The sequence below is a fragment of the Nocardioides zeicaulis genome, assembly GCF_042432345.1.
GTDB classification, from domain to species: Bacteria; Actinomycetota; Actinomycetes; order Propionibacteriales; family Nocardioidaceae; genus Nocardioides; species Nocardioides zeicaulis.
The window spans coordinates 789,977-838,292 of the sequence record NZ_JBHLXH010000001.1; the positions used below are offsets into that span (position 1 = coordinate 789,977).

The 48,316-nt window shown below is 72.8% G+C and carries 43 protein-coding genes and 2 tRNA genes (1 of these 45 only partly in view); 5 read left to right on the plus strand and 40 right to left on the minus strand.

Annotation, left to right across the window (positions count from 1 at the left end; genetic code table 11):
* The 6 genes from ACFFJG_RS03885 to ACFFJG_RS03910 all read right to left on the minus strand — a co-directional run.
* A protein-coding gene (locus tag ACFFJG_RS03885) for an Rne/Rng family ribonuclease (protein WP_378517290.1) crosses the window boundary here: on the minus strand, positions 1 to 1,054 show its 5' end (the start). The gene continues 2,453 nt to the left of window position 1, outside the view; 1,054 of the gene's 3,507 nt are visible here — the first part of the coding sequence; the start codon lies at positions 1,052 to 1,054; the stop codon falls past the left edge of the window.
* A 323-nt stretch (positions 1,055 to 1,377) separates the two neighbouring features.
* Positions 1,378 to 2,100, minus strand: a complete 723-nt coding sequence (locus ACFFJG_RS03890; protein ID WP_378517291.1) for a TIGR03936 family radical SAM-associated protein — start codon at positions 2,098 to 2,100, stop codon at positions 1,378 to 1,380.
* 9 nt (positions 2,101 to 2,109) lie between these two features.
* Positions 2,110 to 2,535, minus strand: coding sequence for a DUF2304 domain-containing protein (locus tag ACFFJG_RS03895; RefSeq protein WP_378517292.1), 426 nt, complete (start codon positions 2,533 to 2,535; stop codon positions 2,110 to 2,112).
* Positions 2,532 to 3,278, minus strand: coding sequence for a glycosyltransferase family 2 protein (locus tag ACFFJG_RS03900; protein ID WP_378517293.1), 747 nt, complete (start codon positions 3,276 to 3,278; stop codon positions 2,532 to 2,534). Before ACFFJG_RS03900 ends, ACFFJG_RS03895 begins: the two co-directional genes overlap by 4 nt.
* A 10-nt stretch (positions 3,279 to 3,288) precedes the next feature.
* Entirely contained in the window at positions 3,289 to 4,560 is a 1,272-nt protein-coding gene (locus ACFFJG_RS03905; protein WP_378517294.1) for a polysaccharide biosynthesis protein, read from the minus strand.
* Positions 4,550 to 5,590 carry a glycosyltransferase family 2 protein gene (locus ACFFJG_RS03910; RefSeq protein WP_378517295.1) on the minus strand — a complete coding sequence of 347 codons (1,041 nt, stop codon included), beginning with the start codon at positions 5,588 to 5,590 and terminating at the stop codon, positions 4,550 to 4,552. The genes ACFFJG_RS03905 and ACFFJG_RS03910 overlap by 11 nt, the downstream gene beginning before the upstream one ends.
* A 79-nt stretch (positions 5,591 to 5,669) precedes the next feature.
* On the opposite strand from ACFFJG_RS03910, the gene ACFFJG_RS03915 reads away from it, so the two are divergent.
* A complete protein-coding gene (locus ACFFJG_RS03915; protein ID WP_378517296.1) occupies positions 5,670 to 6,788 on the plus strand; it encodes a UDP-N-acetylglucosamine 2-epimerase in 1,119 nt (372 codons plus the stop codon).
* 43 nt (positions 6,789 to 6,831) lie between these two features.
* Here the strand turns inward: ACFFJG_RS03915 and ACFFJG_RS03920 are convergent, their stop codons facing one another.
* The 8 genes from ACFFJG_RS03920 to ACFFJG_RS03955 form a co-directional block, all read right to left on the minus strand.
* Positions 6,832 to 7,836: a Gfo/Idh/MocA family protein gene (locus ACFFJG_RS03920; RefSeq protein ID WP_378517297.1), complete on the minus strand. Its 1,005-nt coding sequence runs from the start codon at positions 7,834 to 7,836 to the stop codon at positions 6,832 to 6,834.
* The gene (locus tag ACFFJG_RS03925) at positions 7,836 to 8,939 is read right to left on the minus strand and encodes a DegT/DnrJ/EryC1/StrS family aminotransferase (RefSeq protein WP_378517298.1); all 1,104 of its coding nucleotides are present in this window, start codon (positions 8,937 to 8,939) and stop codon (positions 7,836 to 7,838) included. The genes ACFFJG_RS03920 and ACFFJG_RS03925 overlap by 1 nt, the downstream gene beginning before the upstream one ends.
* On the minus strand, positions 8,936 to 9,532 hold the full coding sequence (locus ACFFJG_RS03930; protein WP_378517299.1) for an acyltransferase: 597 nt from the start codon (positions 9,530 to 9,532) through the stop codon (positions 8,936 to 8,938). The genes ACFFJG_RS03925 and ACFFJG_RS03930 overlap by 4 nt, the downstream gene beginning before the upstream one ends.
* A complete protein-coding gene (locus ACFFJG_RS03935; RefSeq protein WP_378517300.1) occupies positions 9,529 to 11,091 on the minus strand; it encodes a DUF2142 domain-containing protein in 1,563 nt (520 codons plus the stop codon). Before ACFFJG_RS03935 ends, ACFFJG_RS03930 begins: the two co-directional genes overlap by 4 nt.
* 73 nt (positions 11,092 to 11,164) lie before the next feature.
* Entirely contained in the window at positions 11,165 to 12,025 is an 861-nt protein-coding gene (locus ACFFJG_RS03940; protein WP_378517301.1) for an FkbM family methyltransferase, read from the minus strand.
* Positions 12,026 to 12,095: 70 nt separating this feature from the next.
* Positions 12,096 to 14,069 (minus strand): TIGR03960 family B12-binding radical SAM protein, encoded by a 1,974-nt coding sequence (locus ACFFJG_RS03945; RefSeq protein WP_378517302.1) that lies wholly within the window; start codon positions 14,067 to 14,069, stop codon positions 12,096 to 12,098.
* 90 nt (positions 14,070 to 14,159) lie between these two features.
* Complete coding sequence (locus ACFFJG_RS03950) at positions 14,160 to 15,839, minus strand: glycosyltransferase family 2 protein (protein WP_378517303.1); 1,680 nt, start codon at positions 15,837 to 15,839, stop codon at positions 14,160 to 14,162.
* Positions 15,839 to 16,237 carry a hypothetical protein gene (locus ACFFJG_RS03955; protein ID WP_378517304.1) on the minus strand — a complete coding sequence of 133 codons (399 nt, stop codon included), beginning with the start codon at positions 16,235 to 16,237 and terminating at the stop codon, positions 15,839 to 15,841. Before ACFFJG_RS03955 ends, ACFFJG_RS03950 begins: the two co-directional genes overlap by 1 nt.
* 177 nt (positions 16,238 to 16,414) lie before the next feature.
* Here ACFFJG_RS03955 and ACFFJG_RS03960 point away from each other — a divergent pair, with 177 nt between their 5' ends.
* Positions 16,415 to 17,413: an endonuclease/exonuclease/phosphatase family protein gene (locus ACFFJG_RS03960; RefSeq protein ID WP_378517305.1), complete on the plus strand. Its 999-nt coding sequence runs from the start codon at positions 16,415 to 16,417 to the stop codon at positions 17,411 to 17,413.
* Here ACFFJG_RS03960 and rodA read toward each other — a convergent pair.
* The 8 genes from rodA to ACFFJG_RS04000 all read right to left on the minus strand — a co-directional run bounded on the left by rodA (position 17,410) and on the right by ACFFJG_RS04000 (position 25,588).
* The gene (gene rodA / locus ACFFJG_RS03965; protein WP_378517306.1) at positions 17,410 to 18,585 is read right to left on the minus strand and encodes a rod shape-determining protein RodA; all 1,176 of its coding nucleotides are present in this window, start codon (positions 18,583 to 18,585) and stop codon (positions 17,410 to 17,412) included. The two genes, ACFFJG_RS03960 and rodA, sit on opposite strands and share 4 nt — an antisense overlap.
* 7 nt (positions 18,586 to 18,592) lie before the next feature.
* Complete coding sequence (gene mrdA, locus ACFFJG_RS03970; RefSeq protein WP_378517307.1) at positions 18,593 to 20,722, minus strand: penicillin-binding protein 2; 2,130 nt, start codon at positions 20,720 to 20,722, stop codon at positions 18,593 to 18,595.
* Positions 20,719 to 21,231: a rod shape-determining protein MreD gene (gene mreD / locus ACFFJG_RS03975; RefSeq protein WP_378517308.1), complete on the minus strand. Its 513-nt coding sequence runs from the start codon at positions 21,229 to 21,231 to the stop codon at positions 20,719 to 20,721. The genes mrdA and mreD overlap by 4 nt, the downstream gene beginning before the upstream one ends.
* Positions 21,228 to 22,166, minus strand: coding sequence for a rod shape-determining protein MreC (gene mreC / locus ACFFJG_RS03980; protein ID WP_378517309.1), 939 nt, complete (start codon positions 22,164 to 22,166; stop codon positions 21,228 to 21,230). The genes mreD and mreC overlap by 4 nt, the downstream gene beginning before the upstream one ends.
* A complete protein-coding gene (locus ACFFJG_RS03985) occupies positions 22,166 to 23,194 on the minus strand; it encodes a rod shape-determining protein (protein ID WP_378517310.1) in 1,029 nt (342 codons plus the stop codon). Before ACFFJG_RS03985 ends, mreC begins: the two co-directional genes overlap by 1 nt.
* Before the next feature lie 173 nt (positions 23,195 to 23,367).
* Positions 23,368 to 23,799, minus strand: a complete 432-nt coding sequence (ndk, locus tag ACFFJG_RS03990) for a nucleoside-diphosphate kinase (RefSeq protein WP_378517311.1) — start codon at positions 23,797 to 23,799, stop codon at positions 23,368 to 23,370.
* A gap of 29 nt (positions 23,800 to 23,828) precedes the next feature.
* Positions 23,829 to 24,230, minus strand: coding sequence for a DUF4233 domain-containing protein (locus tag ACFFJG_RS03995; RefSeq protein WP_378517312.1), 402 nt, complete (start codon positions 24,228 to 24,230; stop codon positions 23,829 to 23,831).
* Positions 24,227 to 25,588, minus strand: a complete 1,362-nt coding sequence (locus tag ACFFJG_RS04000; RefSeq protein ID WP_378517313.1) for a bifunctional folylpolyglutamate synthase/dihydrofolate synthase — start codon at positions 25,586 to 25,588, stop codon at positions 24,227 to 24,229. The genes ACFFJG_RS03995 and ACFFJG_RS04000 overlap by 4 nt, the downstream gene beginning before the upstream one ends.
* Before the next feature lie 75 nt (positions 25,589 to 25,663).
* On the opposite strand from ACFFJG_RS04000, the gene ACFFJG_RS04005 reads away from it, so the two are divergent.
* Complete coding sequence (locus tag ACFFJG_RS04005; RefSeq protein ID WP_378517314.1) at positions 25,664 to 26,596, plus strand: quinone oxidoreductase family protein; 933 nt, start codon at positions 25,664 to 25,666, stop codon at positions 26,594 to 26,596.
* Positions 26,597 to 26,605: 9 nt separating this feature from the next.
* Here ACFFJG_RS04005 and ACFFJG_RS04010 read toward each other — a convergent pair whose 3' ends face one another.
* Together ACFFJG_RS04010 and ACFFJG_RS04015 are read right to left on the minus strand one after the other, a co-directional pair.
* Entirely contained in the window at positions 26,606 to 27,631 is a 1,026-nt protein-coding gene (locus ACFFJG_RS04010; RefSeq protein ID WP_378517315.1) for a hypothetical protein, read from the minus strand.
* Between the two features lie 9 nt (positions 27,632 to 27,640).
* Entirely contained in the window at positions 27,641 to 28,585 is a 945-nt protein-coding gene (locus ACFFJG_RS04015; RefSeq protein ID WP_378517316.1) for a GNAT family N-acetyltransferase, read from the minus strand.
* A 76-nt stretch (positions 28,586 to 28,661) separates the two neighbouring features.
* On the opposite strand from ACFFJG_RS04015, the gene valS reads away from it, so the two are divergent.
* The gene (gene valS, locus ACFFJG_RS04020; RefSeq protein ID WP_378517317.1) at positions 28,662 to 31,280 is read left to right on the plus strand and encodes a valine--tRNA ligase; all 2,619 of its coding nucleotides are present in this window, start codon (positions 28,662 to 28,664) and stop codon (positions 31,278 to 31,280) included.
* Between the two features lie 126 nt (positions 31,281 to 31,406).
* Here the strand turns inward: valS and ACFFJG_RS04025 are convergent, their stop codons facing one another.
* The 16 genes from ACFFJG_RS04025 to ACFFJG_RS04100 all read right to left on the minus strand — a co-directional run bounded on the left by ACFFJG_RS04025 (position 31,407) and on the right by ACFFJG_RS04100 (position 45,662).
* Positions 31,407 to 32,120, minus strand: coding sequence for a hypothetical protein (locus ACFFJG_RS04025; protein ID WP_378517318.1), 714 nt, complete (start codon positions 32,118 to 32,120; stop codon positions 31,407 to 31,409).
* 144 nt (positions 32,121 to 32,264) lie between these two features.
* A complete protein-coding gene (clpX, locus tag ACFFJG_RS04030; RefSeq protein WP_378517319.1) occupies positions 32,265 to 33,545 on the minus strand; it encodes an ATP-dependent Clp protease ATP-binding subunit ClpX in 1,281 nt (426 codons plus the stop codon).
* Between the two features lie 131 nt (positions 33,546 to 33,676).
* Positions 33,677 to 34,285 (minus strand): ATP-dependent Clp protease proteolytic subunit, encoded by a 609-nt coding sequence (locus tag ACFFJG_RS04035; protein ID WP_378517320.1) that lies wholly within the window; start codon positions 34,283 to 34,285, stop codon positions 33,677 to 33,679.
* A gap of 3 nt (positions 34,286 to 34,288) precedes the next feature.
* Complete coding sequence (locus tag ACFFJG_RS04040; RefSeq protein ID WP_374456421.1) at positions 34,289 to 34,894, minus strand: ATP-dependent Clp protease proteolytic subunit; 606 nt, start codon at positions 34,892 to 34,894, stop codon at positions 34,289 to 34,291.
* 206 nt (positions 34,895 to 35,100) lie between these two features.
* Positions 35,101 to 36,519: a trigger factor gene (tig, locus tag ACFFJG_RS04045; RefSeq protein WP_378517321.1), complete on the minus strand. Its 1,419-nt coding sequence runs from the start codon at positions 36,517 to 36,519 to the stop codon at positions 35,101 to 35,103.
* 138 nt (positions 36,520 to 36,657) lie between these two features.
* Positions 36,658 to 38,124: a PepSY-associated TM helix domain-containing protein gene (locus ACFFJG_RS04050; RefSeq protein WP_378519448.1), complete on the minus strand. Its 1,467-nt coding sequence runs from the start codon at positions 38,122 to 38,124 to the stop codon at positions 36,658 to 36,660.
* Positions 38,125 to 38,237: 113 nt separating this feature from the next.
* Positions 38,238 to 38,894, minus strand: coding sequence for a hypothetical protein (locus tag ACFFJG_RS04055; protein ID WP_378517322.1), 657 nt, complete (start codon positions 38,892 to 38,894; stop codon positions 38,238 to 38,240).
* Position 38,895: 1 nt separating this feature from the next.
* Positions 38,896 to 38,968, minus strand: a tRNA-Pro gene (locus ACFFJG_RS04060).
* 61 nt (positions 38,969 to 39,029) lie between these two features.
* Positions 39,030 to 39,100 (minus strand) — tRNA-Gly (locus tag ACFFJG_RS04065).
* A 74-nt stretch (positions 39,101 to 39,174) separates the two neighbouring features.
* A complete protein-coding gene (locus ACFFJG_RS04070) occupies positions 39,175 to 40,254 on the minus strand; it encodes a PP2C family protein-serine/threonine phosphatase (protein ID WP_378517323.1) in 1,080 nt (359 codons plus the stop codon).
* Positions 40,251 to 41,159, minus strand: a complete 909-nt coding sequence (locus tag ACFFJG_RS04075) for an Fpg/Nei family DNA glycosylase (protein ID WP_378517324.1) — start codon at positions 41,157 to 41,159, stop codon at positions 40,251 to 40,253. Before ACFFJG_RS04075 ends, ACFFJG_RS04070 begins: the two co-directional genes overlap by 4 nt.
* Positions 41,152 to 41,661 carry a ribose-5-phosphate isomerase gene (locus ACFFJG_RS04080; RefSeq protein WP_378517325.1) on the minus strand — a complete coding sequence of 170 codons (510 nt, stop codon included), beginning with the start codon at positions 41,659 to 41,661 and terminating at the stop codon, positions 41,152 to 41,154. Before ACFFJG_RS04080 ends, ACFFJG_RS04075 begins: the two co-directional genes overlap by 8 nt.
* A 75-nt stretch (positions 41,662 to 41,736) precedes the next feature.
* Positions 41,737 to 42,606 (minus strand): alpha/beta hydrolase, encoded by an 870-nt coding sequence (locus tag ACFFJG_RS04085; RefSeq protein ID WP_378519449.1) that lies wholly within the window; start codon positions 42,604 to 42,606, stop codon positions 41,737 to 41,739.
* 19 nt (positions 42,607 to 42,625) lie between these two features.
* Complete coding sequence (locus ACFFJG_RS04090) at positions 42,626 to 43,195, minus strand: LURP-one-related family protein (RefSeq protein ID WP_378517326.1); 570 nt, start codon at positions 43,193 to 43,195, stop codon at positions 42,626 to 42,628.
* Complete coding sequence (gene metG / locus ACFFJG_RS04095; protein WP_378517327.1) at positions 43,192 to 44,985, minus strand: methionine--tRNA ligase; 1,794 nt, start codon at positions 44,983 to 44,985, stop codon at positions 43,192 to 43,194. Before metG ends, ACFFJG_RS04090 begins: the two co-directional genes overlap by 4 nt.
* Before the next feature lie 77 nt (positions 44,986 to 45,062).
* Positions 45,063 to 45,662 carry a mycothiol-dependent nitroreductase Rv2466c family protein gene (locus tag ACFFJG_RS04100; RefSeq protein WP_378517328.1) on the minus strand — a complete coding sequence of 200 codons (600 nt, stop codon included), beginning with the start codon at positions 45,660 to 45,662 and terminating at the stop codon, positions 45,063 to 45,065.
* Positions 45,663 to 45,741: 79 nt separating this feature from the next.
* Here ACFFJG_RS04100 and pepN point away from each other — a divergent pair, with 79 nt between their 5' ends.
* The gene (pepN, locus tag ACFFJG_RS04105; protein WP_378517329.1) at positions 45,742 to 48,282 is read left to right on the plus strand and encodes an aminopeptidase N; all 2,541 of its coding nucleotides are present in this window, start codon (positions 45,742 to 45,744) and stop codon (positions 48,280 to 48,282) included.
* The last annotated feature ends 34 nt before the right edge of the window (positions 48,283 to 48,316 follow it).

Consider the following 48,316-nt stretch of genomic DNA (forward strand, 5'->3'; position numbering starts at 1 on the left):
CCGCGGCGTCCTCGTCGGTCTCCTCGGCGTCGGGGTCGAGGGCGTCCGCCTCGGTGGTCTCGTCGTCGACCGGCGCCTCGGCCGCGGCGGCGCGCGATCCCTTGCCGGACCTCCGGCGGGACCTCGCGGGCTTCTCGGCGGGCGCCTCGCCGGCGCTCTCGTCGGTGACGGCCTCGGTGACAGCCTCGGTGACGGCGTCGGTGTCGGTGGCAGCGCTGGTGGCGGCGACCTGGTCGGCGCTCACGTCGGCGGACGCGGCGGCCTTGCGGGACCGGCTCGAGCGCGAGCGGGTGCGGGTGGCCGGGGCGGCGGTCTCGTCCGCCGCTGCATCGGCGGTGGCGTCAGGGGTGGCGCCAGGGGTGGCCACGGCGTCGCCGGCGGCCTCCGCCTCGTCGGCCGCGACCGGGACGGGGGCCGTCTTCTTGCGGGTGCGGCGGGTCGTGGTGACGACGGGCGCCTGGAACAGGACGGCGTGACCGGTGCCCGCGTCGGCCGCGTCGTCGGCGTGGTCGGCGGGGCTCCCGAGGGCGTCGGGAGCCCCGGGCGCCTCTGCGGCGGCGGCCTTCTTCGCCGGTGCCTTCTTGGCGGCCGCCTTCTTGGCGGGTGCGCGCTTGGCGGTCTTCCTCGCCGGGGCCGGGGCCTCGGCCGCGGCGCCGGGCTCGGGGGCCTCGGCACCGGTGACGTCGGCGGTCAGGTCAGGATCGAGGCCGGCGTCGAGGTCGGGGGTCACCTCGACGGCGGGCGCCGCGGCGGCCTTCTTGGCGGGCGCCTTCTTCGCAGCGGCCTTCTTGGCCGGCGCGCGCTTGGCGGCCTTCTTCGCCGGGGCTGCCTCGGCGGCGGGCTCGGCAGCGGGGTCGGCGGCCGGTCCTGCGACGGGCTCGGCGGCCGTCGGGGTGGTCGCGGTGCTCGCGTCCGCGGCGGGAGCTGCGGTCTTGCGGGTGCGCGACGAGCGGGTGCGTCGCGTCACGACGGGCGGGGCCGCGGCCCCCTGCGCCGGCGCGGTCTCGCCGTCGCCGTTCGAGGTGGTGGTGTCGGGCTGGTCGGGATCGAGCATGCGGTGCTCCTCGGGCACCCTCGGGTGCCGATGTCGGCGCCCACCGCTCTCGCACGGCGATCCCGGGGACGCAAAGCTTCTGTGGCGGCGACCCCCTCCGCGGGTGCGTCTCCGGAGGCCTTCCGCCACCCGCCGCGGTCGCCGGGCCCGGGGAAGTCGCTGTCACCGACTCCTCAGGCCGCGTCGCGGTCCGGTGACGTCCACCCGTCCGGGGTGCCGACCGCGTGGTGCGACCGGCGAGAACGTCGTCGGCTCGACGCGGTCCCGACGGTCGTCGGGGGCGTCGAACGTGGCGAGTATCGCACACGCCGCCGCGGCGACCCCTATGCGCGGGCCGCCAGCGGGTCGCCGACCTCGCCGCCGTCGAGGAGCGGGCCCTGCACCAGCCGCGTCATGAGCGGCGCGGCACCGGCCGAGAGCCCGGCCACCACCTCGAGGCCGCGGAGCACGTCGTCGGGGCGGACGGCGGGCGTGCCGTGCCGCAGCACCACGTCGAGCGACGTACGCCCGGGGGCGGGCGCGTCGGGCAGCACGGCCAGCGCGACCACGGCCCCCCGCGCGTCGAACGCGCGCATGCCCTTCTTGGTCATCCGCTCCACGAGCGCCTCCTCGGCGGCGAGGAACCGCGCGACCGCGTCGGCGGCGACGGCGTGCTCGGCGTCCACGTCGATGCGCCAGCGGCTGGCCTCGAGCAGGTCCGCGAGCGACCCGCCCGGCGACGCGACGACCTCGAGCACGTCGAGCCCGGGCGGCAGGGCCTCGTCGAGCAGGGCGTGGATCGCGACGGGGTCCACGACCTCGGCGAGAGCGAGCTCGAGGTACTCCGCCTCGCTCGCCGACCCCGTGGGCGCGGCGCCGGCGTAGGAGATGCGGGGGTGCGGGTTGAAGCCCGAGGAGTACGCCATCGGGATGCGGGCGCGGAACACCGCGCGCTCGAAGGCCCGGCTGAAGTCGCGGTGGCTGGTGAACCGCAGCCGTCCCCGCTTGGCGTAGCGGACGCGGAGGCGCTGGACGGGCGGGGCCTGCTGCTCGGGTTGGTCACGCACGGGGTGACGCTAGCCGACCTCGGGCGGAGTCCGGGGATCGTCGGACGCCCGCTCGGCCGGGGTCGTGGGGCCCTCCCCCGTGGCCGTGCCGCGCCCGGGGCGCTGCTCGACCTGGAGCCGGATCAGCGCGATCTCCTCGGCGAGGGTGCGGGTGCGCTCCTCGAGCCGCCCGATCTCGTAGCTGAGCTGGATCGAGATGAACAGCAGCAGCATGATCGCGCCGAAGAACAGCAGGTTGGCCGGCACCTCGACGCCGAGGACGTCGGCCGAGGCGGTCAGCATCTGCGGGAAGACCGCGAGCAGCACCGTCGCGACGACCACGACGACCCAGATGACGGCGTACTTCTCGCGGAGCCGCTGGCGGCGCAGCATCTCGAAGATGACCACCAGCGTCAGGACGCCGCCGATCAGGCCGAGCGTGAAGGTCGAGCTCATGCCTTCTCCTGCCCCAGGGTCTCGGTGGCGGCGGGCCACCGGCGGACGAGCGCGAGCCCGAGCGCCACCACGGCGCGGGCGAGGTAGACCGTCGCCTTGAGCGGGCTCTGGCTGGCCTGGCCGATCGTGCGGGGCCGCATCTCCACGGGGAGCTGGCGCACGGTGCAGCCGACGCGCAGCGCGATCACGAGCGACTCGACGGTGTCGCCGAGGTACTCGGCCGGGTAGTGGTCGGCGAAGACCACGACGGCACGGCGGTTGGCGGCGCGGAAGCCACTGGTCACGTCGGTCAGGCGGGTGCCGGCCAGGCGGGACAGGACGCCGGCGAGCAGCCACATCGCCCAGCGGCGGGGACCGGTCGCACGGTAGGACCCCTCCCCCGCAAAGCGGGCGCCCACGACGACGTCGGCCTCGTCGAGCCCGCGGACGAGCTCGGTGAGGTACGCCGGGTCGTGCTGGCCGTCGGCGTCGATCTGGACGACCACGTCGTAGCCGGCGCGCAAGGCGTAGCGGTAGCCCGCCCGCATCGCACCGCCGACGCCGAGGTTGTAGGGCAGCCGCGCCACGAGGGCGCCGGCCGCCTCGGCGACGTCGGCGGTGCCGTCGCCCGAGCCGTCGTCGACGACCAGGAGGTCGACGTCGGGCCGCGCGGCACGGATCTCGGCGATCGTCGAGGCGATCACGCCGGCCTCGTTCCACGCGGGGATGACCACGAGGACACGTGCGTCGGGTCGTGCAGGCATGGGGGGCACCTTAGTGGCCCGTCGTCCGGGCACCGGCTTCGGCGCTCGCCACCGTTCGCAGGACCGCGACCGCGGTGGCGGCGAAGGCGACGACCGAGGCGACCGTGAACCCGGCCAGGCCGCGGGCCTCGGGGCCCCACGGAGTGGCGAGCATCACCAGCGCGGCACCGGCGATCGCCAGGCCCCAGCAGCCGGTGAGCCGCCAGTAGCGCTGCAGTGCCACGAGGGCCGCGGCCTGCAGCAGGGCCCCGGCCATGACGCACGTGGCTCCGGTGACCAGCGCCACCATCAGCCCGGTGGGGCGGAAGTCGGACCCGAGCACGAGACCGACGGCCCACGGGCCGACGAGGTAGCCGAGCGCGCCGCCCACCACGGCCAGGAGCGTGCTCCCGCCGGCGATGCGGGCCAGGGCGCGGGTCAGCCGCTGGGTCTCCGCGGCGCGGCTCCACCGGACCACGGTCGGCACCACCAGCGCCTGGACGGGCGCGAGCAGCGCGAGCGGGGCGCGGGCCAGCGTGATCACGGCGAACAGCACGGCGAGGTCGCGCGGGTTGCCCAGCACGGCCGTGGCCACGGTCGGGAAGCCGGTGAGGACCAGCGCCGAGAGGCCGTTGGCGGTCGCGAGGGCGGCGACCGTGGCACCCACGCCGCGCCACGGGTCCCAGGCGCCCGACCAGTCGATCTCGCGAGCCACCCGCGTCCCCACGAAGACCCACACGGCCGAGCCGAGCACGGTGACGACCACCGCCCACGTGACGGACGCGTCGACGCCGATCCCCACGAGCACCCCGAGCGCCACCAGGCGCAGGACGCTCTCGCCGGCGATGAGCCAGGCGTACGGGCGGATCGCCTGGCTGCCCAGGAGGATCCCGCGGGAGAGGACCAGCAGGACCACGTTGGCCATCGACACCACGGTGAGCGCCACGATCGTCGCGGACCCCTGGACGATCTCGCGGCCCCGGGGCCACAGGAGCAGGAGCGCCAGCACCACCACGCAGGCCAGCGCTGCCAGGCCGATGGCCTGGACGACCCCCACCGGGGTGCGCGTCCGGTCGAGGCGGGCGGCCGTCGCGCGGCGGGTGACCTCCTGCTCCAGCGCGCCGAGGACGCTCGCGAACGCGAAGACCAGTCCCCAGATCGCCTGGAAGTGGCCGTACTCCCCCTTGGTGAGCCAGTGCGCCATCAGCACCAGGAGCAGCAGGCCGAGTCCGCTGGAGGTGAAGAACGCGACCGAGAGCAGTCGGAGGTTCGCGCGAGCGCCGGAGGCCCGGCTAGTGGTCACGACGTCCGTCAGCCATCCGGAGGCCGCGCACCACCCCGGCGCCGAAGAGGGCGCCGAAGGCCGGCGTCAGCAGGCTCACCGCCGCAGCCTCCCGGGCCGTCCCGCCCGCCCACCGCGTCGTGGCGCCGGTGGCGACGCACCCCAGCACCGCGCCGGCGGCGGTCGTCCTCGGGGCGACCGTGAGCGCCACGAGGCCGAGCGCGGCCGCCGACCCGAGAGCGGCGAGGAGCGTCCGGGACCGCGCCGGGTCGTCGAGGTAGCCGTCGACGAAGGTGGTGCCGCGGTAGTAGCACTGGCGCGACCAGGCGCCCCGTCCGGTCTTGACGTGGTGGCGGCACATCACCTCGGGCGAGAGGTGGATGTCCTCGACCCCGGCGACCGCACGCAGCAGCCGGGTGTCGTCGGAGGCCAGCGACCTGTCCTCGAAGTGCGACTCGAAGCCGGCAGCGGCGTCGCGCAGGAGACGGGTCGGGGCGACGAACGCCGTCGTGCCCTTCGGGAACCGGTCGAAGTCGTCCTGGCCGAAGGCGACGGCCGTGCGGTTGCGGAAGTAGTCGCGCCACCACACCTTGGTGATGCCCGTCCAGAAGAGCGCGGACAGCTGGGTCGTGGCGGGGGTGACGTCGAAGTTCCACACCCGCTCGCCGCGCTCCACCGCCGCCCGGATGCGCGTCAGCGAGTCGGGCTCGACCTCGACGCGGGCGTCGAGGAGCAGCACCAGCTCGGTGGTCACCGCGTCCAGGCCGACCGCCCGCGCGGCGAACCGCCCGGCGTTGGCCTGGTGGATCACCCGCACGTGGGGGCGGCGGCCCACCTCGTCGAGGACCGCGAGGCTCTCGGGGTCGCTGCCGCCGTCGTCGACGACCACCACCTCGAGCTCCCAGGCGGCCCGACGGGCCGCGACGTCGAGCGCGTCGAGCGCCCGGCGCACCCACGATCCCTCGTTGTAGGCTGGCATCACCACGCCGAGCCGTGCGTACGCCTCCTGCTCGGGGGTGTCCGCGGTGGGCAGTGTCCGGGTGTCCTGCACGGTGGTGGACCACCCTTTCGTCGCTCGCTGATCCGCGAGCAGACGATACTGCAACGCCGAGACGACCTACGGAGAGCCAGTGACGATCGCCTTCATCGCGGGGACGACGGCCGAGATCATCAAGCTGGCCCCGGTCATCCGGGCGCTGGAGGACCGCGGCGAGGACGTCGAGCTGTGGAACACCGCGTTCCACGTCGGCGGCCTGCCGGCCACCCTGGCCGACCTCGGCCTGGCGCAGCCGACCGTCGAGCTGGTCCCCGCGGCGCGGCAGAGCGACGTCGTGCGCGTCACGCAGGTGCCCGGGTGGGGCGCCCGCATCGCCTGGACGGTGCTGCGCCGGCGCCGCGAGCTGCGCCGCCGGCTGGCACGCGGCACCGGCCGGCCCCTGGTGGTCGTGCACGGCGACACCTCCAGCACCGTGCTCGGGGCCCTGCTGGGCCGCTTCCTGCGCGCCGAGGTGGCGCACGTGGAGGCCGGCATGCGCACCGGCGACATCTGGCACCCGATGCCCGAGGAGATCAACCGGCGCCTGGTCGCGAAGATCGCCACCCTCCACTTCGCTCCGACCGCCAACGAGGTGGCGCACCTGCGCCGCGAGAAGGCGAAGGGCTCGATCGTCGACACGGGAGCCAACACCGTGATCGACGCCCTGCGCATGGCCATCGACGGCGACGCCCCGGCGGTCGAGCTCCCCGACGAGTTCGGCCTGGTCACGCTGCACCGCTTCGAGATGCTGCGCAACGGCCCGGTCTTCTCGCGCACCCTGGAGGTGCTGGCCGAGGCCAGCCGGACCATGCCGCTGGTGATGCCGGCCGGCAACACCGAGCGCAACCGGATCGACGAGCTCGGTCTGCGTCACCTCTTCGGCGACACCTTCCGGCTCGTCGACAAGCAGCCGTACGCGCGGTTCATGCCGCTGCTGGCCCGCGCCAGCTTCGTGGTCACCGACTCCGGCGGCCTGCAGCAGGAGTGCGGCATCCTCGGAAAGCCCGCCGCGATCCACCGCGAGGCGGTGGAGTCGCAGCAGGGCATCGGCGAGAACCTCGTCCTCACCGGCCTCGACATGGACGTGCTGCAGGACTTCCTCGCGCACTGGCGCGACCGCACCCGGCCCTCGCTGCTGGAGCAGTTCCACCCCACCGAGGTGATCGTCGCCGAGCTCGGGCGCACCGGTCACCTCCGCGACGCGACCGCCTGAGGACGGGCTGGCGGACAGGCTCGAGGGCGGGCCTGAGGTCGGGCTAGAGGACGACCTCGACGCCCTCGCTCGCCGAGCGCAGGCACGCCTCGACGACGCGGAGCGTCTGCACGCCCTCGGCCATCGCGACGATGCCGGTGGCGTCGGCGCCGAGGACGGCGTCGCGGAAGTTCGTCTGCTCGACCGCCAGCGGCTCGCGCTTGGGGATCGCGAAGCGCGTCACGTCGCCCTCGTTGACGCCCCGGAAGGTCGTCACGGCGTCCCAGTCGTTCTCGAAGGTGCCGTTGGCGTAGAAGGTGAGGTCGCCGGTCAGCGTGTCGGCCACCAGGGCCCCACCCTCGCCGGTCGCGACGCACTGGCGCTCCTTGCGCGGGGACAGCCAGTTGACCAGGTGGTTGACGATCACGCCGTTGGCCAGCAGCCCGGTCGCGACGACCATGTCCTCCTTGTCGCGGCCCGAGCGGTGCTGGGTGTGGGCGGTGAGGCGGGCGTAGTGGGAGCCGGCGATCCACGGCGTCAGGTCGAAGTCGTGGGTCGCGAGGTCCTGGACGACGCCGACGTCGGTGATGCGGGGCGGGAACGGGCCCTGGCGCGAGGTGGTGATCTGGTAGATGTCACCGAGCAGCCCCTGCTGGATGCGCTCGCGCATGGCGATGATCGCGGGGTTGCAGCGCTCGACGTAGCCCACGCACCCGACCACGCCGGCCGCGGTGAACGCCTCCGCGACCCGCTCCCCCGCCTCGACGGAGTGCGCGATCGGCTTCTCGACCATGGTGGCCACGCCGGCCGCGGCCAGCGCGAGCGCGACGGCCTCGTGGTGCACCGTCGGCACGGCCACGACGGCGGCGTCGATGCCGGCGCCGATGAGGGCGTCCACGTCGGGCAGCACCGGCAGGTCGCCGGAGACGTCGAAGCGGTCACCGACCGGGTCGGCCACGGCGACCAGGTCCATGCCGGGCGTCGCGCGGACCACGCGGGCGTGGTGCCGGCCCATCGACCCGAGCCCGATCACCCCGACGCGCAGCGTGCGGTCCTGGTCGTGCGTCATCACGAGCCTGCCTTCACTACGGTGTTGACGGCCTCGACGATGCGCTCGAGGTCGGAGGCGGACAGGGAGGGGTGCACCGGGAGCGAGAGCACCTCGGCGGCCGCCCGCTCCGTCTCGGGGAGGTCGAGCCCGGGGGCGAACCGGCTCAGCGACTCCAGCCGGTGGTTCGGGATCGGGTAGTAGACGCCGGAGCCGACCTGGAACTCCTCGCGTAGGCGGCGCACCACCTCGTCGCGGTCCTCGGGGACCCGGACGGTGTACTGGTGGTAGACGTGGGTGGCCTGCTCGGCCACGGCCGGGACGGCCACCGACTCCAGGTGCGCGTCGAGGAATGCCGCGTTGTCCTGGCGGGTCCGGGTCCAGGCGCCGACCTTGGTGAGCTGCACCCGTCCGATCGCGGCGTGGATGTCGGTCATCCGGTTGTTGAGGCCGACGAGCTCGTTGGCGTACTGGCGCTCCATGCCCTGGTTGCGCAGCAGCTTGACGCGGCGCACGACCTCGTCGTCGGCGCAGGAGACCATCCCGCCCTCGCCGGAGGTCATGTTCTTGGTCGGGTAGAGGGAGAACATCGCGAACGTGCCGAACGAGCCGACGGGCGCACCGTCCCAGGTGGCGCCGTGGGCCTGGGCCGCGTCCTCGAACAGCATCACGCCGTGGCGCTCGGCGACGGCGCGCAGCGCCGTCATGTCGGCGGGGTGGCCGAAGAGGTGGACCGGCATGATCGCCCTGGTGCGCTCGGTGATCGCGGCCTCGACCGCCTCCAGGGCCAGGCAGAAGTAGGTCGGCTCGATGTCGACGAACACCGGCGTCGCGCCGGTGAGCGCGACGGAGTTGGCGGTCGCGGCGAAGGTGAACGACGGCACGATCACCTCGTCGCCCGGACCGATGCCCGCCGCGAGGAGCCCGAGGTGCAGGCCCGAGGTGCCGGAGTTGACCGCGACGCAGGTGCGCCCGGCGACCAGCTGGTCGCCGAACTCCTGCTCGAACGCGGCGACCTGAGGGCCCTGCGCGACCATGCCGGTCTGCAGGACCGCGTCGACGGCGGCCCGCTCGTCGGGGCCGATGATCGGCTTGGCAGGGGGGATGAACTCGCGCTCGGTCATGCTTCTCTCTCCTCGAGTCGTCCGTCGACGACGTTGTGGACCGCGCCGGTCGAGGGATCGACCAGCGAGCCGTCGGGCTGTTCCTCCAGCCGCGTGCCCGAGCGTCCCACCCAGCCGATCTGGCGGGCCGGGACACCGGCGACCAGCGCGTGGGCGGGGACGTCGCGGGTGACGACCGACCCGGCCGCGACCAGCGCCCAGGCGCCGACGCGCACCGGGGCCACGCACACCGACCGGGCGCCGATGGCGGCGCCGTCGTCGATGGTGACCCCGACGGCCTCCCAGTCCGAGGCGGACTTGAGCGAGCCGTCGGGGTTGACCGCGCGCGGGTAGGTGTCGTTGGTGAGCACGACCGCGGGGCCGATGAAGACGCCGTCGCCCAGCACGGCGGGCTCGTAGACGAGGGCGTGGTTCTGGACCTTGCAGTGGTCGCCCATCTGCACGCCCGAGCCGATGTAGGCGCCGCGGCCGATCACGCAGCCGGCGCCGATGCGGGCGCCCTCGCGGACCTGGCTCAGGTGCCAGATGCTGGTGCCGTCGCCGATGGTGGCGTCGGGCGACACCTCGGCCGAGTCGACTGCTCGGTAGCTCATGCGGGCACCTCCGGGGACGGGCTCGGTACGGGGTCGGGGTCGGGCGTGGGGTCGTGCCTGGGGCCGCTCGTGGGGCGCCCGGTCGTGGCGTCGGCGCTGGGATGGACCGTGGGGCGCCACGACGAGGCGACCATCGTCGCGGCGAGCACGGCGAAGGAGAGACCGCCCACGACGGCCACCGTGCCGGGCGATGGCGCCGACTGCCACCACCACTCGAGGTGGTCGATGTGCACGGGGCCGTCGATGCCGGTGACGTAGCGGCGGGCGTTGGCGTAGATGGCCGCGGTGTTGGCCACCGCGAGGGCGAGGCCGATCGCGACGGCCTGCACCCGCGACAGCGTCAGCGCCCGGTCGGCGACCCGGTCGACGAGCAGGACCGCGAGCAGGATCGGCATCAGGGGCAGGATGTAGCGCGGCTGCACGCTCTCCCCCACCACCAGGCGGGCGCGGTAGAGGGTCATCAGCGGGAGCACGAGCATCGGCAGGAAGATCAGCAGCGCCGCGAGCGCCTTGGGCACGCTCATCCGGCCCAGCCCGGTGAGGCCGAGGAACCCGACGACGAGCACCGCCGGGAACGCGGTCACCGCGTTGACGGGGGTGTCCAGCCAACCGAGGCCGAAGCCGTAGCCGAACATCCCGCTGAAGAGCGTCGGGAACTCGCTGAGCAGGTTGGGCAGGACCTGGTCGACCGTCCGGTCGGTCTCCGCGGAGGCACCGGCGATGCTGGCGACCTGCGCCGCCACGAGGAGCCGCCACAGGCACACCACCCCGACCAGCACCGGGAGCACCACGAGCCGCTTGTCGGCCCACAGGGTGCGCCAGTGCAGGATGCACAGCGCGACCGTCACGACACCGGCGTACGCCGGCGCGTCGCCGCGGGCGGACAGCGCCATGGTGAGGCCGAGGGCCGCGAGCACCAGTGCCGGCACCCGGCGACGTCGCTCGGGCACGAGCAGGGCGGTGTGCAGCGCGAACCCGAAGGCGGTGAGGCCGGACAGCGCCCAGCTGGTGGGGTTGACCGAGGCCAGCATGAACCAGCCCAGGGGCACCAGGACCGTGGTCACCGTGATGGCCATCAGCCGGCGCACGGCCGCCGTCGTCACGAGCGCGATCGCGCCCAGGAGCAGGGCGCCGAGCGCCACGTTGGCGATCCGCATCGACAGCACCGACTCGGGGACGCTGTCGCGCACCAGCAGGTGCATCACGTCGTAGAACCCGCCGGGGTAGGTGCCGTTGTCGAGCGCCTCGGTCGTCGCCGTCCTCCCGCGGAGCGGGAGCTGGCAGGCGCCCGACTGGGCCGGGTCGAAGGCGTAGCAGCTGGGGTTCGCGACGAGCGCGGGCACCTCGACGACGCGACCACCCGTGGTCTCCGACGTCCCGACGACGCGGCAGGTGTCGGCGGAGGAGGACTCGGTCGCGCCGACGCACCAGATCGTGGCCTGGTGGTAGTTGTCGTCCGGTGACGAGCCGGGGGGCGAGGACAGCGCCCACATCGTCCCGCACACGGTGGCCGCCACGACCGCGACGAGGATCGCCACCATCCCTAGGGTCCGCTTCACCGGGAGACCTTCTCCCGTGAGCGCCGTACGGGACAAAACGGGGGTACGGCTGAGCTGGCGGCGTGCACGCGCGTCAGCGGGGACGGCCCGTGAAGAGCACGGTGTAGGCGCGCGTGTCCTCGAGCGCCGCGACGTCGAGGCTGGTGACCTCGCGGGGCGTGGTCGCCTCGAACCACTGGGCGGTGCCGTAGAGGGCGAAGAGGTCGTCCATCGTGCTCTGCCACAGCCGCACCTGCTCCGCAGAGGTCCAGGCGGTCGGGTTGACCTCCATCATCAGCAGCGGGCGGCGGCGCTCGAACATCCCCCAGGCGCCGGCGAGGAACTGCGGCTCGTGGCCCTCGATGTCGACCTTCACCACGTCGGGGTCGGCGCCCCCGTGCGCGCGGAGGAACTCCTCGCCGGTGGTGGTGGGGACGTCGATGGACTCCACGCCGGGCTCGAGGTCGATCCCGCCGATCTGGTCGCAGCCGTGGGCGTCGGGGTGCACCGCCATGCGCGCCGTCCCGACGGAGTCGGAGAGCGCGACGAAGTGGGTGCGCACGTTGGTGACGTGGTTGGCCGCGACGTTGTCGACCAGTCGCTGGTGGGTGGCCGGCACCGGCTCGAACGCCTCGACCCGACCCCGGTGGGCGGCCGCGCCCAGCAGCACGGCGTAGATGCCGATGTTGGCGCCGACGTCCCAGACGGTGGCGTCCTCCGGCACCAGCGGCAGGAGCGTGTCGAGCTCCTCGGCCTCGAAGCCGCCGCTGTGCACGGCGGGGTAGAGGGTGAGGTCCTGGCCGATCCGGAAGTGGTGCCCGCGGAAGGCGACGGGCTCGTCCCAGCTGCCCCGGAAGCGCACGCGGGCCAGCCCGCGGTAGGCGGCCACGACCGCGCGCGAACGCTGCAGGCCGTGCTGCAACGCCCAGGCACGCGCTGTGCTCTCCAGACCCATCCCCAGCCCTCCGTCTCGATGGTCCGGGCATCGTAGCGACACCGGGCGGACCATCCCGAGGGGTGGGGTCTCAGACCACCGAGAGCGGCAGCAGCTGCCGGCCGGTGGGCCCGACCTGGATCTCGGTGCCCATCTCGGGGCACACGCCGCAGTCGTAGCACGGGGTCCAGCGGCAGTCCTCGACCTCGATGTCGGCGCCGTCGGCGGCCGCGAGCGCGTCCTCCCAGTCGCCCCACAGCCAGTCCTTGTCGAGGCCGGAGTCGAGGTGCTCCCAGGGCAGCACCTCGTCGTAGTCGCGCTCGCGGGTGGTGTACCAGTCGACGTCGACGCCGGTGCCGGCCAGGCCCCGCTCGGCGGCGGCCATCCATCGGTCGTAGGAGAAGTGCTCGCTCCAGCCGTCGAAGCGGCCGCCGTCGCGCCAGACCTCCTCGATGACCCGGCCCACGCGGCGGTCGCCGCGCGAGAGCAGGCCCTCGACGATGCCGGGCTTGCCGTCGTGGTAGCGGAAGCCGATGGCGCGGGCGTACTTCTTGTCCTGGCGCACCACGTCGCGCAGCAGGCGCAGCCGCTCGTCGGTCGCCTCGTGGTCGAGCTGCGCGGCCCACTGGAACGGCGTGTGCGGCTTGGGCACGAACCCGCCGATCGAGACGGTGCAGCGGATGTCGTTGCGGCCGGAGACCTCGCGGCCCTTGGCGATCACGCGCTTGGCGAGGTCGGCGATGGCCAGCACGTCCTCGTCGGTCTCCCGCGGCAGCCCGCACATGAAGTAGAGCTTCACCTGGCGCCAGCCGTGGGAGTAGGCGGTCGCGACGGTGCGGATCAGGTCGTCCTCGCTCACCATCTTGTTGATGACCTTGCGCATCCGCTCCGAGCCGCCCTCGGGGGCGAACGTCAGGCCGGAGCGGCGGCCGTTGCGGGAGAACTCGTTGGCCAGCGTGATGTTGAAGGCGTCGACGCGGGTGCTGGGCAGCGACAGGGAGACGTTGGAGCCCTCGTAGCGGTCGGCCAGGCCCTTGGCGACCTCGCCGATCTCGGTGTGGTCGGCGCTGGAGAGCGAGAGCAGGCCGACCTCCTCAAAGCCCGACTTGCGGATGCCGTTCTCGACCATGTCGCCGATGGTCTCGATCGACCGCTCGCGCACGGGGCGGGTGATCATCCCGGCCTGGCAGAAGCGGCAGCCGCGCGTGCAGCCGCGGAAGATCTCGACGGAGAAGCGCTCGTGCACGGTCTCGGCGAGCGGGACCAGCGGGTTCTGCGGGTACGGCCACTGGTCGAGGTCCATCAGGGTGTGCTTGCGCACCCGGAACGGGATGCCGGGCCGGTTGGGCACGACCGCCTCGATGGAGCCGTCAGCGGCGTAGGCGACGTCGTAGAAGCGCGGGACGTAGATGTTGCCGGTGACCGCGAGCCGGCGCAGCAGCTCCTCGCGACCGCCCGGACGGTCCTCGGCCTTCCACTCGCGGACCACCTCGGAGATCGCCAGCACGACCTCCTCGCCGTCGCCCAGCACGGCGGCGTCGACGAAGTCGGCCACCGGCTCGGGGTTGAAGGCCGCGTGGCCGCCGGCGATGACGACCGGGTCGTCCTCACCGCGGTCGGCCGCGTGCAGCGGGATGCCGGCGAGGTCGAGGGCGTTGAGCATGTTGGTGTAGCCGAGCTCGGTGGAGAAGCTGAGGCCGAAGAGGTCGAACGCGCCGACCGGTCGGTGGCTGTCGACGGTGAACTGCGGGATCGGGCCGAGCTCGTCGCCCTCGCGCATCACCTTCTCCATGTCGGGCCACACCGAGTAGGTGCGCTCGGCCAGGATCCAGTCGCGCTCGTTGAGCACCTCGTAGAGGATCTGCACGCCCTGGTTGGGCAGCCCGACCTCGTAGGCGTCGGGGTACATCAGCGCCCAGCGGACCGTCGGGCCGCCGGTGCCGGAGGTCTCGGCGCAGTCCCAGTCCTTGACGACCGAGTTCAGCTCGCCGCCGACGTACTGGATCGGCTTCTGCACCGACGGCAGCCTGGACTCCAGACGGACGAACACCGACTCAGCACGCACCGCTCAACCTCACTGCTCGACTCACGCCCACACGTCCCGGACCGGGGAGGGCAAGGGTCAAGCGTACGCGTTGCGGGTCGGGGCCCGAAGTCAGCGAGCCGTGCGGCCGGCCCGCCCGCCCTTGCCGCGCGAGGGCGCGCGGCGGGCGGCGGTCGGCTCGGCCAGGCGCGCGTCGAGCAGGCGGTGCGGGTCGATCATCGGGGTGGCGACCGCCGCCGGCGTGTACCGGTCGACCTCGGGGATGCCCCAGCGACGCACCACGAAGTGGCGCTCCCAGGCCTGCACCGTGCCGTCACGGGTCTGCGACTCGAAGTGGAACAGCTCGCAGTTGGCGACCCACACCGTGCGGTAGCCCGCGTGCGCGACCTTGTAGCAGAGGTCGACGTCGTTGAAGTTCGACGGCAGCGCCTCGGTGAACCCGCCGATCTCGAGGAAGGCGTCGCGCCTCATCGCCGAGCAGGCGGCGGTGACGCCGGTCATCTCACGGTTGACCACGAGCTCGCCGAAGGGCCCCGCCTCCTCGCGGCTCCAGTAGCGGAACGGGTGGTGGTAGTGCTTGTTCCAGTAGCCGTGACCGGCGTGCTGGATGGAGGAGTCGCTGAAGTAGAGCTTCGCTCCGGTCAGCCCGACGTCGGGCTCGTCGAGCGGCCCGACCAGGTTCTCCAGCCACCGGTCGGAGAGCACCTCGACGTCGTCGTTGAGGAAGACCAGCCGGTCGCCCGTGGCGTGCAGGCAGCCGAGGTTGACCTTCTCGGAGAAGTTGAACGGCCGGGTGTACTCGACCAGCACCAGGCGGTCGCCGGCGATCTCGCGCAGCTCCTCGAGCACCTCGGGGGGCGTGGGGGTGTCGTGGACCACGACCACCTCCACGCGCGGGTGCTCGGTGCGCGCCAGCGCGGTGCGCACCGTGTCGACGACCATCGCGCGGCGCTCGCCGAAGACGAGCGCGGACTGGCCCCGGGTCGGGATCACCAGCGAGACCACCATCTCGGGGTCGAGACGGCGCTCGATGACGTAGCGGCCCGGCTCGCGGCCGCTGTGGACCGTGCCGGCGATGCCGCAGCGGTCGAGGTGGTCCTGCACGGCCCGCCGGCCGGCGTCGTCGGCGTAGGGCTTGGCGTTGATGTCGGCCGCGGCCGACCCCGCGACCGCTCGCCAGTGGTAGAGCACCCGGGGGACGTGGACCACCCGCCGGGCCCTCTCCCCCACGCGCAGCGCGAGGTCGTGGTCCTGCGAGCCGTCGTAGCCCTCGCGGAAGGCGCCGACCTCGCGCACGAGCGAGGTGCGCATCACCGAGAGGTGGGAGGTGTACATCTGCCCGCGGAGCCGCTCGGGCGACCAGTCGGGCTTGGCGAAGCGGCCGAAGAGCTCGCCGTCGTCGCCCACCTTGTCCTCGTCGGAGTAGAGGTAGTCGGCGTCGGGGTGCCGCTCGATGGCGCGCGCCATCTCGAGCAGCGCGTCGCTGGTGAGCAGGTCGTCGTGGTCGAGGAAGACCAGGAACTCGCCGCCGGCCTCGGCCACCGCGTCGTTGGACGCGGCCACGATGTGGCCGTTGACCTCGCGCTCGACGAGGCGGATCCGCGGGTCCTCGGCCGCGGCGGCGGCGATCGTGCGGCGCACCCGGGGGTCGGGCGAGACGTCGTCGACGAGGATCCACTCCCAGTCGGTGTGCTCCTGCGCGCGCACCGAGGCGATGGTGTCGGCGAGGACGTCGAGCGGCGGGGCGTAGACCGGCGTGACGACCGAGAACAGCGGCGCTCCCGGCGCCATCAGCGTCGACCGCCCCGCAGGCGGCGGGCGACGCGTCGCGTGAAGGACGGCGCGGCCACGGGACGCTGCTCGAGCTGGCCGGACAGGGTGCGGACCCGGGCGCGGGTCGTGGCGAGCCTGCCCTGGAGGTCGGAGACCTTGTCCTGCAGCGCCCGCTTGCGGGTCTGGAGCGCGCGGACCTTCTTGCGGCTCTCGTTGAGCTCGACCTGGAGGCGCATCACGTCGCGGTTCAGGCGACCGATCTCCGCCTCGGTGCCGACGACGTGGTCGCGGTTGACCAGCAGGCGGTGGCGGGCCTCCACGACCTCGAGCCGCATCGCCTCGTTCTCCTGCTGGAGGCGCTCGACCAGCGTGGCCCCGGTCTCGTCGTCACCCAGCCCCGGCTCGGTCGTTCCCACCATGTCCTGCTTCCCGTCGGCTCCCTCGACCGGCCCCTCGCAGGCCGTCCCGTCGGCGCCCGAGGCTACACGAGACGCACCCGGCGACGGGCGTCGCCGCGACCGGGGCGGGGCGCCTGCGCGCGGCCCGACCACCCGGGCTGGAGAATGGCCCCGACGCGACAGGGGGTGCGGGTGATGGGTCGACGCGAGGAGTGGCTGCGGGTCGCTGCTGCCGTCCTGGTGGTGGCGGTCCTGGTGGCGCTGTTCGTGCGCGACCGGCGCGAGCCGTCCGACGCCGACAGGGACGACGAGGCGCTCGTCACCGAGGCCTCGACCGTCCCCTCGACCGACGGCTCCCCCGGCACCTCGCCGGACACCTCGCCGGGGCCGGGCGACGACGGCTCGCCCGGGCCGGACGACGTCGTGCCGTCGCCGCCCGAGGGGCTCGAGGAGCTGGTGTGCGAACAGCTCCGGCTGCCCGTGACGCTGCGGGTGCTGTCGTTCAACACCCACCGCTCCACCGGCAGCACCAACTCCGTCGCCGAGGAGATCCTCGAGGTCGACCCCGACGTGGTGCTGCTGCAGGAGGTCGACCGCAGGATGTTCCGCACCGGCAACGTCGACCAGGCCGAGGTCCTCGCGGACGCCGTCGGGATGGACGGGTCGTTCAGCACCAACCTGGTCCGCGGGTCCGGTCAGTACGGCACGCTGATCCTCAGCCGCTACCCGATCGTCCAGCAGGGCCGCGTGTCCCTCGTGCGGAGCCCGCGCTCGGAGGCCCGCGGGCTCCAGTGGGTCACCCTCGAGGTCGACGGCCGCGCCGTGCGGGTCTACAACACCCACCTCGACGCGACCCGGCCCGACGTACGCCTCGCGCAGGCACGGCAGGTGGCCGGGGTGCTCGCCGGCGACGACCTGCCGACCGTCCTCGGCGGCGACCTCAACGCCTGGCCCGGGTCGGCGGCGGTCGCGACGATCGGCTCCCAGCTCACCGACACGTGGACCGCTGTCGGTCAGGGCCCGGCGGCGACCAGCCACGGCGGACGCAAGATCGACTACCTGTTCGCGCGCGACCTCGAGCCGCTGACCAGCCGGGTGCTCACCTCGGGCGCGTCCGACCACAACCGGCTCTGGGCCGACCTCCGGCTGACGCCGCCCGACACGTGCGGGGAGAAGCGGTCGACCTCGGGCTAGCGGCGCAGCGCCGCGCCCGACGAGCGCAGGTGGATGTTCTGCAGCAGCCCGAGCGCGAGCATGCCGGCGAACATCGAGCTGCCGCCGTAGGACACGAACGGCAGCGGCACGCCGGTGACGGGCATGATGCCCAGGCACATCCCGATGTTCTGGAAGGCCTGGAAGCCCCACCAGCACGCGATGCCGGCGGCCGCGACCCGGCCGAAGAGGTCGCCCGCGGCGGCCGAGATCGCCAGGGCACGCCACACCACCACCGCGAGGAGGAGGATCAGCACGCCCGCGCCGACCAGCCCGAGCTCCTCGCCGGCGACGGTGAAGATGAAGTCGGTGTGCTGCTCGGGGACGAACCCCGAACGGGTCTGCGAGCCCCCGAAGAGGCCCTGGCCCAGAAGGCCGCCGTTGCCGACGGCGATGCGCGCCTGCTCGGTGTTGTAGCCGGCCCCGCGCGGGTCGAGCCCCGGGTTGGTGAAGGCCATGAAGCGGTCGACCTGGTAGGGCTTGAGGACGCCCAGCGCGACCGCCCCGCCCGCCCCGGCCACGGCGGCGAGGGACAGCCCGCCGAGCCAGCCGCGTCCGGCTCCCGCGATCGCGAGCACGCCGAACACGGTCGCCGACAGCACGAGCATGGTGCCGAGGTCGGGCTGGAGCAGGATCAGCACCGCCGGAACCCCGGCGATCGCCAGCATCGCCACGACCTCCAGGCTGCCCACGCCGCGGCCCCAGCGCCGCTCGGTGCGCTCGGCCACCACGAGGGCCATGCCGATGACCACTGCCAGCTTCGCGAACTCGGAGGGCTGGATGGACATGCCACCGAGCTGCAGCCAGGAGCGGGAGCCGTTGATCGTGCTGCCCGCGACGAGCACCATCACCAGGCCGCCGACGCTGGCGAGGTAGGCGACAGGGGCGAGGATCCTCACCCAGCGGTGGTCGGTGGCGAGCACCGCCACCATCAGCACCAGGCCGATCGCGACGTTGACCAGCTGCTTGCGCAGGTAGGCGTCGGCGTCGCCGCCCGTGAGGTCGGCGCGTGTCGAGGTGGCCGACCAGACGAGGAGCGTGCCGAGCACCACCAGGCCGGCCGAGGCGAGCACGAGCAGCCAGTCGAGACCGGGCGCGCGCAGGCTCGTGGCGGGCTGGCCCGGGCGGGTCGGACGTACGGACAGGACGGTCATCGCGGCCTCACTCCCCTGCCTTGACGACGGGCGGCATGATCGAGCCGTCGTCGAGGAACTGCGGCAGCGAGGGCGGCGGGACGACACCGGGGGTCGCGGCCCGCGCGGGGCGTACGTCCGTGCCGTCGACGCCGTAGAGCGCCTCCCAGATCTTGCGGACCCCGTCGCCGGTCGAGCCGGAGCCGGTGCCGGCCTGGCTGATCATCATCACCACGACGTAGTCCTTGGTGTAGGAGGCCACCCAGCCGGTCGACTGCTTGCCGTAGACCTCCGCCGAGCCAGTCTTGGAGCGCACCGTGACGTCGTCGAGCGGGAAGCCGCCCATCTTCCAGGCCATCGTGCCCTCGCGGGTCACGCCCTGGAGTGCACCGTCGATGAAGTCGAGGTACTCCTGCGGGACGTCGACGTGGGCGACCTTCTTCGGGGTGATCCGGCGCAGCACGTCGCCCTGCGGGCTGACCAGCGCCTTCGCCACCGTCGGCGCGAAGAGGGTGCCGCCGTTGGCCAGGGCGGCGTAGGCGCGGGCGAGCTGGAGCGGCGTGACGATGGTGTCGCCCTGGCCGATGGAGAAGTTGACCGCGTCGCCGGCCCGGTAGAGGTTGCCCTCGAGGCAGAACTCGTGGGCGAACCGGTAGACGAAGTCGCTGGTGCCGGCGGTCTGCGGCTTGCTGCTCAGGCCGCAGTAGTAGTCCTTCTGCGACTCGTAGTAGGCCTGCTTCCAGTGCCGGTCGGCGATCCGGCCGGGTGCCTCGCCCGGCAGGTCGATGCCGGTGCGCGAGCCGAAGCCGAACTCCTTGGCCTCCTCGACCAGCGGGTCGCGGGCGTCGACGTCGGCGGGGTCGCTGCCGAACCTCTGCCAGAAGTCGTAGCCGATGCGGAAGAAGAAGGTGTTGCAGGAGACCTCGAGGGCGCGGACGAAGCCGATCGTGCCCTCGGCCGCCGACTCGTGGTTGTGGAAGACGCGGTTGCCGACCTGGAACCCCGACGAGCAGTCGAGCTGGGTGTCCATCGGGTAGCCGTTGGTCAGCGCGCCTGCGGTCATGAACGGCTTCCACGTGGAGCCTGGGGCGAACTGGCCCTGCGTGGCGCGCGAGAGCAGTGGCGTGCCCGCCTGCTCGGAGTAGAGCCGGGCCAGCTGGTCCTCGCTGATCCCGCCGGTCCACACGTCGGGGTCGTAGGTCGGCTGGCTGGCCATCGCGATGACGCGACCGGTCTTCGCATCGAGCACGACCGCGGCGCCGGAGTCGGCGGCGAAGTTGCGTCCGGTGACCGGGTCGAGGGTGGCCCGCTGGACCTTGATCCGCTCCGCGAGCTGCTTCTCGACCACCGACTGCACCTTGGCGTCGATCGAGGTGACGAGGGTGTCGCCGGGCGTGCTCTCGACGACCGAGTCGTCGCCCAGCACCCGGCCCATCGAGTCGACCGCGACCCGGCGGTAGCCCGGCAGCCCGCGCAGCCACGCGTCGTACTGCTTCTCCACCCCGGCGCGGCCGACGACGGACGCACCGTTGAGCGAGCGGTCGTCACGCTCGGCGGCGGCGTCGTACTCGTCCTCGGTGATCGGGCTGAGGTAGCCCAGGACGTGGGCCAGGTTGATGCCGAAGGGGCGCGGGTAGGAGCGCACGCTCTGCTGCTCGGCGAGCACGCCGGGGTAGTCCTCCGGCTGCTCCAGGACGCGCAGCGCGACCTTCTTGGGGACGTCGGTGGCCACCGGCACCGGCTGGTAGGGCGAGCCGTTCCAGCACACGTCTCGCACGCTGTCGGCGTCGCCGCAGGTGACCAGGCGGGCCTCGACGTCGGCGGGGGTCTCCCCCACCACGTCGGAGACCCGGCGGACGAGCTCGGTGCGCTGGTGCTCGCCGAGCTTGCCGAGCAGCGTGCGGTCGACCGAGATCACCCAGGAGGTGCGGTTGGCGACCAGCGGGCGGCCCTGGCTGTCGACGATCAGGCCGCGCTGCGGCTGCACGACGATGTCGCGCACCGACTGGTCGGCGGCCTGGGCCTGGTAGGACGCCCCGCCCACGACCTGGAGGTAGTAGAGCCGGACGAAGAGCGTGGCGAAGAGCGAGAAGGCCAGCACCTGCACCACGACCAGCCGCATCCGGCCGGCGGAGGAGCGCCCCCGCGCGGCGCTCACGTGGTCGCCCACTGGGGGCTGAGGCGGGAGAACAGCCGCATCAGGGGCGGCAGCACGAACGGGGTCAGCAGGACGTCCCACACGACCGCGACCAGCACCACCTCGAGCAGGCTGGAGACCGAGGTCGCCGGGTCGGAGAGGACCACGCCCGACAGCGCGAAGAGCGAGGTGGCGACGAACGAGGACGCCGCCACGGTGCCGACGACCGCCAGCGCGGTGGGCTTCTGGTCCTGCCGCACGCGCGCGGCGAGGAAGGCCACCACCGTCAGCGCGAGCGCCCACCGGCCGGCGACGTGGTCGGCGGGCGGCGCGAGGTCGAGCGCGAGGCCGGCGGCGAAGCCGAGCAGCATCGCGAACGGCGCCTCGACGGTGAGCGCGGCCGCCACCACGACGAGCAGGCAGAGGTTGGGCACGATGCCGTGCCAGGCCAGGTGCGGGAAGAAGGAGACCTGCACGACGAGCGCGACGACGACGGCGAGCGCCGCGACCGCGGCGCGCAGCGCCCTCACCTCAGGCTCCCGTCGGCCTCCACCACCGCGCGGTCGCTGCGGGTGCCGCTGGGCACCATCACACCGACCACGTCGAGGGCGGAGAAGTCCACGAACGGCTTCACGACCGCACGCTGGGTGGCCTCGCGCACCGAGCTGTAGACCTCGGTGATCGTGCCGATCGGCACGCCGGGCTCGTAGGGACCGTTGTCGCTGCCCCACGTGACGACGGTGTCGTCACGGGCCGGCACAGTGGTGTCGTCGACCAGGCGCAGGTCGAGCCCCGAGTCCTCCTGCAGCGACCCGCTGCCGGTCACGAAGCCGACCTCCATGCTCGAGCCGACCCGCCCGCCGACCGTCGACTCGGGGTCGACGACCAGCAGCACCGTGGCGGTGGTGCGGGTGACCCGCAGCACGCGCCCGACCAGGCCGTCGTTGTTGACGACCGTCATGTCGGGCCCGATCCCGGCGTCGGAGCCGGCGTCGATGGTGACGGTGAAGCTCTGCGACTGCCGGGAGCCGAGCGCGACGACCCGGGCCGGGACCAGGGCCGAGCCGAGGTCCTCGGCGGCGGTCGTGAGGCCGTCGTACTGCTCGAGGCGGTTGCGGTCGAACCCGGCGAGCTCGACCTTGCTGCGCAGGTCGGCGTTGCTGGCCTCGAGGTCGCGCACCTGGTCGGCGAGGTCGCCCTTGCTGCGGAACCACGTCGGCACCGCGGTGAAGGGACGTACGGCGGCGGCCGCGGCCGACTCGGCGGGACCGAAGGCCTCGCCCACTGCGCGGCGCGCGGGCTCGAGCGGCGACGACCCGCCGCCGGAGGCGTCTAGCGTGACGAGCGTGATGCTGGCCAGCACGAGCGCGACCAGCAGCGAGCGCGGCGGCCGGTTGCGCGACTCGAGCTCGGCCGTGCCGCGCCAGCGCCGCTCGCGCCCGTCGTGTCCCCCCAGGCCGGCCATCAGAACCGCCGCGGGTCCGAGACGAGGACCTGCTGGAGGGCCTCGAACTCCTCGACGCACTTGCCCGCGCCGTAGGCCACCGACGACAGCGGCTCCTCGGCCACGTGCACCGGCATGCCGGTCTCGTGGCGCAGCCGCTCGTCGAGCCCGCGCAGCATGCCTCCGCCACCGGTGAGGACGATGCCGCGGTCCATGATGTCGCCGGCCAGCTCGGGCGGGGTCTGGTCGAGGGTGGTGCGGACCGCGTCGATGATGTTGTGCAGCGGCTCCTCCAGCGCCTGGCGCAGCTCGGCGCTGGAGACCACGACGGTGCGGGGCAGGCCGGAGACCATGTCGCGGCCGCGGATCTCCGCGTCGGGCTCGGTGGGCAGGGGGAAGGCCGAGCCGAGGGTCATCTTCATCTCCTCGGCGGTGCGCTCCCCCAGCATCAGGGAGTACTCCTTCTTCATCCACGCGATGATCGCCTGGTCGAGGTCGTCGCCGGCCGTGCGGATCGACAGGCTGGTGACGATGCCGCCGAGGCTGATCACCGCGACCTCGGTGGTGCCGCCGCCGACGTCGACGACCATGTTGCCCGTCGCCTCGTGCACCGGCAGCCCGGCACCGATCGCCGCCGCCATCGGCTCCTCGACGATGTAGACCTTGCGGGCCCCGGCCTGGTAGCCGGCCTCCTTGACCGCACGCTGCTCGACCGCGGTGATGCCGCTCGGCACGCAGATCACCATGCGGGGCTTGGCGAAGTAGCGGCGGCGGTGCACCTGGTGGATGAAGTAGCGCAGCATCTGCTCGGTCGCCTCGAAGTCGGCGATCACGCCGTCCTTGAGCGGGCGGATGGCGACGATGTTGTCGGGCGTGCGCCCGATCATCCGCTTGGCCTCGTGGCCCACCGCGAGCACCTCGCCGGTGGTGGTGTTCATCGCCACGACCGAGGGCTCGTCGAGCACCACGCCCCGGCCGCGGACGTACACCAGCGTGTTGGCAGTGCCGAGGTCGACGGCCATGTCTCGGCCGATGAAGCTTTTTGCCATGCCGCGGGAGCCCTCGCAGGTCGGGTGGAACGTGGGAAGTGGGGTCAGCACTCCCGCCGACCCACGCTCAGGTTAAGGAGCGCGGCGCGGTGTTCGCGGCAGGACACGCGCGGGGCGTGTGGGGCTGGGGTGAAAGATGCCTCGCTCGCGGCCCGACCGCGAGCGGGCTCGCGTCAGGCCGTGAGCCCGGGGAACCAGATGCCGATCTCGCGGGCGGCGGACTCGGGGGCGTCGGAGCCGTGGACCAGGTTCTGCTGGACGGCGAGGCCCCAGTCGCGGCCGAGGTCGCCACGGATCGTGCCGGGGGCGGCCACGGTGGGGTCGGTGGCGCCGGCGAGGGAGCGGAAGCCCTCGATGCAGCGCTCGCCCTCGATGACCACGGCCAGCACCGGGCCGGAGAGCATGAACTCCACGAGCGGGGCGTAGAACGGCTTGCCCTCGTGCTCGGCGTAGTGCTCGGCGAGGACCTCCGGGGTGGCGTCGCGCAGCTCGACGGCCGCGAGCGTGTAGCCCTTGGCCTCGATCCGACGCAGGATCTCGCCGGAGAGGCCGCGGCGCACGCCGTCGGGCTTGACGAGGACGAGGGAACGCTGGACGTCGGTCATGACCGCAGCCTAGCCAGCGCGGCGCCCGCTCAGTCCTGCTGGGCCTGCTCGGCCCGCCAGGCCGCCCAGGCGGCCGCCCGTTCGCGCTCGATCTTGCGACCCAGCAGGTCGGCGGTGGTCCACAGCACGGCGAAGATCGCGCCGAGGCCGAACATCACCGGCACCACGAACCCGAGGGCGATCGCGCCGACCTGGACGACGTAGCCGGCGCCGTAGGCCCACTCGGCGCGCAGCATGCCCGCCAGCAGCACGCACACGACGGCGAGGCCCAGGCCGATGGCCAGGGCGAGGCCGGTGTCGACGTCGGCGATGGTGATCATCACCGGGGTGGTCAGGCCGAGGGTGATCGCCTCGAGGCTGAGCACCGCTGCGGCCATGCCGCGGCGCGGCGAGCGCTCCGCGGGCGCGGCGCCGGCCTGCTCGTCGCTCATCGGCGTCCCTTGAGCAGGCTCCGCGCCTGGCCGACCGTGACGACCGACCCGGTGACGAGCACCGCGCCGGCACCGATGGACACGTCGATGGCCTCGTGCGCCTCGGCGAGGGTGGCGGCGCGGTCGATCGCCTCGGCCAGGTCGGGCACGACCGAGACGCGGTCCTCGCCGAAGACCTCGACGGCGGCACGCCCCAGGGCCACCGCGGTCATCGAGCGCGGCGTGGAGTTCTGGGTGCAGACCAGGTGGGAGAAGTGCGGCTCGAGCACGGTGAGCAGGCCCTCGACGTCCTTGTCGGCCATCACGCCCATCACGCCGACGAGCGGGCTGAAGGAGAACGAGTCGTCGAGCGCGGCCGCGACGGCCTCCGCGCCGTGCGGGTTGTGGGCCGCGTCGAGGAGGATCGTGGGGCTGCGCCGGATGATCTCGAGGCGGCCGGGCGAGGTGACCTCCGCGAAGGCGGCGCGGACCAGCTCGTCGTCGAGCTCCCCGGTGCCGAAGGCCTCGACGGTGGCAAGCGCGACGGCGGCGTTCTGCGCCTGGTGGGCGCCGTAGAGCGGCAGGAACACGTCCTCGTACGTCGCTCGCAGCCCGCGCAGGGTGACCACCTGGCCGCCGACGGCGGGCGTGCGGGACACGACACCGAACTCCATGCCCTCGCGCGCCAGGGTGGCGCCGACCTCCGCGGCCCGTTCCACCAGCACGGCGGCGACCTCGGGGGTCTGCTCGGCGAGCACGGCGACCGAGCCGGCCTTGATGATCCCGGCCTTCTCGAGGGCGATGGTGGCCGGGTCGTCACCGAGGTACTTCGCGTGGTCGACCGCGATCGGCAGCACGACGGCCACGTCGGCGTCGATGACGTTGGTGGCGTCCCAGCTGCCGCCCATCCCGACCTCGACCACCGCGACGTCGACTGGCGCATCGGCGAACGCGGCGTAGGCCATCCCGACCATCGTCTCGAAGAAGCTGAGCGGGTGGTCCTGCTCGGCGTCGACGAGGTGGGTGTAGGGGGCGACGTCGTTGAACGCGCGCACGAACGCCTCGTCGTCGAGCGGCTCCCCGTCGATCGTGATCCGCTCGCTCATCCGCTCGAGGTGCGGCGAGGTGAACCGGCCGGTGCGCAGGTCGAGGGCTCGCAGCAGCGTCTCGACCATCCGGCTCGTGCTGGTCTTGCCGTTGGTGCCGGTGAGGTGGATCGAGCGGAACGACCGCTGCGGCTCGCCGAGCAGCTCGGTGAAGGCCTGGATCCGGTCGAGGCTCGGTTCGAGCCGGCTCTCGGGCCAGCGGGACAGCAGGGCGTCCTCGACCTCGTCGAAGGTCTCGGCGAGGCGGGGCGAGTCGGCGGGGGCATCAGTCATGGCGCCCCGAGTCTATGGACCCCGTGCCCGCACTCCCAGACCGCAGGCTGGCTCGGGGCTGGCAGTCTGGTCGACATGGCCCTCCAGTGGATCGCGACCCGTCCCGGCGACCTCGACGTCCTGGTGCTCGAGGAGCGTGACGTGGCGCCGCCCGGGGAGGGCGAGGTGACGATTGAGGTGCGCGCGGCGGGGATGAACCCCGCCGACGCCAAGCACGTCGCGCGCGGCAAGTCCGAGGACTTCCCGCGCCCCGTCGGCTACGAGGTGGCCGGCGTCGTCTCCGCGGTCGGGCCGGCGACCACGATCGCCTCCGGCCCGGTCTCGGTGGGCGATGAGGTGCTCGCCTTCCGGGTCGTCGGCGGCTGGGCGAGCGAGCTCACCGTCCCCGCGCGCGACGTCTTCGCCAAGCCGGAGGCGCTGTCGTTCGACGAGGCCGCGAACCTGCTGCTCGCCGGCAGCACGGCTGCCGAGATGCTCCACGTGACCGGCGTGAGCGAGGGCGACACCGTGCTGGTGCACGGGGCGTCGGGGGCGGTCGGCGTCAGCCTGCTCCAGCAGGCCGCGCTGGTCGGCGCGTCCGTGATCGGCACGGCCGGCCCCCACAGCTTCGACACGGTCGCACGCTTCAGAGGCACCCCCGTGGCCTACGGCCCCGGGCTCGAGGACCGCGTCCGCGAGCTCGCCCCCGACGGCGTCGTCGCCGCCCTCGACTGCGTCGGCACCGACGAGGCGGTCGACGTGTCGCTGGCGCTGGTGGCCGACCGCGACCGCGTCGTCACGATCGCCGCCGCCGAGCGGGCGCGGACCGAGGGCTTCCGGGCCATCGCCGGCGCGATGCCGAAGAGCGCGGCGTTCCGCGACGCCGTACGACCCGAGCTGGTGCGGCTGGCCGCCGAGGGCCGGCTCGTGGTGCCGGTCGCCCGCACCTTCGCGCTGCCCGACGCCGTCGAGGCGACGCGGTTCCTGATGGAGGGCCACCCCGGCGGCAAGCTCGCCCTGCGTCCCTGACGCGCGGCCTCAGCCGCAGGTCACCACCCGGCGCCAGGGCTCGACGACCTGGAGCGACCGGCCGTCGAGCGGTCGGGCGCGGAGCTGGTCGAGCGCGTCCTCCCAGCGGGGGTCGGAGGTGCCGGTGACGAACATCGACGACCCCTGGTCGGCGTAGACCAGGCCGTACCTCTTCATCGCCACCACGATCGTGCGGGCGACGCCGGAGTAGCGACGGGCCGGGAACGAGCGGGGCAGGCGGAAGCGCATGCCGTACGCCGGGAGGGTGCGGTCGGTGTTGCCGCGGGGGCCGCAGTGGCGTGCCGGCCAGCTGTAGGCGCTGCGGGCGGTCGGCAGCGTGAAGCGCAGGGCATGGGTGATGCGACCGGAGGCGGCCTCGTCGTAGGACAGCAGGCCGGGCAGGATCGGGAGCCCCGCCGCGTCCGCCGACGTCCAGCCGGCGGGGCGCAGCCTGTTGGAGGACAGGTCCCAGCGGGCGGCCGACGCGGCCCGCCAGCCCACGACCGCACCCGAGGCGTCGCGCACCCGCTCGGCGGCGTACAGCTCCACCAGGTCGCACGTGCCCCGGCGGACGGTGACGACGTGGCGATCGCCCTCGCCCGGGTCCGGCTCCGCGGCGCTGCCGCCCTCGATCGCTGCCTCGGGCGGCACCGGCACCGGCCCGCGGTCGCTCTCGTCGCGGTAGTCCTCCCCGTCGGTGCCGAACTGCAGCGGCAGCAGCGACTGGTCGGCGTCGACCACGGTGACCGGGATGCCGTAGGAGGCATCGGTCGTGCCGAGGTCGAGGTGGAGGTCGTGGCCGGCCGCCTGCCGCCGCACCACCTCCTTCGACCACCGCCAGACCGGACGCCGGTCGACGCGACGGTTCCACGGGTTGTCGGCCGGGAAGACCTGGCAGCCGCCCACGGTGTGCACCGACGCCTGCCGCTCCCCCACCGGCGCGGCGTCGGCGGTCGCTGGGCCCGGCAGGCCCGGCGACGCGGCGGCAAGGGACGCGAGGGACAGGGTCAGGACGAGGACGAGGACGCGCCGCATCCCCCGAGGCTAGGCGCCGGCCGGGACGCTGACGAGGTGCTCGGCCATGTCGACCACGGGTCGGTAGCCGAGGGCGGCGTAGATCTTGTTCGACGTCGGGTTGTCGGTGTCGGTGAACAGGCACATCCGGTGGCCGGCGTCGAGGCCCCGGCGGGTCAGCTCGCCCACGACGTGGGACGCGATGCCCCGGCCGCGGTGCGCCTTCGGCGTGTACACCGGACCGATCCGGGACACCCCGAAGGCGGGCAGGCTCGCGCCGCTCAGGTGCGCCACCGTCCCGTCGGGCAGCTCCCACAGCCACTCCACGCCCTCGCTGATGCGGGACAGCACGCCGTCGGTCGTGGCGTGCTCGCCGCTGGCGGGGTCGGGGGCGCGGCCGGCCTGCTCGTCGGCCTCGACGTGGAACGCGGTGTACCAGCCGAGCACCAGCTCGGCGTCGTCGCGCGTCGCCTGCCGCAACCGTCCCTCGGGCGCCGTCGGTACCTCGACGGAGACGGCCTCCCACAGCCGGCTGCCCTTGGCGACCGTCATCTCCCCTCCCCACAGCCGCGCGGTCTCGCGCGCCAGCACCTCCGCACCGGGCAGCGCGCCGTTGGCGCCGCCGAGCAGCTCGCCGCGCTCGTGCAGGGCCGTGGCGAGCAGCCGCGCGGCCTCCTCCGGCATCGGCAGGGCGAACGTCGGGTGCGGACGGAACGGCGCGGTCCGCATCGCGGCGCTCACCGCCCGTCCGGTGCGGTCGCGCACGACGACCCACCAGCGGCGGAACGGGGCGCCCACCTCGGCCCACGCGTCGTGCCCCTCGGCGAGCTCGCGGGAGGCGCGCACGCTCACGCTGGCGATCACGCTGCCCAGCACGGGCTCACGGGCCAGGAGGTCCTCCGCGGCGAGCAGGAAGGACTCGGGGTCGTGGAGGAACTCGAGCGTGTACCCGTCGGAGGGCGCGTCGTCCGGCATGGCCCCACGCTAGGTGCAGGCCGTGGCTCGCCCTACTCGTTTTCGCAGGTCGGAGTGCTCTCCCTAGACTTCCGGCATGACTGAGACTCCCAGCACCCAGGCCCCGGACACGACGAGCACCGACCCGCGTGCCGTCGTCGTACCGGAGCGTCCGGCGCTGGAGGGCCTGGAGGAGAAGTGGTCGCAGGCGTGGGCCGCCGACGACACCTACGCCTTCGACCGCACCCAGCCCCGCGAGAACGTCTACTCGATCGACACGCCGCCGCCCACCGTGAGCGGCTCGCTGCACGTCGGGCACGTCTACTCCTACAGCCACACCGACCTCATCGCGCGCTACCAGCGCATGCAGGGCAAGGCGGTCTTCTACCCGATCGGCTGGGACGACAACGGCCTGCCGACCGAGCGCCGCGTCCAGAACTACTTCGGCGTCCGCTGCGACCCCGCCCTGCCCTACGACCCCGACTTCACGCCGCCGGAGAAGCCGGACCCGAAGAAGCAGGTCCCGATCAGCCGCCCGAACTTCATCGAGCTGTGCGAGCAGCTCGTCGTGGAGGACGAGAAGGCCTTCGAGGCGCTGTGGCGCCAGCTCGGCCTGTCGGTCCAGTGGAACCCGACCTACACCACGATCGGCCACCACTCCCGGACCGTGAGCCAGCGCGCGTTCCTGCGCAACTACGCGCGCGGCGAGGCGTACCTCTCCGAGGCCCCGACCCTGTGGGACGTCACCTTCCAGACCGCCGTCGCGCAGGCCGAGCTCGAGGCGCGGGACTACCCCGGCGCGTACCACCGCGTCGCGTTCCACCGCCCCGACGGCTCCCCCCTCCACATCGAGACGACCCGTCCGGAGCTGATCCCGAGCGTCGTCGCGCTCATCGCGCACCCCGACGACGAGCGCTACCAGGGCGTCTTCGGCACGACCGTCACCTCGCCGGTCTTCGGCGTCGAGATCCCGGTGCTCGCCCACCCCGCGGCCGAGCCCGACAAGGGCGCCGGCATCGCGATGTGCTGCACGTTCGGCGACCTCACCGACGTCATGTGGTGGCGCGAGCTCGACCTCCCGGTCCGCACGGTCGTGGGCCGCGACGGCCGGCTGACCCGCGAGACCCCGGAGTGGCTGGCCGCCGAGCCCGCCGCCACGGCGTACGCCGAGCTGGCCGGCAGGACGACCTTCAGCGCCCGCGAGGCGATGGTCGCGCTGCTGCGCGAGTCCGGCGACCTCGACGGCGAGCCGAAGGCCACGCAGCGCATGGCGAACTTCTACGAGAAGGGCGACAAGCCGCTCGAGATCATCGCCACCCGCCAGTGGTACATCAAGAACGGCGGGCGTGACGCCGCGCTCCGCAAGGAGATGCTGGTCCGCGGCGAGGAGATCACCTGGATCCCCGCCCACATGAAGCACCGCTACGACAACTGGGTCGGCGGCCTCAACGGCGACTGGCTGATCTCCCGGCAGCGCTTCTTCGGCATCCCGTTCCCGGTCTGGTACCCCCTCGACGCCGACGGCGAGCCCGACCACGCCCACCCGCTCATGCCCACCGAGGCGCAGCTCCCGGTCGACCCGTCGACCCAGGCACCGGAGGGCTACACCGAGGACCAGCGCGGCAAGCCGGGCGGCTTCATCGGCGACCCCGACGTGATGGACACGTGGGCGACCTCGTCGCTGACGCCGCAGATCGCGGGCCAGTGGGGCGTCGACGACGACCTGTTCTCCCGGGTCTTCCCCTTCGACCTCGCCACCCAGGCCCACGACATCATCCGCACCTGGCTCTTCTCCCGCGTCGTGCGCGCGGACTTCGAGCACCAGGTCGTCCCGTGGTCGCACGCGATGATCTCCGGCTTCATCGTCGACCCCGACCGCAAGAAGATGTCGAAGTCGAAGGGCAACGTCGTCGTCCCGACCGACATCCTCGACAAGTACGGCGCCGACGCCGTGCGCTGGCGGGCCGCCATCGGCCGTCCCGGCATGGACTCGCCCTTCGACGAGTCGCAGATGAAGGTGGGGCGCCGGCTGGCGATGAAGGTGCTCAACGCCTCCAAGTTCGTCCTCGGCAACGTCGGGGCCACCGCACTGAGCCCGGCAGCGGTCAGCGCCCCGGTCGACTGCGCGCTGCTCGGCCGGCTCGAGACCGTGGTCCGCCGCGCCACCGAGGCGTTCGACGCCTACGACTACACCACCGCGCTCGAGGTCACCGAGAAGTTCTTCTGGGAGTTCTGCGACGACTACCTCGAGCTGGTCAAGGAGCGCGCCTACGACGCCGACGGCGGCGCCGGCACGGAGTCGGCACGGGCCACGCTGGCCATCGCGCTCCACGTGCAGCTGCGGCTGCTCGCGCCGTTCCTGCCCTACGCCACCGAGGAGGTCTGGTCCTGGTGGCAGGAGGGCTCGATCCACCGCGCCTCCTGGCCGACCGCCGCCGACCTGGGCTCCGCCGCGGCCTCGCAGCCGCTCGTCCTCGACGCCGTCGCCGCCGCGCTGACCGGCATCCGGGGCGCGAAGTCGCAGGCCAAGGCGAAGATGCGCGCGCCGCTCTCGCGCGTGGTCGTCACCGGCCCGCAGGCCCTGGTCGAGGCAGCCCGCGAGGCGCAGGACGACCTGCGCGCCGTCGGCACCATCACCGGCGACCTCGAGTTCGTCGCCGACGAGGCTGCCACCGAGCTGCGCGTGAGCGCCGAGCTGGCCCCCTCCGAGGACTGAGGACGGTCCGCGCCTCGCGGCGGCAGCAGCCGTCGCGAGGCGTGGGTGGGCGCGCGGAGCGGTGAGCCACGCACGTCCTGGCGCCCGGAAGGCTGCCTGGGCCACCGCCGGGGCGGGGCCGGCACGTCAGTGGGTGCTGCGGCCCCGGTCGGCCTTCGCCGCGTCGCGCTCGGCCTTCTGGGCCTCCCGCTCGACGGATCGCTCGGCCTTCTGCGCCTCCCTCTCGGCAGCGCGCTCGGCCTTCTGCGCCTCCCGGTCGGCGGCACGCTCGGCCTTCTCCGCGTCGCGCTCGGCCTTCTCCGCGTCGCGCTCGGCCCTCCTGTCGGCCTTCCGCGCCTCGCGCTCGGCAGCACGCTCGGCCTTCTCCGCGTCGCGCTGTGCCTTCCGGTCGGCCTTCTCGGCCTCCCGGGCGGCCTTGCGGTCCGCCTTCTGCGACCCGCGGTCCGTCCCGGGCTGGTCCACGGTGGTGCTGTCGTCGTCCGCGGCGTCGACCATCTCGGGGAGTCCCGTCACGGAGCCGCCGACCGCGTCGAGGGCGCGCGGCTGCTCTGCGAGCCGGTCACGGACACCCGCTGCGGCGGCCGGGAGCGAGCCGGGACCACTCGCCGCGAGGGTGGCGAGCGACAGTGCGCTGAGCTCAGGGGGCACGGTGGCGGGCGGGAGCGCCTCCGGGGTCGCGCGCGGGGCGGGGGGCTCGGCGGCACGCGGCGCGGCGATCGGACGCGCGGGACGGAAGAGGTCGACCCCGAAGCCCCGGGTGGCCGAGATCGTCATCAGGACGGCGCACAGCACCGCCACGCAGGCGAACGCCACGAGCGGCCGCCACTGATCGCGCCTCACGCGCTCCCCTTCCCACATGCTGACGAGACGTCATTCTCACCGGGCCATGACGCCGGTTCGGCCCTGATGGCCCGACATGGCCCGAAATGACCAGACGGCATGGCCCGTTCGGGCCATGCCGTCGTGGAGACGGGTCGGCGTGGGTCAGGCGGACTTCTTCTTCTTCGCCTCGGACTCGCGCAGGACCAGAGTCGGCGCGACGTCGTCCTCGACGACCTCCCGGGTGACGACCACCTTGGCGACGTCGCCGCGCGAGGGCACGTCGTACATCACGTAGAGGAGGACCTCCTCGATGATGGCGCGCAGCCCACGGGCCCCGGTGCCGCGCTCGAGGGCGGCGTCGGCGATGGAGTCGATCGCGTCGGGGGTGAACTCGAGCTCGACGCCGTCGAGGTCGAAGAGCTTCTGGTACTGCTTGACGAGCGCGTTGCGGGGCTCGGTGAGGATCTGGACGAGCGCCTCGCGGTCGAGCTTGGACACGCTGGCGATGAGCGGCAGGCGGCCGATGAACTCGGGGATCAGGCCGAACTTGGTGAGGTCCTCGGGGCGCACCTGGGCCAGCAGGTCGTCGGCCTCGCGCTCGGCGGCGCCGCGCACCTCGGCGGTGAAGCCGAGCGACTTCTTGCCCACCCGCTGCTCGATGATCTGCTCGAGACCGGCGAACGCACCACCCACGATGAAGAGGATGTTGGTGGTGTCGATCTGGATGAACTCCTGGTGCGGGTGCTTGCGCCCACCCTGCGGGGGCACCGAGGCGGTCGTGCCCTCGAGCATCTTGAGCAGCGCCTGCTGGACGCCCTCGCCCGAGACGTCACGCGTGATCGAGGGGTTCTCCGCCTTGCGGGCCACCTTGTCGATCTCGTCGATGTAGATGATGCCGGTCTCGGCCTTCTTGACGTCGTAGTCGGCGGCCTGGATGAGCTTGAGCAGGATGTTCTCGACGTCCTCGCCGACGTAGCCGGCCTCGGTGAGCGCCGTCGCGTCCGCGATCGCGAAGGGGACGTTGAGCATCCGGGCGAGGGTCTGGGCGAGGTAGGTCTTGCCGCAGCCGGTCGGGCCGATCACCAGGATGTTGGACTTCGCCACCTCGACGACGTCCTCCTTGACCTTGCCGCTGACGGGCTGGAGGCCGGCCTGGACGCGCTTGTAGTGGTTGTAGACCGCGACCGCGAGGGACTTCTTCGCGTGCTCCTGGCCGATCACGTAGGAGTTGAGGAACTCGAAGATCTCGCGGGGCTTCGGCAGCTCCTCGAGGCTGACCTCGGCACCCTCGGCGAGCTCCTCCTCGATGATCTCGTTGCAGAGCTCGATGCACTCGTCGCAGATGTAGACGTTGGGCCCAGCGATGAGCTTCTTGACCTGCTTCTGGCTCTTGCCGCAGAAGTTGCACTTCAACAGGTCGCCGCCGTCACCGATACGTGCCACGGATCGTGTCCTCCAGTCTCGCCGGGCAGGGGCGCCGGCACTCCACACCTTGCAACAGGCCCCACGACGGTACCCCGTGCCGGCCCCCGACGGGGGCCGGACACGAGATGTCGCGAACCATAATTGTGCGCTCAGACGAGCGCGGCCGCGCCCTTGCGGGACTCGATCACGGCGTCGATCAGGCCGTACTCGACGGCCTGCTCCGCGGTCAGGATCTTGTCGCGCTCGATGTCGCGGCTCACTTGGTCGATGTCCTTGCCGCTCGACTCGGCGATCATCTTCTCGAGCAGCTCGCGCATCCGGAGGATCTCGTTGGCCTGGATCTCGATGTCGGAGGTCTGGCCGAACGTGCCCTCGGTGTAGGGCTGGTGGATCAGGATCCGGCTGTTGGGCAGCGCCATCCGCTTGCCCTTGGCGCCCGCTCCCAGGAGGATCGCGGCCGCGGAGGCGGCCTGGCCCAGGCACACGGTCTGGACGTCGGGCTTGATGAACTTCATCGTGTCGTAGATCGCGGTGAGCGCGGTGAACGAGCCACCGGGGCTGTTGATGTAGATGCTGATGTCGGTGTCGGGGTTCATCGTCTCCAGGCACATCAGCTGGGCGATGACCGCGTTGGCCACGTCGTCGCTGATCGGCGTGCCGAGGTAGATGATGCGCTCCTCGAACAGCTTGGCGTAGGGGTCGATGCGGCGGAACCCGTAGGAGGTCCGCTCCTCCCACTGGGGGATGTAGTAGTTCATGTCTCAGTCCTGCTTCCGGGCCGGGCGGCCCTCGTCGGCGGCCTCGCGGGCGCTGGTGATGACCTGGTCGACCAGTCCGTACTCGACCGCCTGGTCGGCGGTGAACCAGCGGTCGCGGTCGGCGTCGGCGACGACCTGCTCGACGCTCTGGCCGGTGTGCTCGGCGATCAGGTCGAGCAGCACCTTCTTGATGTGCAGCGACTGCTGCGCCTGGATCTTGATGTCGGAGGCGGAGCCACCCATGCCCGAGGAGGGCTGGTGCATCATGATCCGCGCGTGGGGCAGGGCGTAGCGCTTGCCCTTGGTGCCGGCGCAGAGCAGGAACTGGCCCATGGAGGCGGCCAGGCCCATGCCGACGGTGGCCACGTCGTTGGGGATGTAGTTCATCGTGTCGTAGATCGCCATGCCGGCGTCCACGGAGCCACCCGGGCTGTTGATGTGGAGGAAGATGTCGGCCTCCGGGTCCTCCGCGGAGAGCAGGAGGAGCTGGGCGCAGATCGCGTTGGCGTTCTGGTCGCGCACCTCCGAGCCGAGGAAGACGATGCGCTCGCGGAGGAGGCGCTGGTAGATGTGGTCGTCGAGGCCATACATCCCACCGGCGCCGTTCATCTCCGGCGAGAGGGCTGGGCTGGAGTTCTGGTTCACGCTGGCGACACTAGCCGGAAGCACGGACAGTTCCACGCGAAGACCCCCTCTGTTCGCCCACAGCAGACTCCGGCGCCGGCGTGCGGTCCCCCGGCCGGCCCAGGCGCCCCGGACGACGGACGGCGCCCGCCCCCGGTGGGGACGGGCGCCGTCGCGCGCGGTGCGGTGGGTCAGGCCTTCTCGGAGTCCTCGGTCTCCTCGGTGGCCTCGGCGTCGGAGCCCTCGGTCTCAGCAGCCTCGGCGGTCTCGTCGACCGGCTCGCCGATGGTGCCGTCCGGACGGAGGTTCTTCAGCTCGACCACGTTGCCCGAGGCGTCCTTGACGGTCGCGGCCTCGACGATGGTGGCCAGCGCCTTGCCGCGCAGGATCTCCTGCACGAGCTCGGGGATGTGGTTGTGCTCGAACATGTGGTTCGCGAACTCCTGCGGGTCCTGCCCGGACTGCTGGGCGCGGCGCACGAGGTGCTCGGAGAGCTCGGCCTGGTCGATGCCGAACTCCTCCTTCTTGGCGATCTTGTCGAGGATGAACTGCGCGGCGACGGCGTCGCGGACGCGGCGCTCGAGCTCGGACTCGAACTCCTCCTGGGTCTGGCCCTCGTCCTCGAGGTACTTCTCCATGGTGATGCCGGCGAAGGCGAGCTGCTGCTCGACGTTCTGGCGCCGCGCGTTGAGCTCGTCGGTCACCATCACCTCGGGCAGCGGGATCGAGACCTTCTCCAGCAGGGCCTCGAGGACCGCGTCGCGGGCCGCGGCGGCCTGCTCGAGGCGCTTGCCGCGACCGAGGCGCTCGCGCACGTCGGCGGTGAGCTCCTCGGCGGTGTCGAACTCGGAGGCGAGCTGGGCGAACTCGTCGTCGTACTCGGGGAGCTGCTGCTCCTGCACGGCGGTGACCTTGACGGTCACCTGGACCGGCTCGCCGACCAGGTCGCCACCGACGAGCTCGGAGTCGAAGGTGGCCTCCTCGCCGGCGGACAGGCCGGCCAGTGCCTCGTCGAGGCCGTCGATCATGCCGCCGCGACCGACCTTGTAGGACATGCCGGCGACCTCGCCGCCGTCGACGGCCTCGCCGTCCTTGGCCGCCACCAGGTCGATGGTCACGAAGTCGCCGTCGGCGGCCGCGCGCTCGACCGGGACGAGGGTCCCGAAGCGCTCACGGAGCGCCTCGACCTGCTCGTCGACGTCGGCGTCGGTGATCTCGATGTCCTCGACGCTCGCCTCGAGGCCGTCGTAGGCCGGCAGCTCGAAGTCGGGCTTGACGTCGACCTCGGCGGTGAACTCGAGCGACTCGTTGTCCTCGAACTTGGTCACCTCGATCTCGGGCTGCGCGAGCGGCTCGAGGTCGTGCTCCTGCAGGGCGGCCATGTAGGACTGCGGGACGACGGCGTTGATCGCCTCGTCGAGCACCGGACCGCGCCCGACCTGGCGGTCGATGACCGCCGGCGGGACCTTGCCGCGGCGGAAGCCGGGGACGTTGATCTGCTTCGCGATCTTCTGGTAGGCCGCGTCGAGGCTCGGCTTGAGCTCCTCGAAGGGCACCTCGACGGTCAGCTTGGCCCGGGTGGGGCTCAAGGTCTCGACGGCGCTCTTCACAAATGTCTCCTGATGCTGAAGGTCATGGGTAGGTCGTGGGGCGCTGCCCCACAAACTCCAGGAGTCTATCGACGGCGCGGACGCATGCCGAATCACGCCCGCGCCGCCGACGGGGACCTGCCCCCGGCCCGTGGCGCGTCAGTCCACCGTGTCGAACACCGCCCGCAGGCGAGGCACCCGGCGCAGCACGAACCGGTCGAGCAGCAGCACCAGCACCAGCGTGAGGCCGAACAGCGGCAGGACCACACCCAGGACCACCAGCGCGGCCGCCAGCCACCACGTCGCCCGCACGGGCATCCGACCGCGCGGCGCCCCGACCGAGCCGGAGCGCGAGGGACGTCGCCGCCACCACATCAGGGGGCCGGTCACGCACAGGAACAGCACCGCCACGCAGAAGAGCGTAGCCGCCCAGAAGCTCACCGGGCCCAGGCTCCGCCCCTCGTGGAGCCCGATGCCCTGGGCGACGGCCTTGGCGGCGAGCGGGTAGTCCTCGAAGCCGTACTGAGAGCGGACCTCGCCGGAGTACCGGTCGACGTGGACCGTGCGCTCCCGGCTCGGGTCGTGGAAGGCGTCGCCGATGACGGAGAACACACCCTCGTCACCGCCCGGCAGCGCGATCGTCATCGGGTGGGCCAGGCCCTCCCGCTCAGCGACCACCACCGCCGTGTCGACGTTCGCGACCGACGCGGGGCCGGCGCCGTCGGGGTCCGAGGACGGGACCTCGGTCGCGCCCTGCGCCCACGGCAGCTCACGTACGGCGTGGCTGTGCGGGAGCGACTCGTCGAGCCGCGAGCCGGGCTCCGACTCCGCGCCGTGGTCGAGGCTCCACAGCGACGAGCCCTGGGCGGTGGCCAGCTCCTGCACCTTCGCGCCCCAGAACCCGGTCCACGGCAGGCCGGTGACGACCATCAGGAGCAGGCCCACCCCGGCCACGGAGCCGACGAGGGCGTGCCGGCTGCGGAGGCCGGAGCCCGGCGCCTTCTTCGCACGCCGCCGCAGCCGCGCCCTGCGGCCGGCGAGGAAGAGGTAGTAGCCGGTGAGCGTCATGACGATCGCCCAGCAGACGGCGACCTCGATGAGCCGGTCGCCGAGCACGCCGCCCATGAGGTCGGCGTGGATGCGCACGGCGTAGCCCGACAGCGTGGTGTCGGGGTCGAGCTCGCCGAGGATCCGACCGCGCCACGGGTCGACGAAGACGTCGACCACGCGGCCGTCCTGCTTCGTCACCGAGAAGGCGGTGGCCAGGTCGGGATCGCGGCCCTCGCGGACCAGCCCGACCTCGCCGTCGGGGTAGGCGTCCTCGACGAGGGTGAGCTGGTCGGACAGGACGTACGGGAGCTCCTGCCCGACCGGTTGCTCCGCGCGCATGACGTCGGCGTGCAGCATCGGCTCGAGCTGGAAGCGGAACAGGTAGATCAGCCCGGTCACGGCCAGGACGGCGAAGACCGGGACGACCACGAAGGAGGCGTAGAAGTGCCAGCGCCAGAAGGCGCGGAAGAGGCCGGCCGGTGTCGGGCGGCCTCGCGTGTTCGTCGCGCCGGCGCGGGTGGGCGGCGTCTCGGACGCCCCCCTGCCGGCAGCGGCGTCGTCGGTGAGGGTGCTGATGGGGTTCTCCTCGGGCAGACGGGACGACCCGCACCGCCCCGAGGTCGTGAGCGGCTCGCGACCGGGCGGTGCAGGCAGGGCAGGGCCCGCCGAGGGTCCGCGCAGGCGGAGGCTCAGCGGGTCGGCTGCACCGCCGGGGGACCGCGTCGCGCCGGGCCGCGCGACCACAGCGGGAGCTGGGGCCGCGGCTCGTCACGGGCGGGGCGTACGACGACCGCGCGCCGCACGTCGTGGGGCAGGAGGGCCGTCGCGCCGAGGACCCGCAGGGCCTCGCGCAGCGAGGACCCGGCACGACACCGAGCAAGGGTGACGAGCGCCCACAGTGCGCGCTCCCCCACCGCCAGCCAGAGACCGATCAGGACCGAGGCGGCGACGTGGGCCAGGGCCATCGCGGGACGCTCGAGCACGTCCTGGAGCGCGTGGGTCGCCCAGGTCCACGGCCCGTCGGGGGCCGCCTCGTGCACGTGGGGCATCAACGCGGCACCTCCGCCGGCGTGGTGCTCGCCCCGGTGACCGGCGAGGACCGACAGCGCGGTGTGCACCGCGAGCTGGCCGCCGACGGTCAGCGCCACCAGGCGGCCCGCCGACGCGGCGCGACCCAGCAGGGCGGCGCAGGCCGCCACGAGCACGACGAAGAGCGTCGTCATCGACCCGAGCCCGGGGAGCAGCCCGTCGGCCGAGACGTGGGCGAGGGAGCCCGCGAGCAGGACCACGCCGGCGAGCACGACCGCGCGCGCACAGCGCGCGAAGGGGTCGGCACGGTGGTCCACGTCGGGGCGACAGGACTCGAACCTGCGGTCTCCTGCTCCCAAAGCAGGCGCGCTAGCCACTACGCTACGCCCCGCCCAACCGGGTTCCCGGGCTGTCGGCCCACGGGGGGACGACGGCTCGACAGACCCGCTGGGAGCGGATGACGGGAATCGAACCCGCGTAGCCAGTTTGGAAGACTGGGGCTCTACCATTGAGCTACATCCGCGCGCCCCGGTCGGCGTGCGCCGCCGGTGCGGGTGTCATGGTGCCACACCCCCCGCGGGCTCGCCCCAACCCGGCTCAGCGGCGGTGCACCAGCAGCAGCGCCCGGTCGTCGTTGCGCGAGCCGATGGCGTCCACCAGCCGCGCGGCGCCGCCCTCGAAGTCGCCGCGGAGGCGCCGCTCGGCCTGGCCGAGCATCTTGTCGATGCCCAGGCTGATGTCGCGGGTGCGGGTCTCGACCATCCCGTCGGTGTAGAGCAGCAGCGCGTCCCCGGGCCGCATCTCGCCCGAGGTGGCGGCGTAGGACACGTCAGGGATCAGTCCCAGCAGCGGCCCCTCCGCCTCGATGACCTCCCAGCGTCCCGACCCGGCGTGGCGCAGGGCCGCCGGGGGGTGCCCGGCGCTGCGGACGTCGTAGTGCCCGGTCGTGAGGTCGAGCGAGAGGTGGATCGCGGTGGCGAAGCCCTCCTCCCACTCCTGGCGCAGGAGGAAGGTGTTGGCAGCGGAGAGGAACTCCCCCGGCGGCAGCGCGCCGAGCAGGCCGCCCAGCGCGCCGGACAGCAGGAGCGCGCGGGTGCCGGCGCCCTGCCCCTTGCCCGAGACGTCGACGACCGCCACCTCGAGCCGGTCGCCGATCCGCGCCGCGACGACGAAGTCGCCGGCGAACGGCGTGCCGCCCGCGGAGCGCAGCTCGGCGGCGGCGTACCAGTCGTCCGGCAGCGCGGGGATCCCGCCCTGGCTCAGGATGCGGTCGCGCAGGTCGACGAACATCCGTTCGCCCTCGAGGCCCCCGACACCGAGCCGGGACCGGCGGAACGACGACAGCAGCACCAGGAAGCCGAGGCCATACATGATCACCACGGTCACCGCGATGCGCGGGTTCAGCGCCTGGCCGGGGATCAGGAGCGCCAGGACGAGCAGCACGAACACCACGAACCACGGGAGCTGGCGCGGCCCGAGGATCAGGCTGGCCACCACCAGCGGCACGAGCAGCGACACCAGCGGCACCCAGCCCTGGGCCAGCTGGACCGCGACGCCGATGCCCACGGTGACCACGGCCAGCGCAGCGACCAGCCGGGTGCCGCGCGGCAGGACCCGGTCGACGAGGTCGGACACCCGCGCCCGGAGGCTGCGACCGTGCTCGCCGGAGGCGCTCATGGGCGTGCTCCTCGCGACGGGTCGGTGCTCCTGCTGGCAGATGGTACGGCGCGGGAGCGGAAGACCGGCTGACATCTCGGGCACCAGAACGCGTTGCGCCCGGCGAGCTCGGCCGTGCGCACGGTGCCACCGCAGACCAGGCACGGCATGGCGGTGCGACGGTAGACGTAGACCTCTCCCCCGTGGTCGTCCTGGCGCGGCTCGCGGCCCATCGCCGCGGGCGTGTGCTCGGGCCGGACGGTGTCGATCCGGCCGGTGCGCACGCCCTCGGCCATCAGCTCGACGAGGTCGGCCCACATCGCGCGCCACTGGCCCACCCGCAGCGTGCGGCCGGGGCGCAGGGGGTGGATGCGGTGCCGGAAGAGCACCTCGGCGCGATAGACGTTGCCGACGCCCGCGAGCACCTTCTGGTCCATCAGCAGGTCGCCGACGGAGCGGTCGCTGCGCGAGATCCGGCGCCAGGCCCGGTCGGGGTCGGCGTCGGGCCGCAGCGGGTCCGGGCCCAGGGCGCCCACGACGTCGGCGACCTTCGCGGGACCGACCAGGTCGCACACGATCGCGCCCCGGAGGTCGGCGTACGCCGTCCCGCGCGCGTCGTCGGCCTCCAGCGTGACCAGGCGCAGGCGCACCGCCCCGACCGGCTCGGGCACCTCGGCAGCGCCGGCCAGGCCGGTGTGGACGTCGAGCTGGCCGATCAGCCCGAGGTGCACGTGGACGTACCGCTCCCCCTCGAACGCCACGAACAGGTGCTTGCCGGCGGAGTCCGCGCCCTCGACGCGCGAGCCGTCGAGCTGGGCGGCGTCGGAGAGGAAGCGACCCTGCGGGGAGCTGACGCGCACGCGTCGGCCCGCGAACGCCGCCGTCAGTTCGTCGGCCAGCTTGCGGAGGGTGTGGCCCTCAGGCATCCGTCGGACCGCGCAGCGCCGACTCCGGCAGCGCCGGGAGCTCCCGGGTCTCGTCGTAGGTCGAGAGCTGGCCGATGCGGCGCACGTGGCGCTCGTCGCCGGAGAACGGGGTGGTGAGGAAGACCTCGACGAAGCGCGTCATGTCCTCGACCGGGTGCATGCGGCCTCCGACCGAGACGACGTTGGCGTCGTTGTGCTCGCGGGCCAGCGACGCGGTCTCCTCCGACCACGCGAGCGCGCACCGGATGCCGGTCACCTTGTTGGCCGCGATCTGCTCGCCGTTGCCCGAGCCGCCGATCACGACCCCGAGGCTGTCGAGGCCCTCGGCCCGGTCCGCGGCGACGCCCTCGCCCGCGCGGAGGCAGAAGACGGGGTAGTCGTCGAGGGGGTCGTGGACGAAGGGTCCGTGGTCGACGACCTCGTAGTCGTGGTCGACCAGCCAGCTCATCAGGTGGTCCTTCAGCTCGAGGCCGGCGTGGTCGGATCCCAGGTGGACGCGCATGGGCCCATTCTCCCAGAGCACGCACGCCGATCGGGCATCCGGTCTGGGCCGGTCGGGGCGGGCGGCGGGGACCGGTCAGGACAGGTGCTGGTCGAACCAGCCGGCCACCTGGCGCACCAGCGGCTCGGAGGCGGCGAAGGCGGCGTGCCGCCAGAAGCCGTGGGTCTGGCCCAGGCAGCGGACGCCGACCGTCTCGACGCCGGTCTCGGCGACGAGCCGGGCCAGCTCCTCGCCCTCGTCGCGCAGCGGGTCGTGCTCGGCCGTGGCGACGAACGTGGGCGGCAGGGTGTGCAGCGCGTCCGAGCGCAGCGGGGCGAGGTCGGGGTCGTCGAGGTCGGCGCCGGGGCCGGCGTACTGCTCCCAGTACCAGGCCGCCTCGGACGGGTCGAAGCCCGACGGGGCGCCCTCGACGTAGGAGGGGAAGGAGCCCCGCGGGTCGAGGAAGGGGTAGACCAGGCCCACGACCGAGAAGAAGCCGGGGTTGCGCAGCGCGGCGACCAGCGCGAGGTTGGCGCCGGCGGAGTCGCCGTGGGCGGCGTACGGGCCGGGCAGGCCGCCGTCGCGCAGCCAGCCGACGACCGCGTCGAGGTCGTCGGGCGCCGCGGGGAACCGGTGCTCCGGGGGGCGGCGGTAGTCGACGCTCAGGACCTGTCGGCGGCCGCGGTTGGCCATCCGCCGGCACACGGCGTCGTGGACGTCGACGTCGTTGAGCACGAAGCCACCGCCGTGGGCGTGCACGACCACGCCGGGCAGCGCGTCGGCCGGGGTGTAGAGGCGGCACCGGACCCCGCCGGCGTCGACGTCCTCGACGGCCGCCACGTCCTCCCGGGGCAGCGCGAGGTTGGCCCGGCGGACCTGCTCGCGGTGCGCGGCCAGGTCGAAGCCGGGCGCGCGCAGGTCGGGGCTCGCGTCCGCGGCGACCGCCGCGCGGACCTCGGGGTACATCACGTGCGGCTCCTCGTGCTCAGCGTGACATCAGCGCGTCGAGGCCGACCGCGATGGCGGCGGCGACGCGGAAGTCGACGCGCTGGTCCGGCACCGTGACGCGGTACCGGTCGCCGATCGACATCTTGCGCTCCACCGAGAACAGCGGCTGCCCCGACGGGTCGACGAAGTCGAAGTGGATCGGCAGGAAGTCGAGGTCGGTGAAGCGACGCAGCAGCGCGACGAGCTGGTTGCGCTCCTGGCCGGTGCCAGCGAACCCCGGGCCCTCGACGTGGAAGGTCGAGCGCAGCAGCGAGGCACCGAAGTCCTTGCGGAAGAAGCCGATCTGGGCGCCGGACTCGTCGGTGATGTCGTAGCCGGCGTTGAGGTCGAGCTTCTTGCGGGCCTTGAACCCGAAGACGGGGCGCGAGCGGCTCGCGTCGGTGTAGAAGGTGACCTGCTCCTTGAACGCCAGCCGCTTCTGCTCGGCGAAGGCCATCAGCCGGGTCGGGTTGCCCGCCGCGTCGGACTCGGAGACCTCGTAGCGGTTCACCATCATGGTCAGCTTCTGCTTGACCTGGAAGTGCGGCAGGTACATCTCGGCGGTCATCGCGACAGCTCCTCCTCGACCACGGACGGGTCCAGCTTGGTGAAGACGGGGGTGGGCTTGGCGACCGGCGTGCCGGCGACGACGGGCCGCGACTCCCAGGCGGGGGTCGCGGAGTACTCGCCCGTGATGATCGAGTACGACACGTGGCCGGCGCCGTTGCCGGCCTCGAGCTCCTCGACCTGCTCGATGCGCGGCATCGGCATGAAGGTGCCCTCGCCGCCGAGGACCTCGTGCACCTTGTTGGCCGCGTGGGGCAGGAACGGAGACAGCAGGGTGTTGCAGTCGCTGACGCACTGCGCGGCGACGTGGAGGACGGTGCCGAGCCGCTCGCGCTGCGCGTCGTCCTTCATCTTGTAGGGCTCGGTGACGGTGAGGTACTTGTTCACCTCGCCGACCACCCGCATCGCCTCGGCGACGGCGGCGCGCAGGCGGTGCTTGCCGATCAGCGCCCCCACGGAGTCGAACCCGCCGCGGACGGTGGACAGCACCTGCTCGTCGACCTCCTCGAGCGGGCCGGACGCCGGGATCTCGCCGAAGCTCTTGGCGATCATCGTGGCCGTGCGGTTGACCAGGTTGCCCCAGCCGGCGACGAGCTCGGAGTTGTTGCGCGTCACGAAGTCGGCCCAGGTGAAGGCGGCGTCGGAGGTCTCCGGACCGGCCGCGCAGATGTAGTAGCGCAGCGCGTCGGCGCCGTAGCGCGAGAGGAAGTCGCCGACGTAGATCACGTTGCCGCGGCTGCTGGAGAACTGGGCGTCGCCGAAGGTGAGGAACTCGCTGGAGACCACCTCGGTCGGCAGGTTGAGCGTGCCGAACCCGCCCGGCTCCCCGCCCCGGGCGCCGGCGCCGTTGTAGGCGAGCAGCTCGGCCGGCCAGATCTGGGAGTGGAAGACGATGTTGTCCTTGCCCATGAAGTAGTAGGACTCCGCCTCCGCGTCGTTCCACCACTCGCGCCACTTCTCGGGCTCGCCGAGGCGCCGCGCCCACTCGATCGAGGCCGAGAGGTAGCCGATGACCGCGTCGAACCACACGTAGAGCCGCTTGGTCGGCTGGTCCTCCCAGCCGGGGACCGGGATCCCCCAGTCGATGTCGCGCGTCATCGCGCGCGGCCGGATCTCCTTGAGGATGTTCTGGCTGAACTTGATCACGTTGGGGCGCCACAGGCCGGTCGCCTCGCGCTCGTCGAGCCACTCCCCCAGCGCGTCGGCGAGGGCGGGCAGGTCGAGGAACCAGTGCTGGGTGTCGCGGAACTCGGGCGTCTCGCCGTTGATCCTCGAGCGCGGGTCGATGAGGTCGGTCGGGTCGAGCTGGTTGCCGCAGTTGTCGCACTGGTCGCCGCGGGCCTCGGGGTACCTGCAGATCGGGCAGGTGCCCTCGATGTAGCGGTCGGGCAGCGTGCGGCCGGTCGACGGGCTGATGGCCGTCTTCGTGGTCTCCTCGACCATGTAGCCGTTGCGGCGGCAGGTCTCGAACATCTCCTGCACCACCGCGTAGTGGTTGCCGGTCGTGGTGCGGGTGAAGAGGTCGTAGGAGAGGCCGAGGCCGACGAGGTCGTCGACGATGACCTGGTTGTACTTGTCGACCAGCTCGCGGGGCGGCAGGCCCTCGTTGTCGGCCAGCACGAGGATCGGGGTGCCGTGCTCGTCGGTGCCGCTGACCATCAGCACGTCGTGGCCCGCCATCCGCATGTAGCGGCTGAAGACGTCGGAGGGCACGCCGAAACCGGCGACGTGACCGATGTGGCGGGGGCCGTTGGTGTACGGCCAGGCGACGGCGGACAGGACACGAGTCATGGGCGCAAGCCTAGTGACCGGCCGCCACCCGGATCTCCCGGGTGGCGGCCGTGGGCACTGGTCGGGTCAGCGGATCGTCACGAGAAGTCGAGGTCGCCGGTGCGCGAGCGCTTCAGCTCGTAGAAGTACGGGAACTTCGCGACGGCGACGGCGCCGTCCCACAGCTCGCCGGCCTCCTCGCCGCGCGGGATCTTCGACAGCACGGGCCCGAAGAACGCGGAGCCGTTGATGTGGATGGTGGGGGTGCCCACGTCGTCGCCGACGGGGTCCATGCCCTCGTGGTGGCTCGTGGCCACCGCCTCGTCGAGGGACTCGTCGTCCCAGGCCTCGATCAGCTCGGCCGGCAGGCCGGCGTCGGCCAGCGACGCGGCGACGGTCTCGCGGGTGAGGTCCTCGCCGTTGTTGTGCCGGCGGGTGCCGATCGCGGTGTACCACTCGCCGAGCGCGGCGTTGTCGTGCTCCTGGGCGATCTTGATCGCCACGCGCACCGGCTTCTCGGTGCCCTGGAGCATCTCGCGGTACTCGGCGGGGATGTCCTTGTCCTTGTTGAGGTACGCCAGCGACATCACGTGCCACTGCACGTCGATGTCACGCACCTGCTCGACCTCGCGGATCCAGCGCGAGGTGATCCAGGCGAACGGGCAGAGCGGGTCGAACCAGAGGTCAGCGGTAGCCATGTCAGGCCCAATCCCGGGGCGGCCCCGGCTATTCCCGGCCGGTGTGGGCAGTGCCACACCCCGGTGGCAGGATGCGTGCATGCCTGGAACCAACCTCACCCGGGACGAGGCCGCGACCCGAGCCGCCCTCCTGGACGTCACCTCCTACGGCGTCGAGCTCGACCTGACGACCGGCGAGACGACGTTTGCCTCCACCACCACCCTGGAGTTCACCTGCCGCGAGCCCGGAGCGAGCACCTTCGCCGACCTGGTCGCGCCCACCGTCCGCGAGATCACGCTCAACGGTCGCCCCCTCGACCCCGCCACGGCCTTCGCCGACAGCCGCATCGCCCTCGACGACCTCGAGGCCACGAACACCCTCGTCGTGGTGGCCGACTGCGCCTACTCCAACACCGGCGAGGGCCTGCACCGCTTCGTCGACCCGGTCGACGACAAGGTCTACCTCTACAGCCAGTTCGAGGTGCCTGACGCCCGCCGGGTGTTCACCACCTTCGAGCAGCCCGACCTCAAGTCGGTCTTCACCTTCACCGTGACCGCCCCGTCGCACTGGGTCGTGGTCTCCAACGCGCCCACCCCCGAGCCGACCCCGGCCGGCGACGGCGTCGCGACCTGGAGCTTCCCGACGACCAAGCGGATGTCCACCTACATCACCGCGATCGTCGCCGGCGAGTACCACGGCGAGCTCGACACCTACGAGGGCAAGTTCGGCACCATCCCGCTCGGCCACTACTGCCGCCAGTCGCTCAAGGAGCACATGGACACCGCCGAGCTGGTCAAGCTGACCAAGCAGAGCTTCGCGTGGTTCGAGGAGCAGTTCGACTACCCCTACCCCTTCGGCAAGTACGACCAGCTCTACGTGCCGGAGTACAACGCGGGCGCGATGGAGAACGCCGGCTGCGTGACGCTCCGCGACGAGTACCTCCCCCGCAGCCGCCAGCCGCGCTCGTTCTTCGAGTTCCGCGCCTCCGTCATCACCCACGAGATGGCGCACATGTGGTTCGGCGACCTGGTCACCATGAAGTGGTGGGACGACCTCTGGCTCAACGAGTCGTTCGCCGAGTGGGCCTGCTACTGGTGCGAGGCCAACGCGACCGAGTTCGACGACGCCTGGACCGGCTTCGCCAACGCCCGCAAGCAGACCGGCTACCGCGCCGACCAGCTGCCCTCCACCCACCCGATCGCGGCCGACAACGTCGACCTGCACGCGGTCGAGGTCAACTTCGACATGATCACCTACGCCAAGGGCGCCTCGGTGCTCAAGCAGCTCGTGGCGTGGGTCGGCATCGAGCCGTTCCTCCAGGGCCTGCGCGCCTACTTCCGCGAGTGGGAGTACGGCAACCCGGAGTTCAAGGACCTGCTGGCCACGCTCGAGAAGGAGTCGGGCCGCGAGCTCCAGGGCTGGGCCCAGGAGTGGCTGCAGACCGCCGGCGTCAACACCCTCGCCCCCGCCTTCGAGGTGGCCGAGGACGGCACGTACTCCTCGTTCGCGGTCGCGCAGAGCGCGCACGCCGACTACCCGACGCTGCGTCGCCACCGCCTCGGCATCGGCCTCTACGACGAGGTCGACGGCCGCCTGGTCCGCCGCCAGTACCTCGAGATCGACGTCGAGGGCGCCACGACCGAGGTGCCGGAGCTGGTCGGCGTCGCGCAGCCCGCGCTGCTGCTGCTCAACGACGAGGACCACGCCTACGCCAAGATCCGCCTTGACGAGCGCTCGCTCGCCACGGCGATCTCCTCGCTGTCGGCCTTCGAGGACTCGCTGCCGCGCGCCCTGGTCTGGGGCGCCGCGTGGGACATGACCCGCGACGGCGAGATGCGCACCCGCGACTGGGTCGACCTGGTGCTGGCCAACATCGGCCGGGAGACCGACGCCTGGGCCGTCACCCGGATCCCGGCGTCGACCGCCCTGGCGGTCAACTTCTACTCCGACCCCGCCCACCGCGCCGACCTGCGCGCGACCTGGGAGTCGGGCCTGCGCGAGCTGCTGCTCGCCGCCGAGCCGGGCAGCGACCACCAGCTGACCTTCGCCCGGTCCTACGCCGCTGCCGCACACCGCGATGCCGCGCTCGACGACCTGATCGGGCTGCTCGACGGCTCGTTCGGCGTCGAGGGCCTCGCGGTCGACCAGGACCTCCGCTGGGCCCTGATCACCGCGCTGGCGAAGACCGGTCGGTTCGGCGACGCCGAGATCGACGCCGAGCTCGAGGTCGACCGCACCATCTCCGGCAAGGAGCAGGCCGCGGCCGCGCGCGTCGCGCAGCCCACGGCCGAGGCCAAGGCCGCCGGCTGGGCGGCGATCACCGACCCGGCCACGCCCAACGAGACCTCGCGCGAGATGGCGATGTCGATCTTCCGCTTCGGCCAGGAGGACGTGCTCGAGCCCTACCTCGAGAAGTTCCTCGACGCCGCGACGACGTTGATCGACACCCTCGGCTTCCACAAGGCCTCGACGGTCCTCGAGTACGGCTTCCCCAAGCCCCTCGGCAGCGAAGCCACGCTCGCCCGCCTCGACGCCTGGCTCGCCGACAACGACGCCCCCAAGGGCGCCCAGCGCTACATCGGCGAGGCGCGTGCCGAGATCGCCCGGGCGCTCGCCGCCCAGGCCTGCGACGCACGCTGACGACAGGCCCCACGGGCAGCAGACGAAGGGCCCC

What these genes read in the sequence shown, in the direction of transcription:
- ACFFJG_RS04035 (WP_378517320.1), bottom strand. Translation starts at nt 34,285, where the DNA reads ATGAACTACTACATCCCCCAGTGGGAGGAGCGGACCTCCTACGGGTTC.
- ACFFJG_RS03925 (WP_378517298.1), bottom strand. Translation starts at nt 8,939, where the DNA reads ATGACCGAGCGCGAGTTCATCCCCCCTGCCAAGCCGATCATCGGCCCC.
- valS (WP_378517317.1), top strand. Translation starts at nt 28,662, where the DNA reads ATGACTGAGACTCCCAGCACCCAGGCCCCGGACACGACGAGCACCGAC.
- ACFFJG_RS03900 (WP_378517293.1), bottom strand. Translation starts at nt 3,278, where the DNA reads ATGCCTGCACGACCCGACGCACGTGTCCTCGTGGTCATCCCCGCGTGG.
- metG (WP_378517327.1), bottom strand. Translation starts at nt 44,985, where the DNA reads ATGACTCGTGTCCTGTCCGCCGTCGCCTGGCCGTACACCAACGGCCCC.
- ACFFJG_RS04075 (WP_378517324.1), bottom strand. Translation starts at nt 41,159, where the DNA reads ATGCCTGAGGGCCACACCCTCCGCAAGCTGGCCGACGAACTGACGGCG.
- ACFFJG_RS03920 (WP_378517297.1), bottom strand. Translation starts at nt 7,836, where the DNA reads ATGACGCACGACCAGGACCGCACGCTGCGCGTCGGGGTGATCGGGCTC.
- ACFFJG_RS03985 (WP_378517310.1), bottom strand. Translation starts at nt 23,194, where the DNA reads ATGGCAAAAAGCTTCATCGGCCGAGACATGGCCGTCGACCTCGGCACT.
- rodA (WP_378517306.1), bottom strand. Translation starts at nt 18,585, where the DNA reads ATGACCGTCCTGTCCGTACGTCCGACCCGCCCGGGCCAGCCCGCCACG.
- ACFFJG_RS04000 (WP_378517313.1), bottom strand. Translation starts at nt 25,588, where the DNA reads ATGACTGATGCCCCCGCCGACTCGCCCCGCCTCGCCGAGACCTTCGAC.
- pepN (WP_378517329.1), top strand. Translation starts at nt 45,742, where the DNA reads ATGCCTGGAACCAACCTCACCCGGGACGAGGCCGCGACCCGAGCCGCC.
- ACFFJG_RS04090 (WP_378517326.1), bottom strand. Translation starts at nt 43,195, where the DNA reads ATGACCGCCGAGATGTACCTGCCGCACTTCCAGGTCAAGCAGAAGCTG.
- ACFFJG_RS04080 (WP_378517325.1), bottom strand. Translation starts at nt 41,661, where the DNA reads ATGCGCGTCCACCTGGGATCCGACCACGCCGGCCTCGAGCTGAAGGAC.
- ACFFJG_RS03930 (WP_378517299.1), bottom strand. Translation starts at nt 9,532, where the DNA reads ATGAGCTACCGAGCAGTCGACTCGGCCGAGGTGTCGCCCGACGCCACC.
- mreC (WP_378517309.1), bottom strand. Translation starts at nt 22,166, where the DNA reads ATGGCCGGCCTGGGGGGACACGACGGGCGCGAGCGGCGCTGGCGCGGC.
- ACFFJG_RS04005 (WP_378517314.1), top strand. Translation starts at nt 25,664, where the DNA reads ATGGCCCTCCAGTGGATCGCGACCCGTCCCGGCGACCTCGACGTCCTG.
- ACFFJG_RS04040 (WP_374456421.1), bottom strand. Translation starts at nt 34,894, where the DNA reads ATGAACGGCGCCGGTGGGATGTATGGCCTCGACGACCACATCTACCAG.
- ACFFJG_RS04085 (WP_378519449.1), bottom strand. Translation starts at nt 42,606, where the DNA reads ATGTACCCCGAGGTCCGCGCGGCGGTCGCCGCGGACGCGAGCCCCGAC.
- ACFFJG_RS03995 (WP_378517312.1), bottom strand. Translation starts at nt 24,230, where the DNA reads ATGAGCGACGAGCAGGCCGGCGCCGCGCCCGCGGAGCGCTCGCCGCGC.
- ACFFJG_RS03895 (WP_378517292.1), bottom strand. Translation starts at nt 2,535, where the DNA reads ATGAGCTCGACCTTCACGCTCGGCCTGATCGGCGGCGTCCTGACGCTG.
- ACFFJG_RS04015 (WP_378517316.1), bottom strand. Translation starts at nt 28,585, where the DNA reads ATGCCGGACGACGCGCCCTCCGACGGGTACACGCTCGAGTTCCTCCAC.
- ACFFJG_RS04010 (WP_378517315.1), bottom strand. Translation starts at nt 27,631, where the DNA reads ATGCGGCGCGTCCTCGTCCTCGTCCTGACCCTGTCCCTCGCGTCCCTT.
- ndk (WP_378517311.1), bottom strand. Translation starts at nt 23,799, where the DNA reads ATGACCGACGTCCAGCGTTCCCTCGTCCTCGTCAAGCCCGACGGCGTG.
- ACFFJG_RS04100 (WP_378517328.1), bottom strand. Translation starts at nt 45,662, where the DNA reads ATGGCTACCGCTGACCTCTGGTTCGACCCGCTCTGCCCGTTCGCCTGG.
- ACFFJG_RS03950 (WP_378517303.1), bottom strand. Translation starts at nt 15,839, where the DNA reads ATGGCGCCGGGAGCGCCGCTGTTCTCGGTCGTCACGCCGGTCTACGCC.
- ACFFJG_RS03940 (WP_378517301.1), bottom strand. Translation starts at nt 12,025, where the DNA reads ATGGGTCTGGAGAGCACAGCGCGTGCCTGGGCGTTGCAGCACGGCCTG.
- ACFFJG_RS04070 (WP_378517323.1), bottom strand. Translation starts at nt 40,254, where the DNA reads ATGAGCGCCTCCGGCGAGCACGGTCGCAGCCTCCGGGCGCGGGTGTCC.
- ACFFJG_RS03960 (WP_378517305.1), top strand. Translation starts at nt 16,415, where the DNA reads ATGGGTCGACGCGAGGAGTGGCTGCGGGTCGCTGCTGCCGTCCTGGTG.